55 protein-coding genes (2 of these 55 running past the window's edge) are annotated in these 56382 nt (G+C 68.1%); 29 read left to right on the forward strand and 26 right to left on the reverse strand.

The annotated features are described in order from the left end of the window. A protein-coding gene (locus ACFXIV_RS30585; RefSeq protein WP_379400731.1) for an FAD-binding and (Fe-S)-binding domain-containing protein crosses the window boundary here: on the reverse strand, positions 1 to 1209 show its start. Its footprint begins 1563 nt before the window's first position; 1209 of the gene's 2772 nt are visible here — the first part of the coding sequence; the start codon lies at positions 1207 to 1209; the stop codon falls past the left edge of the window. Positions 1210 to 1385: 176 nt separating this feature from the next. On the opposite strand from ACFXIV_RS30585, the gene ACFXIV_RS30590 reads away from it, so the two are divergent. The 5 genes from ACFXIV_RS30590 to ACFXIV_RS30610 all read left to right on the forward strand — a co-directional run bounded on the left by ACFXIV_RS30590 (position 1386) and on the right by ACFXIV_RS30610 (position 6968). Next, complete coding sequence (locus tag ACFXIV_RS30590; protein ID WP_379400732.1) at positions 1386 to 3266, forward strand: ABC transporter ATP-binding protein; 1881 nt, start codon at positions 1386 to 1388, stop codon at positions 3264 to 3266. 96 nt (positions 3267 to 3362) lie between these two features. Further along, on the forward strand, positions 3363 to 4316 hold the full coding sequence (locus tag ACFXIV_RS30595; protein WP_379400733.1) for a class I SAM-dependent methyltransferase: 954 nt from the start codon (positions 3363 to 3365) through the stop codon (positions 4314 to 4316). Between the two features lie 190 nt (positions 4317 to 4506). Further along, on the forward strand, positions 4507 to 4977 hold the full coding sequence (locus tag ACFXIV_RS30600; RefSeq protein WP_379400734.1) for a hypothetical protein: 471 nt from the start codon (positions 4507 to 4509) through the stop codon (positions 4975 to 4977). 51 nt (positions 4978 to 5028) lie between these two features. Beyond that, entirely contained in the window at positions 5029 to 6102 is a 1074-nt protein-coding gene (locus ACFXIV_RS30605; RefSeq protein ID WP_379400735.1) for a DNA polymerase IV, read from the forward strand. Positions 6103 to 6131: 29 nt separating this feature from the next. Then, positions 6132 to 6968: an enoyl-CoA hydratase/isomerase family protein gene (locus ACFXIV_RS30610; RefSeq protein ID WP_379400736.1), complete on the forward strand. Its 837-nt coding sequence runs from the start codon at positions 6132 to 6134 to the stop codon at positions 6966 to 6968. 72 nt (positions 6969 to 7040) lie between these two features. On the opposite strand, the gene ACFXIV_RS30615 is transcribed toward ACFXIV_RS30610, so the two are convergent. Next, positions 7041 to 7862 carry an alpha/beta fold hydrolase gene (locus ACFXIV_RS30615; protein WP_379400737.1) on the reverse strand — a complete coding sequence of 274 codons (822 nt, stop codon included), beginning with the start codon at positions 7860 to 7862 and terminating at the stop codon, positions 7041 to 7043. Between the two features lie 140 nt (positions 7863 to 8002). On the opposite strand from ACFXIV_RS30615, the gene ACFXIV_RS30620 reads away from it, so the two are divergent. Next, positions 8003 to 8995, forward strand: coding sequence for an oxidoreductase (locus ACFXIV_RS30620; RefSeq protein ID WP_379400817.1), 993 nt, complete (start codon positions 8003 to 8005; stop codon positions 8993 to 8995). Here ACFXIV_RS30620 and ACFXIV_RS30625 read toward each other — a convergent pair. The 4 genes from ACFXIV_RS30625 to lon form a co-directional block, all read right to left on the reverse strand. Next, positions 8992 to 9693, reverse strand: coding sequence for an endonuclease/exonuclease/phosphatase family protein (locus tag ACFXIV_RS30625; RefSeq protein ID WP_379400738.1), 702 nt, complete (start codon positions 9691 to 9693; stop codon positions 8992 to 8994). The genes ACFXIV_RS30620 and ACFXIV_RS30625 overlap by 4 nt on opposite strands. Before the next feature lie 127 nt (positions 9694 to 9820). After that, positions 9821 to 10192: a DUF5073 family protein gene (locus ACFXIV_RS30630; protein WP_379400739.1), complete on the reverse strand. Its 372-nt coding sequence runs from the start codon at positions 10190 to 10192 to the stop codon at positions 9821 to 9823. Then, entirely contained in the window at positions 10189 to 11004 is an 816-nt protein-coding gene (locus ACFXIV_RS30635; RefSeq protein WP_379384447.1) for a heavy metal-binding domain-containing protein, read from the reverse strand. Before ACFXIV_RS30635 ends, ACFXIV_RS30630 begins: the two co-directional genes overlap by 4 nt. 130 nt (positions 11005 to 11134) lie before the next feature. Continuing rightward, on the reverse strand, positions 11135 to 13528 hold the full coding sequence (lon, locus tag ACFXIV_RS30640; protein WP_379400818.1) for an endopeptidase La: 2394 nt from the start codon (positions 13526 to 13528) through the stop codon (positions 11135 to 11137). Between the two features lie 187 nt (positions 13529 to 13715). On the opposite strand from lon, the gene ACFXIV_RS30645 reads away from it, so the two are divergent. The 5 genes from ACFXIV_RS30645 to ACFXIV_RS30665 all read left to right on the forward strand — a co-directional run bounded on the left by ACFXIV_RS30645 (position 13716) and on the right by ACFXIV_RS30665 (position 17865). Beyond that, a complete protein-coding gene (locus tag ACFXIV_RS30645) occupies positions 13716 to 14291 on the forward strand; it encodes an SRPBCC family protein (protein WP_379400740.1) in 576 nt (191 codons plus the stop codon). Positions 14292 to 14438: 147 nt separating this feature from the next. Further along, the gene (locus ACFXIV_RS30650; RefSeq protein WP_379400741.1) at positions 14439 to 15290 is read left to right on the forward strand and encodes an alpha/beta fold hydrolase; all 852 of its coding nucleotides are present in this window, start codon (positions 14439 to 14441) and stop codon (positions 15288 to 15290) included. Next, positions 15283 to 15855, forward strand: coding sequence for a TetR/AcrR family transcriptional regulator (locus ACFXIV_RS30655; RefSeq protein ID WP_379400742.1), 573 nt, complete (start codon positions 15283 to 15285; stop codon positions 15853 to 15855). Before ACFXIV_RS30650 ends, ACFXIV_RS30655 begins: the two co-directional genes overlap by 8 nt. A gap of 53 nt (positions 15856 to 15908) precedes the next feature. Continuing rightward, positions 15909 to 16748, forward strand: a complete 840-nt coding sequence (locus ACFXIV_RS30660) for an alpha/beta fold hydrolase (protein WP_379400743.1) — start codon at positions 15909 to 15911, stop codon at positions 16746 to 16748. A 109-nt stretch (positions 16749 to 16857) separates the two neighbouring features. Continuing rightward, entirely contained in the window at positions 16858 to 17865 is a 1008-nt protein-coding gene (locus tag ACFXIV_RS30665) for a zinc-binding dehydrogenase (protein ID WP_379384480.1), read from the forward strand. Between the two features lie 30 nt (positions 17866 to 17895). Here the strand turns inward: ACFXIV_RS30665 and ACFXIV_RS30670 are convergent, their stop codons facing one another. Beyond that, positions 17896 to 18969, reverse strand: coding sequence for a metallophosphoesterase (locus tag ACFXIV_RS30670; RefSeq protein WP_379400744.1), 1074 nt, complete (start codon positions 18967 to 18969; stop codon positions 17896 to 17898). Positions 18970 to 19175: 206 nt separating this feature from the next. On the opposite strand from ACFXIV_RS30670, the gene ACFXIV_RS30675 reads away from it, so the two are divergent. From ACFXIV_RS30675 to ACFXIV_RS30700, 6 genes are all read left to right on the forward strand, one after another. Continuing rightward, positions 19176 to 20531, forward strand: a complete 1356-nt coding sequence (locus ACFXIV_RS30675; protein ID WP_379400745.1) for a hypothetical protein — start codon at positions 19176 to 19178, stop codon at positions 20529 to 20531. Positions 20532 to 20618: 87 nt separating this feature from the next. Beyond that, entirely contained in the window at positions 20619 to 21410 is a 792-nt protein-coding gene (locus tag ACFXIV_RS30680; RefSeq protein WP_379400746.1) for a TIGR03084 family metal-binding protein, read from the forward strand. Positions 21411 to 21839: 429 nt separating this feature from the next. After that, positions 21840 to 22592 (forward strand): hypothetical protein, encoded by a 753-nt coding sequence (locus ACFXIV_RS30685; RefSeq protein WP_379400747.1) that lies wholly within the window; start codon positions 21840 to 21842, stop codon positions 22590 to 22592. A gap of 10 nt (positions 22593 to 22602) precedes the next feature. Then, positions 22603 to 23796 carry an L-2-hydroxyglutarate oxidase gene (gene lhgO / locus ACFXIV_RS30690; RefSeq protein WP_379400748.1) on the forward strand — a complete coding sequence of 398 codons (1194 nt, stop codon included), beginning with the start codon at positions 22603 to 22605 and terminating at the stop codon, positions 23794 to 23796. Positions 23797 to 23846: 50 nt separating this feature from the next. Further along, positions 23847 to 24347, forward strand: coding sequence for an SRPBCC family protein (locus ACFXIV_RS30695; protein ID WP_364609136.1), 501 nt, complete (start codon positions 23847 to 23849; stop codon positions 24345 to 24347). A gap of 10 nt (positions 24348 to 24357) precedes the next feature. Further along, positions 24358 to 25029, forward strand: coding sequence for a ribonuclease H (locus ACFXIV_RS30700; RefSeq protein WP_379400749.1), 672 nt, complete (start codon positions 24358 to 24360; stop codon positions 25027 to 25029). Between the two features lie 99 nt (positions 25030 to 25128). Here ACFXIV_RS30700 and ACFXIV_RS30705 read toward each other — a convergent pair whose 3' ends face one another. The 9 genes from ACFXIV_RS30705 to ACFXIV_RS30745 all read right to left on the reverse strand — a co-directional run bounded on the left by ACFXIV_RS30705 (position 25129) and on the right by ACFXIV_RS30745 (position 34721). Further along, on the reverse strand, positions 25129 to 26022 hold the full coding sequence (locus ACFXIV_RS30705) for a hypothetical protein (protein WP_379400750.1): 894 nt from the start codon (positions 26020 to 26022) through the stop codon (positions 25129 to 25131). A gap of 91 nt (positions 26023 to 26113) precedes the next feature. Beyond that, the gene (locus ACFXIV_RS30710; protein WP_379400751.1) at positions 26114 to 27286 is read right to left on the reverse strand and encodes an MlaD family protein; all 1173 of its coding nucleotides are present in this window, start codon (positions 27284 to 27286) and stop codon (positions 26114 to 26116) included. Beyond that, positions 27283 to 28398 carry an MCE family protein gene (locus ACFXIV_RS30715; RefSeq protein ID WP_379400753.1) on the reverse strand — a complete coding sequence of 372 codons (1116 nt, stop codon included), beginning with the start codon at positions 28396 to 28398 and terminating at the stop codon, positions 27283 to 27285. The genes ACFXIV_RS30710 and ACFXIV_RS30715 overlap by 4 nt, the downstream gene beginning before the upstream one ends. After that, positions 28395 to 29516, reverse strand: a complete 1122-nt coding sequence (locus ACFXIV_RS30720) for an MCE family protein (RefSeq protein WP_379400754.1) — start codon at positions 29514 to 29516, stop codon at positions 28395 to 28397. The genes ACFXIV_RS30715 and ACFXIV_RS30720 overlap by 4 nt, the downstream gene beginning before the upstream one ends. Further along, positions 29513 to 30511 (reverse strand): MCE family protein, encoded by a 999-nt coding sequence (locus ACFXIV_RS30725; RefSeq protein ID WP_379400755.1) that lies wholly within the window; start codon positions 30509 to 30511, stop codon positions 29513 to 29515. The genes ACFXIV_RS30720 and ACFXIV_RS30725 overlap by 4 nt, the downstream gene beginning before the upstream one ends. Next, positions 30508 to 31551, reverse strand: a complete 1044-nt coding sequence (locus ACFXIV_RS30730) for an MCE family protein (RefSeq protein ID WP_379400757.1) — start codon at positions 31549 to 31551, stop codon at positions 30508 to 30510. The genes ACFXIV_RS30725 and ACFXIV_RS30730 overlap by 4 nt, the downstream gene beginning before the upstream one ends. Further along, entirely contained in the window at positions 31548 to 33023 is a 1476-nt protein-coding gene (locus tag ACFXIV_RS30735) for an MlaD family protein (RefSeq protein ID WP_379400758.1), read from the reverse strand. The genes ACFXIV_RS30730 and ACFXIV_RS30735 overlap by 4 nt, the downstream gene beginning before the upstream one ends. Before the next feature lie 12 nt (positions 33024 to 33035). Then, positions 33036 to 33899 (reverse strand): ABC transporter permease, encoded by an 864-nt coding sequence (locus ACFXIV_RS30740; RefSeq protein WP_379400759.1) that lies wholly within the window; start codon positions 33897 to 33899, stop codon positions 33036 to 33038. A gap of 3 nt (positions 33900 to 33902) precedes the next feature. Then, positions 33903 to 34721: an ABC transporter permease gene (locus ACFXIV_RS30745; RefSeq protein WP_364609113.1), complete on the reverse strand. Its 819-nt coding sequence runs from the start codon at positions 34719 to 34721 to the stop codon at positions 33903 to 33905. A gap of 499 nt (positions 34722 to 35220) precedes the next feature. On the opposite strand from ACFXIV_RS30745, the gene ACFXIV_RS30750 reads away from it, so the two are divergent. After that, positions 35221 to 35886, forward strand: a complete 666-nt coding sequence (locus tag ACFXIV_RS30750; RefSeq protein WP_379400760.1) for a serine protease — start codon at positions 35221 to 35223, stop codon at positions 35884 to 35886. A 52-nt stretch (positions 35887 to 35938) separates the two neighbouring features. Here the strand turns inward: ACFXIV_RS30750 and ACFXIV_RS30755 are convergent, their stop codons facing one another. Next, complete coding sequence (locus tag ACFXIV_RS30755) at positions 35939 to 36571, reverse strand: hypothetical protein (RefSeq protein ID WP_379400761.1); 633 nt, start codon at positions 36569 to 36571, stop codon at positions 35939 to 35941. A gap of 110 nt (positions 36572 to 36681) precedes the next feature. On the opposite strand from ACFXIV_RS30755, the gene ACFXIV_RS30760 reads away from it, so the two are divergent. The 6 genes from ACFXIV_RS30760 (at position 36682) to ACFXIV_RS30785 (ending at position 43871) form a co-directional block, all read left to right on the forward strand. Next, positions 36682 to 37980 carry a cytochrome P450 gene (locus tag ACFXIV_RS30760; RefSeq protein WP_379400762.1) on the forward strand — a complete coding sequence of 433 codons (1299 nt, stop codon included), beginning with the start codon at positions 36682 to 36684 and terminating at the stop codon, positions 37978 to 37980. Positions 37981 to 38273: 293 nt separating this feature from the next. Beyond that, the gene (locus ACFXIV_RS30765) at positions 38274 to 39179 is read left to right on the forward strand and encodes an Ig-like domain-containing protein (RefSeq protein ID WP_379400763.1); all 906 of its coding nucleotides are present in this window, start codon (positions 38274 to 38276) and stop codon (positions 39177 to 39179) included. Positions 39180 to 39550: 371 nt separating this feature from the next. Beyond that, positions 39551 to 40480 (forward strand): carbohydrate ABC transporter permease, encoded by a 930-nt coding sequence (locus ACFXIV_RS30770; protein WP_379400819.1) that lies wholly within the window; start codon positions 39551 to 39553, stop codon positions 40478 to 40480. A gap of 68 nt (positions 40481 to 40548) precedes the next feature. Beyond that, a complete protein-coding gene (locus ACFXIV_RS30775) occupies positions 40549 to 41340 on the forward strand; it encodes a carbohydrate ABC transporter permease (protein ID WP_379400820.1) in 792 nt (263 codons plus the stop codon). Positions 41341 to 41359: 19 nt separating this feature from the next. Beyond that, entirely contained in the window at positions 41360 to 42691 is a 1332-nt protein-coding gene (locus ACFXIV_RS30780; protein WP_379400764.1) for an ABC transporter substrate-binding protein, read from the forward strand. A gap of 100 nt (positions 42692 to 42791) precedes the next feature. After that, positions 42792 to 43871 carry an ABC transporter ATP-binding protein gene (locus ACFXIV_RS30785; RefSeq protein ID WP_379400765.1) on the forward strand — a complete coding sequence of 360 codons (1080 nt, stop codon included), beginning with the start codon at positions 42792 to 42794 and terminating at the stop codon, positions 43869 to 43871. A gap of 41 nt (positions 43872 to 43912) precedes the next feature. Here ACFXIV_RS30785 and ACFXIV_RS30790 read toward each other — a convergent pair whose 3' ends face one another. The 3 genes from ACFXIV_RS30790 to ACFXIV_RS30800 are packed head-to-tail and all read right to left on the reverse strand — an operon-like array spanning position 43913 to position 47209. After that, the gene (locus ACFXIV_RS30790; RefSeq protein WP_379400766.1) at positions 43913 to 45895 is read right to left on the reverse strand and encodes a M13 family metallopeptidase; all 1983 of its coding nucleotides are present in this window, start codon (positions 45893 to 45895) and stop codon (positions 43913 to 43915) included. 50 nt (positions 45896 to 45945) lie between these two features. Next, positions 45946 to 46350, reverse strand: a complete 405-nt coding sequence (locus ACFXIV_RS30795; RefSeq protein ID WP_379400767.1) for a DUF397 domain-containing protein — start codon at positions 46348 to 46350, stop codon at positions 45946 to 45948. A gap of 7 nt (positions 46351 to 46357) precedes the next feature. Continuing rightward, on the reverse strand, positions 46358 to 47209 hold the full coding sequence (locus ACFXIV_RS30800; RefSeq protein ID WP_354849086.1) for a Scr1 family TA system antitoxin-like transcriptional regulator: 852 nt from the start codon (positions 47207 to 47209) through the stop codon (positions 46358 to 46360). A 90-nt stretch (positions 47210 to 47299) separates the two neighbouring features. On the opposite strand from ACFXIV_RS30800, the gene ACFXIV_RS30805 reads away from it, so the two are divergent. Continuing rightward, entirely contained in the window at positions 47300 to 47773 is a 474-nt protein-coding gene (locus ACFXIV_RS30805; protein WP_379400768.1) for a hypothetical protein, read from the forward strand. Here the strand turns inward: ACFXIV_RS30805 and ACFXIV_RS30810 are convergent. Continuing rightward, positions 47763 to 48257 carry a DUF4190 domain-containing protein gene (locus ACFXIV_RS30810; protein WP_379400769.1) on the reverse strand — a complete coding sequence of 165 codons (495 nt, stop codon included), beginning with the start codon at positions 48255 to 48257 and terminating at the stop codon, positions 47763 to 47765. The two genes, ACFXIV_RS30805 and ACFXIV_RS30810, sit on opposite strands and share 11 nt — an antisense overlap. A 9-nt stretch (positions 48258 to 48266) precedes the next feature. Then, positions 48267 to 49040, reverse strand: a complete 774-nt coding sequence (locus ACFXIV_RS30815) for a pirin family protein (RefSeq protein ID WP_379400770.1) — start codon at positions 49038 to 49040, stop codon at positions 48267 to 48269. A 281-nt stretch (positions 49041 to 49321) separates the two neighbouring features. Between ACFXIV_RS30815 and ACFXIV_RS30820 the strand changes: the two genes are divergently transcribed. From ACFXIV_RS30820 to ACFXIV_RS30830, 3 genes are all read left to right on the forward strand, one after another. Next, positions 49322 to 49792, forward strand: coding sequence for an NUDIX hydrolase (locus ACFXIV_RS30820; RefSeq protein ID WP_379400771.1), 471 nt, complete (start codon positions 49322 to 49324; stop codon positions 49790 to 49792). After that, positions 49789 to 51132 carry an MFS transporter gene (locus ACFXIV_RS30825; RefSeq protein ID WP_379400773.1) on the forward strand — a complete coding sequence of 448 codons (1344 nt, stop codon included), beginning with the start codon at positions 49789 to 49791 and terminating at the stop codon, positions 51130 to 51132. Before ACFXIV_RS30820 ends, ACFXIV_RS30825 begins: the two co-directional genes overlap by 4 nt. Before the next feature lie 119 nt (positions 51133 to 51251). Continuing rightward, entirely contained in the window at positions 51252 to 52916 is a 1665-nt protein-coding gene (locus tag ACFXIV_RS30830; RefSeq protein WP_379400774.1) for a DUF4185 domain-containing protein, read from the forward strand. A gap of 39 nt (positions 52917 to 52955) precedes the next feature. Here the strand turns inward: ACFXIV_RS30830 and ACFXIV_RS30835 are convergent, their stop codons facing one another. Genes ACFXIV_RS30835 through ACFXIV_RS30845 form a run of 3 tightly spaced genes read right to left on the reverse strand, consistent with a single transcriptional unit; the run spans position 52956 to position 55316 of the window. Then, positions 52956 to 53819 carry a biotin-dependent carboxyltransferase family protein gene (locus ACFXIV_RS30835; protein ID WP_379400775.1) on the reverse strand — a complete coding sequence of 288 codons (864 nt, stop codon included), beginning with the start codon at positions 53817 to 53819 and terminating at the stop codon, positions 52956 to 52958. Next, positions 53816 to 54547 carry an allophanate hydrolase subunit 1 gene (locus ACFXIV_RS30840; protein WP_379400776.1) on the reverse strand — a complete coding sequence of 244 codons (732 nt, stop codon included), beginning with the start codon at positions 54545 to 54547 and terminating at the stop codon, positions 53816 to 53818. The genes ACFXIV_RS30835 and ACFXIV_RS30840 overlap by 4 nt, the downstream gene beginning before the upstream one ends. A gap of 16 nt (positions 54548 to 54563) precedes the next feature. Then, positions 54564 to 55316, reverse strand: coding sequence for a LamB/YcsF family protein (locus ACFXIV_RS30845; RefSeq protein ID WP_379400777.1), 753 nt, complete (start codon positions 55314 to 55316; stop codon positions 54564 to 54566). A gap of 131 nt (positions 55317 to 55447) precedes the next feature. On the opposite strand from ACFXIV_RS30845, the gene ACFXIV_RS30850 reads away from it, so the two are divergent. Beyond that, entirely contained in the window at positions 55448 to 56359 is a 912-nt protein-coding gene (locus ACFXIV_RS30850; protein WP_379400778.1) for an NAD-dependent epimerase/dehydratase family protein, read from the forward strand. Positions 56360 to 56376: 17 nt separating this feature from the next. Here the strand turns inward: ACFXIV_RS30850 and ACFXIV_RS30855 are convergent, their stop codons facing one another. Next, on the reverse strand, positions 56377 to 56382 hold the 3' portion of the coding sequence (locus ACFXIV_RS30855) for a sulfate/molybdate ABC transporter ATP-binding protein (RefSeq protein ID WP_379400779.1). Its footprint extends 1176 nt past the window's final position; 6 of the gene's 1182 nt are visible here — the last part of the coding sequence; its start codon lies off the right edge, out of view; it ends in the stop codon at positions 56377 to 56379.

Below are 56382 nucleotides of genomic sequence, written 5' to 3' on the forward strand. Positions count from 1 at the left end.
GCCGTAGAGCAGGCCGTCCAGGCCGTGGTCCCGGAGGAGCGCCTCGAACTCGCGCAGGTAGTCGCCGAGGCGGTCGGGCGGCACGGCGGCGTCCTCCCAGCCCGGCCAGGCCGGACGGCCGTCCGGCGTGCGGCCGGCCAGGCCGGCGCCGTCGGCACGGATGCCCCACAGCGCCTGCGCTTCGGCCGGCTCGGTGACCACGCGGGAATCCAGCGCGTGCGCGCTCCCGCGCAGCAGCTCCGCCTTGTCCCGCGCCTGTTCCTTCGTCTCACCGTCGATTTCGATCAACAGCCAGCCGCCGCCGCGCGGCAGATCGGGCACCCCACCGCGATGGGCACGCACCACGTCGACCAGGCGTGCGTCCATGCCCTCCACGGCAATGGGCCGCACCGCCATGATCGCGGCGATATCGTCCGCGGCCGCCGGCATGTCCGGGTAGCCGAGCGCCACCAGCACGGTCGCCGCGGGCACCGGAACCAGCCCGACGGTGGCGTCCAGCAGCAGCCCGCAGGTGCCCTCGGTGCCGACGAAGGCCCTGGCCACCGACGAACCGCGTTCGGGCAGTAGATGTTCCAGCGCGTATCCGGACGCCTGCCGCTCGAACCGGCCCAGCTCGGTGCGGATGAGCGCCAGCTGGGTGCGGGTGAATTCGGGCAGGCCCGCGAGCACCGACAGGTCCGCGCCCAGGGTGCGCTCGATGCCCATCCCGTCGAGAATCCGCAACTCGCGCACCGTATCCGAGGTGCGGCCCCAGGCCACCGCGCGCGGACCGCAGGCATTGTTGCCGATCATCCCGCCCAGCGTGCACCGGTTCTGGGTGGACGGGTCCGGGCCGAAACGCAGCCTGTGCGCGCCCGCACGCCGCTGCAGCGCGGCCAGCACCACCCCGGGCTGCACCCGTGCGGTGCGACGCTCGGGATCGAGGTCGAGGATGGCGTTCATATGGCGGCTGAAGTCCAGCACCAGACCCGGTCCGATGGCATTGCCCGCCACCGAGGTGCCCGCCCCGCGCGCGGTCACGGTCAGCCCCTCCGCGCGCGCCACATCCAGGGCCGCCCGCACATCGGCCGCATCGCGCGGGAAGACCACGCCGCGCGGGACGATCCGGTAGTTCGAGGCGTCCGAGGAGTACTCGGCCCGCCGCCGCGGGCCGGTGTCGACCTCACCGGTGATCACCGCGCGCAACGCTCGCTCCCACGCCTCGCTCACGCCCCAACCCTATGCGCGCCATCGCGAGGCTGCGCCGATCCGGCCCGGTGGCGGGCGGTGGATTTCGCTCAGCGCGAACCCCTGGGCTGGGCGGATGGACTTGATCTCAACCTTTGTTGAGGTATTAGTGTCGGTGGTGCGGGGTTCGATGAACCCCGGACCGGTGAGGAGCGGGGATGAGTATCGAATCCGTGGCGTGGAATCAGCTGTATCGGCAGATGAACGCGCCCACAGAGCAGCGACCGCTGCGGTTGGCCACTGCCCGGCGGATCCTCGCCTTCGCCCGGCCACACCATCGGCAGCTGGTGGCGTTCCTGGTATTCAGCATCGTGTCGGCGCTGCTGGCGGTGGCCACCCCGGTCCTGGCCGGGCGAGTGGTCGACGCCATCGTCGGGCACGGCGCGCCGCGCACGGTGATCACGCTGGCCGCGATCATCGCGGCGGTTGCGGTGCTGGATGCCGGCTTGGGGTTGGTGATCAGGTGGTTGTCGGCGCGCATCGGAGAGGGGCTCATCTTCGATCTGCGCACCGCGGTGTTCGATCACGTACAGAAGATGCCGATCGCGTTCTTCACGCGCACCCGGACCGGCGCACTGGTGAGCCGGCTCAACAATGACGTTATCGGGGCGCAACGCGCGTTCAGCACCACCCTGTCCGGGGTCGTCACCAACCTGGTCACCCTCGCGCTCACGCTGGCCGTGATGCTGCGGCTGTCGTGGCAGATCACCCTGCTCGCCCTGGTGCTGCTGCCGGTCTTCGTCGTCCCCGCCCGGCGCATGGGCGAGCGGCTGGCCGGCATCCAGCGCGAGGCGGCCGGGCTGAACGCCTCCATGAGCACCCAGATGACCGAGCGGTTCTCCGCGCCGGGCGCGACGCTGGTCAAACTGTTCGGCCGGCCGCGGCAGGAGTCCGCGGAGTTCGGGCTGCGGGCCGGGCGGGTGCGCGATATCGGGGTGCGCACGGCCATGCTGCAGACGGTGTTCGTCACCGCGCTCACCCTGGTCTCGGCGCTGGCGCTGGCCCTGGTCTACGGGCTGGGCGGCTATCTGGCGCTGAAGGGTGAGCTGGAACCCGGTGCGGTGGTGGCCCTTTCGCTGCTGCTGACCCGGCTGTACTCGCCGCTCACCGCGCTGGCCAGCGCCCGGGTGGATGTGATGTCGGCGCTGGTGAGCTTCGAGCGGGTCTTCGAGGTGCTGGATCTGAAACCGCTGATCGAGGATTCGCCGCTGGCGGTGCCGGTGCCCGCGGGCCCGGTGGCGGTGGAGCTGGACGGCGTCACCTTCGGCTACCCGTCGGCCGACAAGGTCTCGCTGGCCTCGCTGGAGGATGTGGCCACGCTCGACACCCGCGGCGGTGAGGAGGTGCTGCACGATGTCTCGCTGCGAGCCGAGCCCGGGAAGATGGTGGCGCTGGTCGGCTCCTCCGGGGCCGGGAAATCCACCATCGCGCAATTGGTCTCGCGGCTCTACGACGTGGACTCCGGTGCGGTGCTGCTGGGCGGCATGGATGTGCGCGAGCTGACCGGGCAGTCGATTCAGGACACCGTCGGCCTGGTCACCCAGGACGGGCACCTGTTCCACGACACCATTCGCGCCAATCTGCTGCTCGCCCGCCCCGCGGCCACCGAGGACGAGCTGTGGGATGCGCTGCAGCGCGCCCGGTTACGCGAGCTGATCGAGTCGCTGCCCGACGGCCTGGACACCGTGGTCGGTGAGCGCGGCTATCGGCTCTCCGGCGGGGAACGCCAGCGCCTGACCATTGCCCGGCTGCTGCTCAAGCAGCCCCGCGTGGTGATCCTGGACGAGGCCACCGCCTCGCTGGACTCCACCTCCGAGGCCGCGGTGCAGGAGGCGCTGGCCGAGGCCCTCGACGGCCGCACCGCCCTGGTCATCGCGCACCGGCTGTCCACCATCCGCAATGCCGACCAGATCCTCGTGCTCGAGCACGGCCGCATCGTGGAGCGCGGTACGCACACCGAACTGCTCGCCGCGGACGGCCGCTACACCGAGCTCTACCGCACCCAGTTCGCCGATTCCGGTGCCGCGGCGACAGTCTGATCGGACCCGGCGCTCGGCAGTCCGATCGGACCGGACACCTTGCCGGATCGGCAAAAGGATTCGAGCCGTCCGGGTGCGCGCCGATAGCGTCGGAGTATGAGCGCTCACTCGCACGAACAGGCAGGCACGCACGGACATCCGCATTCCCACGGTCACGGACATGGGCATGGGCACGGCCACACCCACGACGGGATCGACTGGGCGGCCATGGTCGACGATCTCCGGCGCGATGACGCCATGTCGGCCGACGCCAATGCCGAGATCGCGCGGCGGCTGGTCGCCCTGATTCCGGCCGGCGCGGAAGCGACCGTGCTGGACATCGGCGCGGGAGCGGGCGGCCAGAGTGTCGCGTTCGCGCGGGAACTGCTGGCCCGCGGCGGCGGGAGTCTGGTGATCGTGGACGCGGTGCCGGAGCTGCTCGACGCGGCCCAGCAGGCCGTGAAGGTCGCGCTGGACGGGGACGATCGGGTGCGGGTGCGGACCGTGCACGCCGACGCCGCGGCCGCGGACTTCGGCGCCGGGATCCCGGCCGCGGATCTGGTGTGGGCCTCGCGCATGGTGCACCACCTGCCCGATCAGCAGGCCGGCACCGCGCGCCTGGCCGGGCTGCTGCGGCCGGGGGGCTGGCTGGCGCTGGCCGAGGGCGGGCTGTCGATGCGCTGCCTGCCTTGGGAACTCGGCGTCGGCGCGCCCGGACTCCAGGACCGGCTGCTGGCCCTGCGCGACGCGGGCTTCGCCCAGATGCGGGCCGACATCACCGCCGCGACGCCCATGCCCTACGGCTGGAATGTGGCGCTGAGCCGGGCCGGGCTGGCGGACGCGACCTCCTTCAGCGTGCTGATCGATCACCCCGCGCCGCCCGCGCCGGCCGTGCGCGAGAGCGTCGTCGCCTGGCTGGGCGGCTTGAGCGAGCGGGTCGGCGAACGCATCGGCGATGATGATCGGGCCACCCTGGCGGCGCTGCAGGATCCGGCCGCCGACACGTTCATCGGTGCGCGCGAGGACATTTACATTCTCGGCGCCACCACGGTCTTCCTCGGCCGCCGCTAGCCGTCACCGCGCCCGCGCGCGGGGCGGGACCGCGTTCGGGCACGATCGTGATCTGGCCGTGCCCGAACCGACACCGTGTTGTGGCCGCAGCGGCCGCTCCGACCTCCCGGAATGCCCTGCTATGCGGCATAATTCGAGCTCCCATGGCATAACCCACAAGATCGTTTCACATGCCGGGGGAGGAGTTTCGGTGACCCGTACCAAGGAGCAGCGGCACACGCCCGCGACCCGTGTCGACGATATCGAGCGCAGGTTCGGCGCCCGCCGATATCAGCCCACCGCCGACACCCCTGCCATGGAACTACAGGTGACGAGCGGCACCAAACGTACCGACGACGACTGGATCGTCCCCAAACAGCTGGTGGCCGACTGTGTTTCGGGCAAGCTGGTACTGGACTTCACCCGGGCCCGGTGCTCACGGCGGGAAATCGACATCCGGGTCGAGGCCGATGCCGGGACGATCGTGCTGATCGTGCCGCGCGGCTGGCGGGTCGACACGGACGGCGTGCAGCCAGGCGCCGGCTCGGTGGCCAACCGGGTCAAGCTGCCGCGATTCCCGGGCGCGCCGCTGATCCGGGTCACGGGTGAGGTGGATACCGGTGCGGTGAGGGCGCGTTACGCCTACCGCTCGCCGCTCAGGTGGTTGCGCCGCTCCCGCTGACCGTTTCCGCAGTTCCCGGCATTTCGGGAGACCATGCGGTATGACGGAGGAGTGACGCGCTGGCTGCTGCACGTCGACCTCGACCAATTCCAGGCCGCGGTCGAGTTCCGGCGGCATCCGGAGCTGCGCGGGCAGCCGATCATCGTGGGCGGCAACGGCGATCCGGCCGAACCCCGCAAGGTGGTGTCCTGCGCGTCCTATCCCGCCCGGGCCTTCGGGGTGCGGGCGGGCATGCCGCTGCGCACGGCCGCGCGGGTCTGCCCCGACGCCGTCTTCCTGCCCCAGGACCTGGCCGGCTACGCCGAGGCGTCCGAGGAGATCATGGCGCTGCTGCGCACCTTCCCCGGCCGGGTCGAGGTGCTCGGTTTCGACGAGGCGTTCCTGGCGGTGGACACCGAGGATCCCGGGGAACTGGCGCGTGAGATCCGGTCCGCCATCGCGGAATTGGAGCTGACCTGCGCGGTCGGCATCGGGGACAACAAGACCCGGGCCAAGCTGGCCACCGGCTTCGCCAAGGCGGTCGGCAAGTCGGCGCGGTCGGCCGACGAGCCGCCGGCGGCGGACACCGGAACCGGAATCTTCCGGCTGACCGGGGACAACTGGGTCGAGCTGATGGCGCACCGGCCCACCTCCGCGCTCTGGGGCATCGGCGCGCGCATCGCGAAACGCCTGAGCGGCTTGGGGATCGAGACCGTGGCCGACCTGGCCGCCGCCGACCGGAAGGCGCTCGCGGCGGAGTTCGGTCCCAATACCGGGCCGTATCTGTGGGTGCTCGGGCACGGCGCAGGCGACACGGACATCGCCGAGCCGCGAGAACCGGTGGGCCACAGCCGATCCGAGACCTTCCCGCAGGATCTCACCGAACGCGCCGAGATCGATGCCGCGGTGGTGCGGCTGGCCACCCAGGTGGCCGAGGAGACCCTCGCGGCCGGGCGGGCCGTCGGGCGGGTCAGTGTCACGGTGCGTACCAAGACCTTCTTCACCCGGAGCAAGCAGCGGAAACTATCCACACCGACCACCGATGTCGACGAGATCGTGCAGACGGCGCTGGAAGTGCTGCACACCTTCGAGCTGGATCGGCCCATCCGGCTGCTCGGGGTCCGGGTCGAATACGCCATGCTGTGATCAGGTTCCACCCGACGGAAGGCACTCAAATGAACTCAGCATCGCGCAGCGATTCCCACAGGGGTGGCGGCGGGGCGACGGGCGGGCGCGACTACGAGAACATCCTGTTCGAGCACGACGGCCCGATCGCCCGCATCACGCTGAACCGGCCCAATGCCGCCAACGGCATCGATCAGGCGCTCGCGGACGAGCTGGAGCGCGCGGCCACCTACTGCTCGGAGGATCCCACGGTGAAGGTCGTGGTGCTGACCGCGGCCGGACGGTTCTTCTCCGCGGGCGGCGACGTGCGGGCCATGGCCGCCAGCGCGGACACCGGAGCATTCATCGAGCAGCTGGCCGGGACCCTGCACCGGGCGGTGTCGGCGCTGGCGCGGATGGACGCGCTGCTCATCGTGGGCGTGAACGGCACCGCGGCGGGCGCGGGCATGAGCCTCGCGGTGGCCGGCGATCTGGTGGTCGCCGCCGAATCCGCCGCCTTCACCATGGCGTACACCAAGGTCGGCCTGAGCCCCGACGGCGGCGCGTCCTACTACCTGCCGCGGATCATCGGCCTGCGCAAGACCCAGGAGCTGATGCTCACCAACCGCACCCTGTCCGCCGCGGAGGCGCTGGAGTGGGGTCTGCTGCACCGGGTGGTGCCCGATGCCGAGCTGACCGGCGCCGTCGAGGCTCTGGCGCAGGAATTCGCCACCGGCCCCAAGGGATCCAACGCCAATGTGAAGAAGCTGCTGCTGGTGTCCTCGCGGCACACCCTCGAGGAGCAGCTGGACACCGAGGCGGCCTTCATCACCCGCTGCGCCGATTCCGCCGACGGGCAGGAGGGCATCGCCGCGTTCACCGGCAAGCGCGCACCGAAGTTCGCATGAGGACAACGGGTTTCGCCCCCGGCCGAGGTCGGGGGCGAGTCATGCCTGGGCTCTCGGTCCTCGAGTTCGCCGTCAGCCCTTGATGAAGTCGAGGATCTCGGCATTCACCTCGGCCGCGTGGGTGATGTAGAGACCGTGCCCGGCATCCGGGTACTCCTTCAGCACCGCGTGCGGGGCCAGCTTCACGACCTGGCGGCTCGCGACATCGATCAGGATGGACTGGTCCGGAATGCCGTGCAGCAGCAGCGTCGGGACCGTCAGCGCGGCCACATCGGGGCGGTGATCGGTGGTGAACGCTTCGCGCTGCATGACCTGGATCGCGTACGGCGAGGCCGACAGGCAGCGCCTGATCTCCTCGTCGATGACCGCCTGCGTGACGCCCGGACGCAGGTGCGTGGCGAAATAGCCCTGGGACCGCTCGACGAACCACTTGGGCCGGTCGGTACGCAGCTGTTCCAGCAGGCCCTCCAGCGCCTCGATCGGAATGCCGATCGGATTGTCGTCGGTGTGCATCATGAACGGAATCGCCGGGGCCAGCAGCGCGATTCGCGCCACCCGATCGGAACCGTGCCGGCTCAGGTAGCGCACCGTCTCGCCGCCACCCGCCGAGTGCGCCACGATGGTGAGATCCCGCAGGTCGAGGTGCTCGATCAGGGCGGCGACATCGTCGGCGCGGGTATCGACGTCGTAGCCGGTGGCCGGGGTGTCCGAGCGGCCGTGGCCGCGCCGGTCCATCATGACGCAGCGGTAACCCTGCGCCAGGAAGTAGTGCATCTGGTATTCCCACTGGTCGCTGTTCAGCGTCCAGCCCGACACGAACAGGATCGGGGTGCCGGAGCCGAAGTCCTGGTAGTAGAGGGTGGTGCCGTCGGTGGTGGTCTGGAAAGTCGGCATATCTGCTGCGCTCCTTCGCAATTCGATCGCTGATTCGACAATCGCAAAGCGCGGGAACGAAAGCGATTACCTGCCGGGTAATGGGTGCGATCGGTCCGGAAGGTGACGCGTCCGCGCAGGTGGCGACCTATGCTCTGGACATGGAGTTCCAGGCGATGGTGGCACACGAAACGGACAGTGGGATCGCCCTCATCCGGGAGGAGGTCGCCGACGACTTCCTCATGCCGGGCGACGTGACGATCAAGGTGCACTTCTCGAGCGCCAACTACAAGGACGGGCTGGCCATCACCCCGCGCGGCGGCGTGGTGCGGCAGTATCCGCTCATCCCCGGCATCGACCTCAGCGGTGAGGTGGTGGCCTCCACCGATCCGGAATTCGCGCCCGGCGACCTGGTCGTCGCGCACGGCTACGACATCGGCGTGGCCCACCACGGCGGTTTCGCCGAGTACGCACGGATTCCGGCCGGGTGGGTGGTGAAGCTGGACGGACTGACCCCGCGCGAGGCGGCGGCCATCGGCACCGCGGGCTACACCGCGGCCATGAGTGTGCAGGCGCTGCTCGACCGCGGTCTCACCCCCGACTCCGGCCCGGTGCTGGTCACCGGCGCGACCGGCGGCGTCGGCAGTGTGGCGGTGGACATCCTGGCCGGGCTCGGATTCGAGGTGGTGGCCTCCACCGGCAAACTCGGTGCGGGCGAACTGCTCTCGGCGCTCGGCGCCGCCTCGGTCATCGGCCGGCAGCCCGGCGAGGGGGAGAAGCTGCGCGCGCTCGGCAAGGCGCAGTGGGCGGGCGCCGTCGACAGCGTGGGCGGTACCTCACTGGCCCACATTCTGAGCACCGTCGAATACGGTGGGGCGGTGGCGGTCTCGGGCCTGACCGGCGGCTCCGACCTGCCCACCACGGTCATGCCCTTCATCCTGCGCGGCGTGTCCCTGATCGGTATCGACTCCGCGCACTTCCCGATCGCCCAGCGCCGTGAACTGTGGGCGCGGCTGGCCAAGGACCTGAAGCCCCGGCATCTGTCGCTGCTGGAGAATTTCGCACCCATCACCGAGGCGGAGTCGGTGCTGCGCTCCATCCTGGACGGAACCCACTCCGGCCGAACGATTCTCGGGGTCGTGGGCGAGTTCTAGCCGACAATCGCGCGCACGAGGTTGTGGTCGGACGCCCCGGCCACATCCTCGACCGCGACACCGCGCACCGGCACACCGCGCGCGACCACATGATCGATGAACTGGGATTTCGAACCGGCCGTCCGGGGCCGGGTGGGAACGGAATCCGGCGGGAATCCGGGGATGGCGAAGCCGGCGCCGAGCGCGGCGGCGAGATCGTCCCGGCCGATATTGAAGTCACCGAGCAGAACTGCCGGGCCGTCGCCGGCGACGGCGGCCAGGCGGTCGAGCTGGCCGGCCCGGCGCCGGTCCCCGCTCACATGGGTGGCGATGATCAGAATGCCGTCGATCTCGGCCGCCAGCAGGCCTTTTCCCGGATCGACCGCGTGCGGCTCCGCGGTGACGAACCGGCTCGGCCCGCGCACGATCAGCACGAGATGCTCGGAGCGATCCGCCAGGGTGTTCGGCACCCGGCGCGGGCTCGGAATGCGCGGGTAGTCGAGGACGTGAAAAGTCCGGTCGGGCAGCGCCTCCCGCAGGCTCGCCAGCTGATCGCCGCTGACCTCCTGGAGCGCGATGACCGCTTCGGGCCGGTCCGCGACGGTGGCGGTCACGACCGCGATCCGCTTCGCCTCCTGCGGCCAGCGCACGGCCATCTCGCTGTCCCAGTTGTCGGCGTGAACGCGGTGCAGGACGTTCCAGGTGGCAATGGTGATCACCTACGCACCCTACGAGAAACCAACTGACCGTGCGGGTTTCGTTTCATGTGAAACAAAGGATATTCGCCGGTTGGTTGCCAACCGGCCCGCTCTCGATGGTCGGCTCGGCGCTTGTTCGACATTCGGCTCAGCCCGGACCCGCGAGAACGTCCAGCGCCGCCGAGAGGTGGGGCAGCGCGGTCGGACCGTACGAGGCGGCGATCTCGGCGAGCGCCCGGGCCAGGTGCGGGGCGATGGTGGCGGCCGGCAGCAGCTCCTCGGCCAGCACGATGCCGCCTACCACGTGGGCCGCGCGAATCCGCTCGTCCGAGGTGACCTCGTAACGCCACGAACCGATCTGGACCCGCTCCGGCTCGGAGCGGAACAGAGATTTGCGGGGCGGTGTCCGGGTCACCCCGGGGACGCCCGCGAAGACGGTGAAGACCAGTCCGAGGCCGCCCGGGCCGCCGAGCGCGGCATCGATGGCGCGGGTGGCGGCCCCGGTATCGAAATCGCTCACGAGTTCATGCCGAGGGTGAACTGCGGAATGATCGGGTCGCCGTCGCCGATGCGGCGGATGGCCGTGCCGGAGGCGTAGAACTCGACCGTGTGATATCCCCACGCGTAGTTGGAGATATCGACGCTGACGCCGGTGACGCCGTTCGCGCCGTCCCGTTCGGCCTCGGCCTGCATGCGGGACATGGCCAGCTCCCGGGCCTGATAGTTGCCCTGGGTCCACTGCGGCATCTCCATATTGCGGCCCATCTGGCTGAGCATCTGCCGGAAGCCCTGCACCGCCACGTGGAACACGCAGTTGCCCATGACGAAGGCGATCGGGGCGTAGCCGGTGCGCATCAGCGTCACCATGTCCTGCCCCGAGAGGTGACTGGTGAAGGCCTGCCCGTTCGGCCGCCGATAGCTGCCGGGCGATTTCGCGAACCGCACCGCGGTTCCCACCGCGATGAACTCCAGATGCTCCATCGACTCCCCGTGCTGCCGCCACTCCAGCCGGACCCCCACCACCCCGTCGGCCTGGAGCGAGTCCGCCTCGGCCTGCATGCGCGACATGGCATTCCACCGCGCCCGATAGGTGGCCTCGGTCAGCACCGGCAGCTCCTGCTGCTGCCGGATCCCGGTGAACTGGAACCCGACGTGATAGACGGACACGCCCATCACCAGGTCGATGGGTTCGAAGCCCGCCCCGTGCAGCAGCGCGAACTCGTTGACCGACAGATCCGAGGTGAAGATCCGGTTCGCGTGCGAAAGCCGCTCACCCGCGACCTGATCGAGCTGGTTCGGTTGATTCGGCTGACTGGGCTGGTTCGGTTGCATGTCGTTCGCCCTCCGTCGGATCCCCGGTGGATCCCTAACGAGGGTACGACCCGGTCTGGTTCGGGGACTGCCGAAATGGCCGGGAGCCGTGCGTGTTTACACAACACGCACGGCTCCCGTTCTCGCGACCTCAGGCGGTGGCGCTCAGCGCACGGCCGTCGTAGGCCGGTTCGGCGACCGGCTCGATGGCGTAGGCCAGGATCTCGGCCACGTCGGCGACGGGGCGGACATCCAGGGCGGCCAGCACCTCGGCGGGGATCTCGTCCAGATCCGGCTCGTTACGGGCCGGGATGAACACGGTCTTCAGGCCGGCGCGCTGGGCGGCGAGCAGCTTCTGCTTCACGCCGCCGATCGGCAGCACCCGTCCGTTCAGCGTGACCTCACCGGTCATGCCGACATCCGCGCGGACCTGGCGGCCCAGGGCCAGCGACACCAGGGCGGTGACCATGGTGACGCCCGCCGACGGACCGTCCTTCGGGACCGCGCCCGCCGGGAAGTGGATGTGGATATTGCGATCCAGCACCCTCGGCTCGATGCCGATCTCCTCCAGGTGGGAGCGGACGTAGGTCAGGGCGATCTGCGCGGACTCCTTCATGACGTCGCCCAGCTGACCGGTCAGGGTCAGCGAGCGGTCGCCCTCGGCGGCATTGGCCTCGATGTAGAGGACGTCGCCGCCCGCGCCGGTCACGGCCAGACCCGTCGCGACACCGGGGACCGCGGTGCGCTCGACCCCGTCGGGGGTGAAGCGCGGACGGCCCAGGTAGTCCTTCAGATCACCCAGTCCGATCACCAGCTTGCCGGAACCGACTGCGGCCGGACCGGATTCGGCGTCGTAGCCCAGCTCGCGGTCGTAGCCCAGGCCCTCCGGCACGAATTCGCCCTTGCTGACCAGGCTTTCGGTCGCGGCGATGTCCGCCGACTCCGACAGCTTGGTCGCCGCCTTGCGCAGCGCCTTGGCGATCAGCCGCTCCATCTGCCGCACCCCGGCTTCCCGGGTGTAGTTCGCGGCGACCTCACGCAGCGCCTCGTCCGTGATCGAGACCTCCTCGGCGGTCAGGGCATTGCGCTCCAGCTGCCGGGGGATCAGGAAGTCGCGGGCGATGGCCACCTTGTCGGCCTCGGTGTAGCCGTCCACGGTGATCAGTTCCATGCGGTCCAGCAGCGGGCCGGGAATCGTCTCCATGACGTTCGCGGTCGCGATGAACAGCACGTCCGACAGGTCCAGATCCAGGTCCAGGTAGTGGTCGCGGAAGGTGTGGTTCTGCGCCGGGTCCAGGACCTCCAGCAGGGCCGCCGCGGGATCGCCGCGGAAGTCCGAGCCGACCTTGTCGATCTCGTCCAGCAGGACAACGGGATTCATCGATCCCGCCTCCTTCATGGCGCGCACGATGCGGCCGGGCAGCGCGCCCACGTAGGTGCGCCGGTGACCGCGGATCTCGGCCTCGTCGCGCACGCCGCCCAGGGCGACGCGAACGAACTTGCGGCCCAGGGCCCGTGCCACCGATTCACCCAGCGAGGTCTTGCCGACGCCGGGCGGACCGACCAGCACCAGCACCGCGCCGGAACCGCGACCGCCGACGACCTCCAGGCCGCGCGCGGCCCGCCGGGAACGGACGGCCAGGTACTCGACCATGCGGTCCTTGACCTCGTCCAGGCCGTGGTGGTCGGCGTCCAGCACCGCGCGAGCGGCCGAAACATCGGTGGAGTCAGTGGTTTTCACGCTCCACGGCAGTTCCAGGACGGTGTCCAGCCAGGTGCGGATCCAGCCCGTCTCCGGGCTCTGATCGCTGGAACGCTCCAGACGCCCCACCTCGCGGAGGGCGGCTTCCTTCACGTCCGCGGGCAGGTCGGCGTTCTCGACGCGGGTGCGGTAGTCCTCCGCGCCGTCCGGCTCGTCTTCGCCCAGCTCCTTGCGAATGGCGTTGAGCTGCTGGCGCAGCAGGAATTCCCGCTGCTGCTTCTCCACGCCCTCGCGGACATCCTCGCTGATCTTCTCGGTGATCTCGGTCTCGGCGATGTGCTGAGTGGTCCACTCGATCAGCTTGCGCAGCCGCGCGGTGGTATCCGGGGTGTCCAGGATCTCGCGCTTCTGCTCATTGCTGAGGTACGACGCCCAGCCGGCCGCGTCGGCCAGGGTGGACGGATCGTTCATCTGATTGACCGCGTCGATGACCTGCCAGGCCTCACGGCGCTGCAGGACCGACACGACCAGCTTCTTGTATTCGGCCGCAAGCTCTTTGGTGCGTCCGTCGGCGGCCGGAATCTCGACCGGTTCGGCCTCGACCCAGAGCGCCGCACCCGGCCCGGTCACGCCGTGGCCGATCTTGGCCCGGCTCTCCGCCTTCAGCACCGCCGCGGGAGCGCCGCCGCGCATCCGGCCGACCTGTTCGATGGTGGCCACGACGCCGTAGGTGGCGTACCCCTCATCGAGGCGCGGCGCGACCAGCACCTGGTTGACCTTGCCCGCGCGGGCGGCATCGATGGCGGCCTGCGACGACTCGTCCAGCTCGATCGGCACGACCATGCCGGGGAGCACGATCGGATCGGTCAGGAACAGGACCGGCAGGTTCGTTGGTGTAGTCACGTCTTCGACCCCTTCCAAGGTTGAGCGTTACCTACTCAACCCGGGGGGTATACCGATTGTTCCGGACCGATGTTCGCCGGGGGCGAACATGCGTCGAGTTGCGGATCGAAATCAGGAACGGCGGCATATGAGCTGTTCAGAGCGTCATCCCCTGCTCGGGATCGCCCTCACCGCCGGAATCGGTTGCGCCATAGTGGCGCCCGCGCTCGCCGATGGACCTGCGGCGGATACCTCACCGCTGACCTGCGCGGGGCAGAGCATCGATACCGCCGCGCCGATCCACTACCGCACCGAGGCGCTGATCAAGGCACCGCTGGACACCATCTGGAATCTGCAGACCGACGTCGAGGGGTGGCCGTCCTGGCAGCAGCCCGTGACCAGCATGCGGCGCCTAAATTCGGGAGCGCTGCAGCCGGGCTCGCAATTCCGTTGGACCACACCGGCTCCCGCCACCGCCACCACCCCCGCGACCACGCTGACCATCACCTCCACGGTCCAGCAGATGCAGGCCGGCCGGTGCATCCGCTGGAGCGGGCCGGCGGTCGGCGACGGGATGAGCATCGACGGCGGCATTCACGTCTGGACCTTCACCCCGGTCGACGGCGGCGTGCTGGTGCGCACCGAGGAGAACTGGAACGGGACCCAGGTCGAGACGGATGTGCCGACCTCGACCCGATTCCTGGGCGCCGGACTGGAGGCCTGACTGGCCGACCTGAGGACCGCGGCCGAACGCTAGAACGCGGTGCGCCACGCCGGTCGGACCGATTTTCCGGAAAGGGGTTGACGGCTCCAGCTAAAGCTATTAGCTTTATGGCTATCGCAGTTAGCTACTCCCAGAGAGTGAAAGACCATGACGCAGTACGTGGACATCGACGGTGGCCGGATCGCTTACGACGAGATGGGCGAGGGTCCGCTGGTCGTGCTGTCGCACGGCATGGGGGTCGATCGCAATGCCTACCGGCACCTGATGCCGCTGCTGGCGGCGGCGGGGTACCGGGTCGTCAACACCGATATGCGCGGCCACGGCGAGTCGAGCATGGGCTGGGCGTCGGTTACCGGCAAGGAGGCCATCAGCCGCACCGATGTCGCCAATGATCTGCTGGCGGTCATCGAGAAGCTGGGCGGCGGACCGGCCATCGTGGTGGGCCACTCGCTCTCGGGCGGGTCGGCCACCATCGCGGCGGCGCAGCGGCCGGACCTGGTGCGGGCCATTGTCGAGATCAACCCGTTCACGCTGACCCAGAAGGTCGACATCGCAGCGCTTTTCACCAACTCCCGCCACCGCAGCGGCATGATCCCGCTGATGGCCACCATGATGTTCAAGAGCCTCGGCCAGTGGCTGAAGTACCTGAAGGTGGCCATCCCGACCAAGCCCGCCGACCTCGACGAGTACCTGGCCGAGGTCGCGGCCAAGCTGCGCGAGCCCGGCCGGTTCGCCGAATTCATGAAAACCGGGCAGTCGACCCCCGCGGACGCGGAAGCCCAGGTGCCCAACGTGACCCAGCCCGCGCTCATCATCATGGGCACCGCCGACCCGGACTTCCCGAGCCCCGAGGCCGAGGGCCAGCGCATCGTCGCCGCCCTGCCGGCCGGACTGGGCAGCCTGGGCCTGGTCGAGGGCACCGGCCACTACCCGCAGTTCGAGGCCGCCGACCGGGTGGCCGAGCTGATCCTGCCGTTCCTGAAGGAACATCATGCCTAGGGTGGGCTTGAGCCGGACCGACGTCGTCGCCGCGGGGGCCGCCCTCGCCGACGAGGTCGGTTTCGGCAATCTGGCGCTCGGGGCCCTCGCGCAGCGACTCGGGGTGCGAACCCCCTCGCTGTACAAGCACATCGAGAGCCTGGCCGACCTGCAGCACGGCATCGCCGCGCTCGCCATGGCCGAAGTCGACCACCGGGTCCGCGACGCCATGCACGGGCTCTCCGGCAGTGCGGCCCTGGCCGCCTTCGCGAACGCCTTCCGCGACTACGTGGTCGAGCATCCGGGCCGGTACACCGCGACCGTCGGCGCCACCTTCACCGGGCCGGATGATCCACTGCTGCAGTCGGGTGCACGGGTGCTGGAATCCATGGCGGCGGTGCTGCGCGGCTACGGGGTCGGCGAGCAGGAGATGGTGCACGCCCAGCGCACGCTGCGCTGCCTCTTCCACGGCTTCGCCACCCTGCAGGCGTCGGACGGCTTCCAATGGAGCAACGACTCCGAGGACAGTTTCGAGTGGATGATCCGCTTCCTCGACCGCGGGCTCACCGAAATCGGCTCGCACTGAACCGGTTTGCGGGACCATGAATCCAACACTGGCAACGAAGGTGTTGGAGTGTCATGGAAGACTTCACATTCGAGGGCACCCGGATGGCGTATGTGCGGCAGGGGGAATCCGGTCCGCCGGTGGTGATGCTGCACAGCGCGGGGTCCTCCCATCTAATCTGGACGCCCCAGATCGCGGCGCTGTCCCGTGCATACCGGGTCTACGCGGTCGATCTGCCCGGTTACGGCGCCTCCTCCCGGCCCGCCGACGGCTACACGCTCGAGCGCTACACCGAACTGATCCGCGCGTTCATCGAACACCACGAGCTCACCGAGGTCGGACTGGTCGGCAACTGCGTCGGTTCGGCGGTCGGCCTGACGCTGGCCCGGCGGCATCCCGAGCTGATCCGGGCGGTGGTGGCGATCAACCCGCTCACCGAATCCACTGCCATGCACGGTGATTGGCGGCAGGCGGCACGCCTGGCCCGAGCGCTGCCGGACGACCCCGCCCGGAAGCTGAGCGGCTGGCACACCCCGCGCTGGGTCGCCCGCCGCACCGCCCGATCCTGGTTCACCACCCGGCGCGCCTACCGCGAATGCCCGTACGTGGCGCCCCTGTCCTCCGGTTTCCCGGCGCGGGCACTGATCTACCTGGTCCGCGACCTGTCTTCCTTTGCGACACTGGACGATTGGCCCGATCGCGACGGCTTGCCACCGATCTGCGTCATCTGGGGCAACCAGAACCGCGTCCTCTCCGCCGCGGCCGGGCGCACCGTCAATGCGCAACTGCGCCCCGACCGCGCCGAATACCTCGACGGCTGCGGCCACGTCCCCATGCTCGAACGCGCCCCCGACGTCACCGCCATCATCACCGAATTCCTCACCGCCCACCTGCCCGCCGACAGCGTGCACTGAGCACCACACCGACTCGGCGGTTCGGGCAAACCGCCCGAGCAGGCGCGGGTGCGGCCTACCATGGCGCCGGGGAGGGGCCGCCCGAATCGGATACCGCGAGGAGTCATCGATGACCATGCTGGCCGCACGACTACACCTGGGGCCGAACCGCCGACTGGAGCTCGAGGAGGTGCCGATTCCGGAGCCGGGACCGGACCATGTGCTGGTCAAGGTGGAGGCAGCGGGAGTGTGCCTCTCCGACGTGCACCTCATCGACGGCACGCTGACGCCGCTGTTCCTGCGCGACGATGCGGTGACGCTCGGGCACGAGGTCGCCGGGACCGTGCACACGCTCGGGCCGGGAGTGACCACCGCGAAGGTGGGAGATCGCGTAGTGCTGCAGGCCGGGGAGCTTCGCAACGGGGCCACCTTCACCCGCGGCGTGGACTACGACGGCGGCTGGGCCGAATACACCCTGGCGCGGGTCGACACCCTGGTGCCGATTCCGGACGACCTGCCGTTCGAGCAGGCCTGTTTCATTCCCGACGCGGTGTCCACGCCGTGGGCGGCCATCACCGCCACCGCCGAGGTGAAACCCGGTGAGGCCGTGGGCGTCTGGGGCGTCGGCGGGCTGGGCGCGCACGGGGTGCAGCTGCTGCGCCTGGTTGGCGCCGCACCGATCATCGCGGTGGATCCGCTGCCCGCCGCCCGGGAGCGGGCGCTGTCCTTCGGCGCGGACCTGGCCTTCGATCCGGCCGATCCGGACCTGCGGCGCAAGGTGTTCGAGGCCACCGGCACCGGGCTGAACGCCGCCTTCGACTTCGCGGGCGTGGCGCCGGTGCGCGAGCAGGCGGTGGTCTGCCTGGCGCCGCAGGGCCGCCTGGTGCTGGTCGGCCTCACCGACAAGCCGATCACCATCACCGGCGGCACCGCCTTCAGCTTCTTCCAGCAGCAGTTGCGCGGGCACTACGGGTCCACGCCCGAGCACGTCACCCAGCTGGTGAAACTGCAAGGGCTGCACCGGGTCGACTTCTCCCGCTCCGTGAGTGCCGTGGTCCCGCTGGCCGATGCCGCCAAGGCCGTGCACTCCCTGGAATCCAAGGAAGGCAACCCGATTCGGATCGTCCTGAAGCCCTAGGTCGCTCACGCACCCGGCACGGTTCGCGGATTACGCGAGCCGGCGCTGGAAGACGTTGGCGGACCGGCCGTTCGAGAGATCGACCGTGTAGACCCCCAGGTCGGCGGACGTGGGGGTCAGGTCCAGGACCATGAAACCGAGGTCGGTGTAGTTCTCGTACAGCGCACCGTTGGCGGTGTGCCTGCCGCCGGTGGACGGTTCGCCGTGCACCGATTTCGCGGCCGCACCGGAGATGATCTGCCGGGTGCCCTTGGCAGCCACATTGGGTTCCAGCACCTGCAGCGAGTGGTCGTGGCCCGACAGCAGGAACTGGCACCGGCCCAGCACGTGCGCCTCGAAGAAGTCCTTCACATAGCGGCCGTCGATCGGCTCGATGCTCAATCCCTCGTATTCCCCGGCGTTTCCGTGCGGCCCGTTGTTGAGGTACGGGTGGTGGGTGCAGGCGATCTTCCACTTCGCCGGCGACTCGTCGATGGCCCGGTCCAGCCAGGCGGCCTGTTCGGTCATGAACTGGCCGTCGGCCGCCCAGTAGGGCTGGAAGAGCGGCGGCAGGTAGGCGGCGATGGGATTGAGGTCCAGCACGAAGAATTCGACGATCGGCTGCTCCTGCGGAATCCGCACCGAGTAATAGCGGGACGGCATGAACCAGCGGGCCGAGCGCGCGTGATAGGCCACCTCGTGATCGCCGCGCAGCAGCCAGCCGCCGTCGCCGGGCAGGATCGAGGAGTTGTCGTGATTGCCCTGCACCATGAGCCAGGGGAAGTCGAGGTCGTGGTTGGGGTCCTCGAACTTGGCGGCGAACTGGGCGTCGTCATCGGACCACGGGCCCTGTTCGTAGACATTGTCGCCGAGGCCGAGGGCGAAGGAGAACGGCTCGCGCGCATGCAGTTCCCGCATGGCGTCGGCGACCTGCCACTGCGGCCGCGCACCGGTGCCCGCGTCGCCGGTGACGAGAATGCGCAGGCGGTCGGCGTCGGGAAGCGGGAATTTGCCGGTGGCCGGGGCATTCTCGGCGCGGGCGGGCGCACCGGTGGCCGCGAGCGCGGCGACGCCGGCGGTAGTGGCGGCCGTGCCGGTCAGAAACCCACGACGGTCGAGCGACATGCTGATCTCCTGCCTGTATCTGCTGGTCGATTGACCAGTATTCCCACTTCCGCACCCCACCGCAGACCACGTCGGCATGACCTTGCCAACAGCCCCGCGACACGACGCGTTCTTCCAGGCCAGGACCTTTTGACAGCGCCTCGGACCGATGAGAGTGTTGGGAGTCCGTTTTCTCACCATCAGCTAGGCCACAGGGGGAAGCTGCTATGACGACACTGGCCTCGGGTCTGTTCCTCGACTGGGAACAGCTGACCGGCCAGCCCAAACTCGTCGTCGATCTGATCAGCTTCCCGATCTTCAGCGCCATCGCCGGCTGGCTCACCAACTGGACCGGCGTGCTGATGTTGTTCTGGCCGGTCTACTTCCAGGGCTTCCGGGTGCCCGGCCTGGAGATCCTCTACCCCTACCTCCCGCGCCGCGTGCAGGTGCTGCCCACCTTCTCGGGCGACGGAAAGCGGCTCGGCTTCCAGGGTTTCATCCCGGCGCGCGCCGAGAAGATGGCCAGCATCTGCGTGGACGTGGCCATCATGCGAATCGGCAGTCCCAAGGACTTCATTCGCGAACTCGACCTCGAGGGCATTGCCGACTACATCGCCGAGGTGGGCCGCAAACAGGTGCCGGACATGGTCGACGAGATCATGAGCAAGGAGAACCCGGACCTGTGGGGCGCGGTGCCCAAGTCGGTGCGCAATGTGCTCTACCAGCGCATCGAACGCGAACTGCCGACGCTGGCCCGGCGCGCCTTCGAACAGCTCGGCGACAATGTCGACCAGCTCATCGACATCAAGGACTTCGTCATCCGGTATCTGCGGGACAACCCGGAGATCCTCAAGGACCTGACCACCACCATCGCCGCGCCGGAGCTGAAGTTCATGGTGCGCGTCGGCCTGCTGGGCGCGCCCTTCGGCCTGCTGCTGGCGCTGTACATGCATGTGCACCAGAGCATTCCGGTGCTGGGCTGGATTCCGCCGTGGCTGATCATCCTGGCCGCGGCCGCGGCCATCGGTGTGACCGTCAATGTCATCGCCATCAAGATGGTGTTCGAGCCGGGCGACCCGCAGCCGCGCTACCGGTACCTGTGGAAGCAGGCGCTGCTGGCCAAGCGGCAGCCGGAGGCCGCGGCCGATCTCGCCAATATCCTGGCCTACCAGGTGCTGACGCTGCCCAACCTGGCCCGTGAACTGCTCGACGGCCCGAACGGCGACAAGACCCGGCAGCTGCTGGAACGGCTCATCTCGCAGGAGATCCACCGCCAGCTCGGGCCCACCCACTCGGTGGTGCGGACGGTCTTCGGCAAGCGGCAGTTCGACAATCTGACGGTCGGCGCGACCACCGCCGCGGTGGGCCTGGCCCCGAGCCTGGCCGACGATCCGGAATTCGCGGCCGCCCAGGCCAAGAAGATCGACGAGTTCGCGGCCCGCAAGCTGCAGCAGCTCACGCCCGGTGAGTTCATGGAGATGTTCTACGCCTCGGTCGAGCAGGACGCGTGGCTGCTGTACCTGCACGGCGCGGCGCTGGGCCTGGTGGTCGGGGCCGTGCATCTGATCCTTTTCGGCTGGTAGACGGCACTTTTTCAGGCAGGAACGAGAGCCGCCAGAAATCAAGCACGCATGCTTGCATTTTTTCGGCGGGGCTGCGATGCTGGCCCGGTGGCCGACCTCGAGGCATTGCTCGCCGACTTCACCGCCGAATGCGCCGATCTCGATCGGCTGATCGCGGACCTGGATCCGGACGGCTGGCAGCGCGACACCCCCGCCGCCGGCTGGACCATCGCCCACCAGATCGCCCACCTGAACTGGACCGATCAGGTCGCCACGGTGTCCGCGACCGACCCGGTCGAGTTCGACAAGCTGGTGCAGGCGGCGCTGCCCAAGGCCCTCACCTTCGTCGACGAGGCCGCCGAGGAGGGCGCGAAAACCCCTGCGCCGCAACTGCTCGCGACCTGGCGGCAGGATCGCGCGGCCCTGGTCGAGGCGCTGCGCACGGTTCCGGCGGGCACCAAACTGCCCTGGTTCGGGCCGCCCATGAGCCCAGCCTCCATGGTCACCGCCCGCCTGATGGAGACCTGGGCGCACGGGCACGACGTGGCCGACACGCTCGGCGTCACCCGCGAACCCACGGCACGCCTGCGGCACATCGCGCACATCGGCGTGCGGACCCGCAACTTCGCCTACCTGACGCATGGCAGGACCGTGCCCGCCGAGGAGTTCCGGATCGAACTGACCGCGCCCGACGGCAGCGCCTGGACCTGGGGCCCGGCCGAGGCCGCGCAGCGAATCAGCGGTCCCGCCCTGGACTTCTGCCAGCTGGTCACCCAGCGGCGGCATCTCGACGATCTCGGGCTGGACGTGGTGGGCGCCGATGCTCGCGAATGGCTGGGCCTGGCACAGGCTTTCGCCGGTCCCCCCGGAAGCGGCCGAACGGCGGGTCAGTTCGACTGACCCGCCGCCTATCCCGGCCTCCGACCAGAAATCCCCAATTCCCACAGGGGCTTCGTTCTCGGCGGAACGGGTTTCCGAGGGTTCGACCCTTGGGATCACCACTGCTCCCCGAGGAGGAGCGAGCGAGCGCCAGCCTGGGTGCGCCGTGCCTGGTGCCGACCGGACGCCGTTGGCCGGAGGTCTCTTCGATGGCAGTCGAGTTGGCGCTCGCCGCTACCAGGTTTTTACCCAGTCTTTCGGCGGGGAAAACCTGTTGATGCCCAACCTTTCCCCGATGTGATCCTGCTCTCACCCGGGCCGGGTGTTACCCGCCGCCACCGTAACCTGGACGCGCGTACGACTTTCAATGGTGCGGGTCGTCGCGCCGTCCATACACAAGGGACGGACGGGCGCAGGGGGCCAGGGGAGAGGGAAAGGAACGCACCAGTCATGTCGCATGAACTCGCGACACAGGCCGCCCGGTCGACCCGGCGTACGGCCCAGGTGTTCCGCTACAGCGCCATTGTCACTGCCAGCATGGCCAGCATCGGGCTGACCGTCGCCGCCGGTTCGTACATCACCAATGAAATGGCCCAGCAGCCGGGCAGACTCGCCACGGCCGCGCCGGGCAACCATCCGGCGCTCGTCGAGCTCGGCCCGCGCCGAGCCGATCAGCCGGGCGTCCAGTCCGCTGAGCCGATTGCCGAGAAGGTCGCCCTGACTTCACTTTTCACCAACCGGGGCACGGAACCCGCGTTCGTGCAGGTGATTCCGGCCCGCACCCCGGGTACCGGCGCCGCCACCGCGGCCGAGGCGCCCCGCCCGCTGGGCGGTCAGTTCCGGCTCGGCACCGCCTACGTGGGCGCGCAGGTGGCCGCGGCCCAGCACACGGCGACGCTCACCGTCGACACCAATGTCTTCGCCACGTTCGCCGATATCCTGCTGAACACGCCGCTGGGGCACCAGCTGGGCATCAACGGCGATCCGGGCGCCACCACCCGGCTGCGCACCGATGTGGACAGTCGCGGCGACGTGACGCTGACCCTGTCGGACCCCGCGATCGGCAACTACGGCCTGCAGATCGCGCGCCATCCGGTCCCGGCCGCCGCGACCGGCACTCCCGTGCACGACACCACCGACACGCACGCACACGAGAAGGACGGCCGCACGGCAGGGGAAGACTCGGCCACCGTCGCTGTGTGAGACTTCCGGTGTGTACGACTACTGCGTGATCGGCGGCGGCATCGTCGGGGTGGCCACCGCGCATCGCATGCTCGAACGCCATCCGGGGGCGAGCCTGCTGCTGCTGGAGAAGGCCGGGCAGCTGGGCCTGCACCAGACCGGGCACAACAGCGGGGTCATCCACTCGGGCATCTACTACGAACCCGGCAGCCTGAAGGCGCGGCTGTGCGTGCGCGGCGCGCAGCTCACCAAGGAATTCGCCGCGGCGCACGACATTCCGTTCCGGGTGTGCGGAAAACTGCTGGTGGCCACCGATACCGCCGAGCACGCGCGGATGCTCGCGCTCTACGAGCGGTCCGTCGCCAATGGCGTCGAGGTGGAGTTGCTCGACGCCGCCGAGCTGATGCGGCGGGAGCCGCGCATCACCGGGGTCGGGGCGCTGTTCGTGGCGAGCACCGGCATCATCGACTACGGCCGGGTGACCCGGGCGCTGGCGCAGGAGGTGCGCACGGCCGGTGGTGAGATCGTGCTCGGCGCGGAGGTCACTGCCATTACCGAAACCGACTCGGCGGTAACCGTTTCCGGTCCGGCCGGCACCTGGCAGGCCCGGCGGCTGGTGGTGTGCGCGGGCCTGCAGGCGGACCGGATGGCCCGGCTGGCGGGCCTGGACATCGATCTGCGCATCGTGCCCTTCCGCGGCGAGTACTACCAGCTGCCGCCCGAGCGCAACGATCTGGTGAACACCCTGATCTATCCGATCCCCGATCCCGAACTGCCGTTCCTGGGCGTCCATCTCAGTCCGACCATCGACGGCGCGCTGACCGTCGGGCCCAATGCCGTGCTGGGCCTGGCCCGCGAGGGCTACAGCAAGGGCAGCGTGAATATCCGCGACGCCCGGGAGATCCTGGGCTACCGCGGTTTTCACCGGGTGGCCGCCGCCAATGTCCGGACCGGGCTGCGGGAAATGCGCAACTCCCTGTTCAAGCGCGGCTACCTGGCCGAATGCCGTCGCTACTGCCCCGAGCTAACCGTCGCCGATCTGTTGCCGCGGGAGGCGGGCATTCGCGCCCAGGCGGTACTGCGCGACGGCGCGCTTGCCCACGATTTCCTGCTCGAGCACACGCCGCGCTCGGTTCACGTGCTCAATGCCCCCTCCCCGGCGGCCACCTCCGCCCTGCCCATCGCCGAGTACATCGCGGACCGATTGGACGAGTTCGCTCAATAAATAGGATTGCTGTAGTACTTTTAAGGCAGCCGTGGGACAGGGAGCAGCCTATGGGCCATTTCAAGTACGCGAGTGATGTCGGCGCACCGGTGGAAGTCGCGTTCACATACACGGACAACCATCAGTTCGTGCCGGACTGGGCATTCGGCGTGGTCGCCTTCGAACCGATCGGGGATTCCGATCACGGTGCCGGAGCCGTCTTCGCCGCGACCCTCCGGGTCGGCCTGTGGCATCCCACGATCGAGTGTGAGATCACCGACTACCGCCGCAACGCGGTCATCGAATACACACTCCGCCGACGCCGGAAGGGGAAGCCGGCGTCGGCGTGCTCCAACTTCTGTGTCATCACCCTGCGTTTCGACCCCCTCGGGTACGGCCGCGCGGTGCTGACCTCGGAAACCGAGTATTGGGCCCCGCGCGGGCTCACCGGCAAGTTGCTCTCGAAGATGCTGGCCGCGATGGTGCAGGCCACCGTCCGCCGGACCGAATCGCAATTGCGTAGGGAGATAGAGGAATTCCACGGCACCGATCTTGTCGGCCGGATCGCGTAGGGTAGGCCGCATGATCATCGTGAGCACCGACGGATCATGCCTGCGCAACCCGGGCGGCGCGATCGGCTGGGCCTGGGTCAATCATGCGGGCGGCGCGGCCAGCGGCGGTGCGCCCTCGGGCACCAATCAGATCGCGGAGCTACGCGCCCTCCTCGAGGCCGTCCGGGCCCATCCGGACGCCGAACCCCTGCTCATCGAGAGCGATTCGCTCTATGCCATCAAGTGCGCCTCCGAGTGGATCCATGGCTGGCGCACCAATGGCTGGAAGACCTCCACCGGCGGCGCGGTCAAGAATCTCGAGCTGATCCAGCAGATCGACCGCGCCATCGCCACCCGGCCCGGCCCGGTCCGGTTCCGCTGGGTGCGCGGGCACGTCGGCAACTACTTCAACGAGCAGGCGGACGCGCTGGCCGGCCAGGCCGCGCGGAAGGTGGCCGCCACCGGTGTCGCCACCGAGCCCGACGGCAACGAACCGGTGCCCTTCGATCCGCCCACCGCGCCGATCCCGATCGTGGAACCCAAGACCGAGCCGCTCCCGGTGACCGCACCCAGCGGGTTGGAACGAGCCGAGCCGGAACAGGCCGAGAAGGTCGGCGCCACCATGCATTCCGCGACCGCGACCCCGCGCCGCCGGGCGACGGCCGCCAAAGCGGCTGCCGCCGAGGCACTCACGTTGTTCTGAGCGCCCCCGCACAGGCCCTTTCACCTGCGAAGACATGAAAAAGGGCCCGCCTCCGGAAGTACCGGAGGGGGGCCCTTTTTCGTGCTCGGGATATCCCGATCAGTTACCCGGCTTGGGCGCCGCGGTGGTGGCGGGCGCGGGCTGACCGGACGGGGCGGGCTGACCCGAGGGAGCCGGCTGACCGGAGGGCTGGGCGCCCTGCTGATCGCCGCCGCCGGTTCCGCCCGGGAACAGCGGGTTCTCGTCACCGGCGTAGACCGGCTGGAACTTCGACACCAGCCACTTGCCGTCGTGCTTCTCCAGCTCGACGTACGTCGGGATGGTGAGCACGATCGGCTTGGCGTGGAAGTCGTTGGTGGAGGTCTGGGTCAGGCTCACCAGGACCGAAGCCTTGTTGGCATCGCCGGACTCCCAGCCGCAGCGCAGCACGTTCAGCGAGGACTTGGCGTGCGCGCTGGACAGGATGTCCTTCACGTCGCCGGCCATCGGGTCGAACATCTGCTTGAACTCACCGGTGATGAGCGCCTGCACGCGCGGGGCGAAATCGTTCCACGAGGACTGGTCGTAGACCGAGACCGCGCGCGCGAAATCGCAGGCGGCCTTGGCCGCGGAGTCACGGTCGGCGAGTTCGTTGCTCTTGGTGTGCGATTGCCACCAGAAGGCGCCCAGACCCGCCAGCGAGGCGACCAGCAGCACGCCGAGCGCGATGAGCGCGACCATCGGCACCGCGACCTTGGAGACCAGCGCGGACTCGGACTTCGCCAGCGGCGCAGCGGCCGCCGGTTCCGGCTTCGCGGCCGGTGCGGCCGAATCCGCTTCCGGCTCGGCAGCCTTGGCTTCCGGCTCGGCCTTCGCTTCCGGCTCGGGCTGTGCCGCCTCGGCGTCCTTCGTCAACTCCGGCTTCTCGGCGGCCTGTTCGGCGCTGCTCTGGGCATCGGCCTCGGCGATGGAATCGTCTTCGGTTTTCTTGTCCTGGGCAGCGTCGTCCGACATGTATTCGATCACTTTCCCGGTGCGCTGCGGACGCACCGTCTAGGTTTCGTCAGCGAGTATGCCCGCTGCTCCTGAGAGCGGCGGGCGGCACTCACTTGACCGGCGGCAGAGTCCGCTCGTTCGGATCCGAACCCGCGGGCGGGAGCGCGCCATTGTTGGGCACGTCCGGTCGCGGTGCGTTGCCCGAACCGCGGATCTGCTGGTCCTGGGGTGGGTTCTGGCAGTAGCTCGCCCATTTCGGGAAGGTGTTCTCGGTCGCTACGGCGGGGTTCACCTTCTTGGTGACGTAGTCGCAGAAGGACCGCGGCCAGATGTCGACGATGGTGTAGAACTCACCGTCGTGTGCCGGCACGCCCATGGCGGAGGTGCCGACCGCCAGCGACGGGAACAGTGCCCGCAGCGCCGGGGTGCGCAGCTGCGCGGCCTTGGTGATGGCCGCGAAGTTGGTGGCCAGGCTGGTCATCGGGTCGGCGGTCTTGTCCAGCACCGCGCCGAGGGCCTGCATCTGGCCGGGCGCCTGCTCCAGGATCTTCTGGAGTTCGGCATTCGCGTCGTTGAACTGATTGAACAACACACTCGAATTACGGGTCAGCGTACCCAGATCCGGCTGCGCCAGCGATGTGGTGCCGGAAAGGACCTGGAGGTTCTTGATCAGGTTGGTGGTCTGGGGGAGCAGGTTGTCCAGGCCGTTGGTGGCCAGGCTGATGCCGTCGACGAGCGAGCGCAGCTGGTCCGGGCCGCCGGACAGGGCGGTGTCCAGCTCGGTCAGGATGACGCTGAACTTGTCCGGATCCACCTGGGCGATGAGCGCGCTGGCATTGTCGAGCACCGACCACACGGGGGTCGGGGTCTTGACCTTGTTGGCGTCGAACTGGATCACCGAACCGCTGCGCAGGAACGGGCCCTGATCGGTGTTCGGGCGGAAGTCGATGTACTGCTCGCCCGCGCCCGACAGCGCGCCCACCGACACCTGGGTGTCGGCCGGGATCGAGTACTTCTTGTCGATCTCGGCGGTGGCCGCGATGGCCGCGCCGTTGTCGATGAGCTTGATGTCGAGCACCTTGCCGACGCGGTAGCCGCGCAGGGTCACGTCATTGCCGCTCTGCAGCCCGCCGGATCGGTCCAGATTGACCGTCACCGTGTAGGTTTCGCGCAGCGGATTCACCCGCATCACGCTGATCAGCAGGTAGGACGCGCCCACCAGCAGGATCAGCACCAGCGCGGAATTGGACACCAGGTTCTTGTGTCGCGATACCCAGTTCATCGGTGTCCCCCGTTGATCCGGCCGTAGATGATCTGCAGCACCTGGATCAGGCTGCCCCCGAAGTCGTTGAGGTCCTTGAGATCCGGGAACTTGCTGTTGGCCGGATCAGTGAGCAGGCCGATGTCGAGCATGGAAAGGGTCGCGGCCACGGCCAGGGTGTCGCCCTTGAACGAGGCGTCGGCCTTGGGCCGGATGTCGTGCAGGGCGTCCAGGGCGGGACCGAGGGTTTGATCGGTCCGGGACAGCGCGGTCATCAGCTGGTTCACATTGTCGAGCAGGCTGCTGAGCGAGTCCGAGGTGGTGTTGGCGTAATCGCCCAGTGCCGCACTGGTTGTCGAGATCTTGGTGAGCAGATCACCGAGGGCCTGGTTGTTCTCGGCGATGGCGCCGATCATGCCCGGCAGGCTGTCGGCCACCTGGCCCAGCTGCTGGTGGTTGGCCTCGATGGTGTTGGCCAGCGCGCTGAATCCGGCCAGCACATTGTCGATGCGCGAGCTGTTGGTGTTGAGGCTGGTCATCACGCTGGTCAGCTGGGTGATGACGTGACCCACCTGGTCGCCGCGTCCGCCGACGATGGAGTCCAGCTCCGAGGTCAGCTTGGACAGGCTGGCGATGCCACCGCCGTTGAACAGCAACGAAACCGACATCAGCAGTTCTTCGACGGTCGCGCCGGCCGAGGTGTTGGTGAGCCGGTCACCGTTCTTCAGCAGCTGCATGCCGGGCTCGGCCTTGGGGATGGACACCGCCACGAAGACGTCGCCGAGCGGAGTGGCCTGGCGCAGTTCCGCGGTGCTGCCGGCCGGCAGCTCGATGTCCTGGCGGATGGCCAGGTCCACATTGGCCTTGAAGTCCTTGGTCGTGATCTTGGTGACCACGCCGACGTCGGAGCCGCCGACCTTGACCTTGGCCTGGTCGGGCAGGTTCAGCGCATTGTCGAAGGTCGCGTGAATGGTGTAGGTGTTGGCACCCGGACCGGGTTTGGGCAGCGGCAGGCTCTCCACCGTGATGCCGCAGCCGGAGGCGACGACGGCGGTCGCGGAGACCGCGATGGCGACGACCGCCCGCCGGGCCGAGCGGCCCGCGCGCTGATCCTTCCAGAAGCGATTACTCATTTGGTCATCCCCAGCATCGCCGCCATCAGACCGAAGTCGGGTCCGAAGTCCTCCATTTTCCCGGTGCGGCAGCCATCCGATTTCATCTGGATGCGTTCGCAGAACAGGCTCACGATCTCCCCGGAGAGCGCGGTACCGATCAGGCCGTGCAGGCGAATGAAGTTGCCCTGCCGGTTGACCGAGCGGTCCAGGTTCTGCATGAGCAGCGGGGCCACGTCGACCACTTCGGTCACGCCGGCCGCGTTGGCGCGTAGCTGGTTGGTGACATTGGTGAGCCCGGTGAGGGTGCCGTTGAGCTGATCGGAGTACTGCGAGAACGCGCCACTGGTGTTGGCCAGGAACGCATTCAGCTGATCGAGTGTGCCCTGCAGACCGGGCGCCTGATCGGCCAGCAGACCGGTCATCTGGGTGATCTTGTTGCTGAATCCGCGCACCGAGTCGTCGTTGTCGGCCAGCATGGTGGTCAGCTCGTTGAGCTTGATGATGATGGTGGAGATGGCGTCCTTGTTGTCGACGCCGGTCTTCAACGCGCCCGAGAGCGCGTTGAGCACATCGCGCATCTTCTCGCCGTTGCCGTTCATCATCGGGTACAGCACGCGACCCGAGAGCGGGCCGATGCCTTCCTGTCCCGGCTCCGGCTCGAGCGCGGCCGCGAAGCTGTCGATGGTCTTGATCATGGTGTCCAGCTCGACCGGGGTCTTGGTCTGCTGGGTGGTCAGGTGCGAGCCGTCGGCCAGGGTGTCACCGCCGGTGTAGCGCGGGGTGAGCTCGATGTGCCGGTCGGTCACGATGGACGGCGAAACCAGCGCGGCCTGAACGTTCTTCGGGATCTTGACGCCCTTGTCCACGGTCATGTGGACCTCGACGTACTGACCCTTCGGAATGATCTTGTCGACCCGGCCCACCTCGAGCCCGAGCACGGTGATCGGGTTGCCCTCGAACATGCCCGCGATATTGAGGAAGTCCGCGGTGAAGTGCTGGGTCTGCCCCGCGGCGTCCTTCACCCCGAGCGGCACGATGGAGCAGGAGCCCACGGCCCACGCCGCGGCGCCGATCATGGCCGCCTTGGCGATTCGGCCGAGCAGGCGCTTCTTTTGTTCTGCAACAGTCGATGTCATTGGTGGCACCCCTCGTTCACCTGCGCGAAGCACAACCAGTTGTCCGGGAACAGCCACGGCAGCGCGACCTCACCGTAGTTACCGTTGCCGAAGGCATTGTTGAACTGCCGGATGGCCGGCGGCATGATCGACAGCAGCCGATCCAGGTTGTCCTTGTTCTTCTGCAGACCGTCGGCCATGGTGTTGAGCTGCTGCAGGGTCGGGCCGAACTTGTTGTCGTTGTCCGCGCCGATCTGCTGCAGCTGCCCGGTGAGCGTTGCGATGTTGTCCAGCAACGTCTTCAACAGGTTCTGACGCTGCATCACCCGGTCGGCGATGGCCTGGCCCTGGGTGATGACCAGCAGCACGCTGTTGCGGTTGTCGCCGAGGATCCTGGTGACCTTGTCCAGATCCTTGAGCAGCTGGTCGACCTGATCCTTGCGGTTGTTCATGGTCTTGGCCAGCGCGCCGATGGCGTCGAGCGCCTGCACCGTCATCTGCGGGGTGTCGCCCATCTGCTGGTTGATCAGATTCAGCGAATCCGCCAGCTTCTTGGTGTCGAGCTCCTCGAACTTGGGCGTGCCCTCCTGCACCACGTCGGCCAGGTTGTAGGGAACCACGGTGTTGGACTTGGGAATCCGGTTGTCCTTCAACCCGGAACCGTCGCCGGGCATCAGGTCGACGTAGCGCGCGCCCAGCAGGGTCGCCATCTTGATCGACGCCTTGGCATCGGGGCCGAGCTTCACGTCCTTGTCGACATTCAGGGTCAGCAGCACGTGGTCGCCCTCGAGCTCGGCGCCCGAGATGGTGCCGACCGGAACGCCCGAGACGTCCACCTTGTCACCGACTTTGACGCCGGCGGTCTGCACGAACTCGGCCTTGATGCTCTGTGTGCCGACACCCACCGTCTTGTAGAGAGTGGAGCCCAGCAGCAGCGCGACGATGACCGCCACGCCGAGCACGCCGAGCCAGAAATTGCGATTGGTACTGAAGCGGTTCCTGAGTTTCGAGATCATGGCCGGCACACCGCCGAGTGGGAGTTGCCGCCGACCTGCGAGAACAGACCGCGCGGGAAGAGGATGCCGTACAGCGAGACGTCCAAGCTGCACAGGTAGGCATTGGCGTAGGCGCCGTTCTGGGTGAACTTGCCGACGTCGGAGAGGATGCCGGGCAGGTCCACCGCCGCCTGGTCGAGCTTGGCGCCATTGGACAGCAGCAGCGCCAGCGCGTCGTGGGTGGCGTTCTGCGCCAGCACCAGCTTGGGCTGGATGGAACCGAACATCCCCACCAGAGCCGTTGTGGCATCGGCGATCTGGACCGTCGACGCCTGCAGCGACTGGCCCTGCGCGTACAGGCCGCCGATCAGGGCGCGGGTCTGGGTGACCAGCGTCTCCAGCTCGTCGCCCCGCTTGGCCAGCCCCGACATCACGCCGGAGAGGTTGGTGATCACGTCGGAGAGGATGCCGTCGCGGCGTTGGAAGTCCGAGGCCACCGACGCGGCCTGGGTGATGAAGGCGCTCAGCGACACATTGTCACCCTGCAGCGCCTGGATGAAGGTGTTGGACAGGTTGTTCACCTGCTCGGGCTGCAGCACCTGGAACAGCGGCTGGAAACCGTTGAGCAGCGCCGAGATATCGAACGACGGCTCGGTCCGCTCCAGTGGGATGGCGCCGTTGTTCTTCAGCACCACATGGTCACCGGTGTGCGGCTTGCCCGCGGCGGGCGGGTTCAGCGCGACATACCGCTGCCCGATCAGGTTCTGGTACCGGACCAGCGCCTTGGTGTCCCCGAACAGCGTCTGATCACGCTGCACGATGAAGGTCACCACGGCCTGGTTCTTCTTGTCCAGCTCGATCTTCTCGACCTTGCCGACCCGCACACCGGCCATCCGGACGTCATCGCCCGCACGCAGGCCCAGGACATCGCTGAAGGTCGCGGTGTAGGTGTTGGTATCGCCTTTCACGGTGCGCGCGAGCGTATTCCAGATGACCGCGGTCACCAGGATGGACACGATCGCGAAGATGCCGAAACCGATCAGCGGCTTACGAACGCTCATCGGCCGGCCTCGCTCTGGCTCAGTTGCAAGGTCGCACCCTTCAGGATCGGGCTCAACAGCAGGTACTCGGCCGCGGTCGGACGCCGGCCCAGCAGGGCGGTGATGGCGTCGTCACCGGCCAGGGCGATGTTCCCACCGGTGGGCACCGAACCCGGCTGGCTCGCCGGGGCGGCCGAAGCCGGAGCGGCCGGCGCCAGGTTCGGGAACAGCCCCTGCAGCGGTGTGCCCGCGAGCGGGTCGGTACCCGGCTTCGCAGCACCGTCGCTCGGTGTGTCGGTGGGTGTGCCGGTGGCGGTGAGACCCGGGATCAGCGGGAAGCCCGGCGGCGGCGCCGTGACCGGCAGGTCCTTGGCGGCGTCGATGGCCCTGGGCCGCATGGCTTCCGGCAGCGTGCCCGGATCCGAGGTGAGCGGCGCGGTGCCACAGCTCGGAGCGGCCAGGTCGCCGTAGCGCGGGCAGTCGTCGCGGGTGTAGGGCTTGTAGGGCGTGAAGGTGATGCCCATGTTCCAGATCATCTGGTTCTGCGGACCCCAGTGGAACGTCGAACCCAGCTTGCGCACCGAATCGTTCAGGTTCGCGATGGCCTGCGGAATGGCGTCCGGGTTGTCCGACAGCGCGCCGAACATGGCGCTGGTCCCCGTGGTCAGATCCTTACCGACATTGGGGTTGCGGGCGAAGAGCCCGTTCACCTTGTCGATGGTGTTCTCACTGCCGGAGATGAGCGCGGTGAGCTCGGCCCGGCGGTCGGAGATGGTCTGCGCGGTCTTCACCGAATCCGACAGCACGCCCATCAGTTCCGGCGCGGACTGGTTGAGCGCGTGGAAGGAGGAGGAGAAGTCGTCGAGGAAGCCGCCGACATTCGGCACCGCCCCGCGCACCCCCTCGAGCCAGCGGTCGACGCGCTCGATGGTGGAGCCGGGCATGCGGCTGCTGCCGTCCAGCGCGTAGGACAGCGTGCCCAGCACGCGGCCCAGCTGTACCGGATCGATCTTGCTCAGGATATTGCGGACCGTGGTGAGGGTGTCCTGCAGCGCGATCGTGCCCTTGGAGGTGTCCTCCGCGATCTGCGAACCCTCCTTCAGATGCGTGGAATCCGGTCCGTTGTAGACGAGTTCGACCGAGGTGACGGCGAACAGGTTGGAGGGCACCACGCGCGCGGTGACATTGGCCGGGACGCCGCCGGCGTACTCCGGCTTCATCTCGATGTGCACCTCCTGCTTCGTCCCCTTGGCCGCGACCGACACGTCCTTGACGGCGCCGACCAGCACGCCGCGGAACTTCACGTCGGCATTGGCCGGCAGGCCGTCACCGGTGGTGGTCAGATTCGCTGTGACATTGACCTTTTCGACGAAATAACCGCGGTACCGGGCGAACAGGAAGCCCAGCACGATCGCGATGACGGTGAGGCCGCAGGCACCGGCGATGAGCAACTGCCGCATCGTCGGTCCGCGCCCGCTCGGATCGATGATCATCGTGTGCGCCCCCTATCCCGAGATCCGGATGCCAGGGTTCACGCCCCAGATCGCCAACGTCATGAACAGGTCGGCGAAGACGACCGCGATGATGCACAGCTTGATCGCGCGACCGGCCGCCACACCCACGCCCTCCGGGCCGCCGGAGGCGAAATACCCGTAGTAGCACTGGATGAACGTGGTGATCGCGACGAAGAGGATCGCCTTCAGCAGTGAGTACAGCACATCGTGCGGCACCAGGAATTGATAGAAGTAGTGCTGGAAGGTGCCTGTCGCGGTGCCGCCGACCAGGGACACGGTCAGCGAGCAGGAGATGTAGGCCAGCGGCAGCGCCACGCAGTACAGCGGCACGATGGCGATCATGGCCGCGATCATGCGGGTGCTGACCAGATACGGAAGCGGCCGGATGGCAACCGATTCAAGCGCGTCGATCTCCTCGGAGATGCGCATGGCGCCCAGCTGCGCGGTGAACCGGCAGCCCGCCTGCGCCGCGAAGGCGACCGTCGCCAGCATGGGCCCGAGCTCACGCGTGGTGGCGAAGGCCGAGATGGCGCCGGTGAGCGGGCTAAGGCCGAGCAGGTTCAGCGAGGTGTAGCCCTGGATGGCGACGGTCATGCCGCCGAACGCCGACAGGATCAGCACCACGCCGATGGTGCCGCCACCGACGATGAGATTGCCGTTGCCCCAGGTGACGTCGGACAGCAGCCGCCACACCTCTTTGGGGTAGTGCTTGAATGCGAGCGGCATGGAGCCGACCGAGCGCAGGAAGAAGAACACCTGGTGGCCGATGCGCGCCAGCCAGTCACGCGGCGAGTTGGCCGCGCCCTTGATCCGTTGGAACGGCCGCAGCAGCGGCGGTACGTACGTAGCTGACACGACTCAGACCACCTGCGGGGGGAAAAGGGTGTTGTACAGCTGCGTCATCATCAGGTTGACGCCGAAGAGCATGACCGCGGACATGACCACGGCGGTGTTCACCGCGTTCGCCACGCCACCGGGACCGCCCTTGGCGTTGAGCCCCGAGTCACAGGCGATGACGGCCGCGAACAGGCCGTAGATGAGCGACTTCAGCAGGGCCACAGCCAGATCCGCCGTGATCGCGAACGACGAGAACGTACTGATGTAGGAGCCCGGCGTGCCGTTCTGGACGAAGATGTTGAACATGTAGCCGGTCAGGAAGCCGACGAAAACCACGAAACCACACAGCAATACCGAAACCAGCATGGCCGCGCCGAGACGCGGAGCGACCAGACGCCGCATGGGATCGACGCCCATGACCTTCATGGCGTCGATCTCCTCGCGGATGGTGCGGGAGCCGAGGTCGGCACAGATGGCGGAACCGACAGCGCCGGAGATCATGAGCGCGGTGACCAGCGGCGCGCCCTGCTGAATGATGCCCAGACCGTTGGCCGCGCCGATGAAGGACGTTGCGCCGACCTGCCCGGCCACCGATCCGACCTGAATCGAAACGATGACGGCGATCGGAATGGCGACCAGCAGGGTGGGCGCCGCGGCGACATTCGCCATGAACGCGCACTGCCGGATGAACTCACGGTAGGGGAAGCGCCGGCGGAAGATCGCGATGAAAAGCTCGGCGACCGCGGCGACACCCATCGACATCATCCGGCCACCGGTTTCCAGCGACCGTTTCGGATGATCCTGCCAGTACGCCTTGGCCCAATCCACGGCCACATTCATCCGTGATGGTGACGGTGGGCTTCCCTGGTCCCCCGGGCTCTTGGTCAACTGCACTGACTACCCCTCTCGACGCCGGAGTTACCCGTCTCCGGCGACTGTTGCTGGACGCACCCTACTACGGAGTTAGGAAAAACACACCACCGATTGTGGTTCCGGTCATAGAGGCGGATCACTTTCGATGTATTGCTGTGAACAGCCACATCAGGGTCGGTTTACGGGGCAAAAAACCTGGCAGAGATCTAGAACTTGTTCTAGTTTTGAACTATCCACCGGTGTATGCAGACATCGACCGGGTAACAATTTGTAGGAACAAATTTATCGGAATTCGATAGCTATTGCGTATTGTCCCGTAATCCACATCCAACTAGGTATCGGCCGCGAACCGCGGCAGGACACGGCTACGCAACATGTGGCAGTACAACGAGCAACCGGGCTCGAATACTGACAGGATGAGTAACCGCAGGTTGAGATTCGTGCGGCTTCCGACGTCTGGAGGGACATGATCAAGAAACTCGCCGGGGCGACCGGCGCATTCGCCATTGCCCTGAGCACCGCGCTCTTCGGAATCGGAGCCGCTCACGCCGATGCAGCGCCCGCCGTCATCGGTGGCGGCTCCGGGATCATCATCGATGATCAGTACGAGTGCACGGTGACCACCATCGGTCACGACGGCGCCGGACGGCTGGTCGGCCTGACCGCCGGCCACTGCGGCGACGCCGGGTCCCGGGTCTGGGCCGAAAAGGATCGCGCCGCAGGACAGATCGGTCAGTTCGTCTACTCCAACCACGATCTCGACTACGCCGTCATCCAGTTCGATCCGGACCGTGTCATCCCGGTCAACCACATCGGCAATGTCACCATCACCGGGATCGGCGGCCCGCCCGGATTCCCCATGATCGTCTGCAAGGAGGGCCGCACCACCGGCAATACCTGCGGCATCGCCTGGGGCGACGTCTTCGACACCAACGTCGAGACCTGGAGTCAGATGTGCGTGGTGGAGGGCGATTCCGGCGCGCCGGTCGTCGTCGGCACCACCCTCGTCGGCATGGTCAACGCCTACCTGGCGGTGGCCTGCTTCGGCCCCGAGGTCGGCACCAACATGAGCTCGATCATGGCCGACCTCAACGGCCGGGGCAGCATCGGCTCCGGCTACATGGTGATCTGATCCCCGAACAATGCTGACCGGGGCGGTGATTCGGGAATCACCGCCCCGGTTGCTATTTGAGGGTGTTGACGCAGACGACGAAATTGCGTTCGTCGTAGACGTAGCCCTGGTCGCCGTCGGGACAGTCGTCGACGCTGCTGCTGTTCTGCACGATCGACACCACCTTCACACCCTCGGTGGCCGTGGTGGCGGTGCAGGGGATGCGGTGGGCCGCGTCGTTGCCGACGTCCATGCAGTCGCTGACCACCCAGTCGATGGTCAGGCAGAGGGCGCCGGTCTCCATACCATTGAGGGTTTCGTAGTAGACCTGGTCGGAATCCTTGCCGCACTGGGCATTGCGCGGGGCCTTGCCGGTCACCTTGTAGTTGGAGTCCTGGCTGCCGCAGCTCGCCTTCTGGATGCTGGCATTGTCGGTGGTGCCACCGAGCTGCACGCAGTCGCCGATCGAGGCCTGGAAGTCGGTGTTGCCGCCGCGGTCCGCGCGCGGGGTGGTGGTGGGCGCACCCGAACCGGGCTTGCCGGAGGGTTTGCCTGGGGTGGCGCCGGGGGCCTTGGTGGGGAGCACGATGTCGCCGGGGGCGGCCTGGGGATGGCCGGAAACGGTGGTCCCGCAGCCGGCGAGCAGCAGGGCGGCGGCGGAGATCGCGGGCAGGGCGATCCGGGCGGAAAGCTGCTGACGCAACACGGGCGAGTCCTATATTTCGAAACAAACAGATTTGACTTCTGTGCCCATGCATACACCACGGACACCGGGAAGATCGAACCGAGGCGGTCCGGCATTTCGTATAGGAAGCCATGAGCACCGACATCCTGGAGCGCTATCTCTCCTGGCGGCGCGGGCGCTACGGTGACCCCTTCCGGGTGCGGATGCCGGCCCTGGGACCGGTGCTCTTCACCGGCACTCCCGAGGGAGCGCGCGAGTTCTTCCGGGCCCCGGTGGACCTGCTGGAACCGCCGCTGCCCAATCCCATCGAGCCCATGGTGGGCGCGGCCTCGCTCATCCTGGCCCGCGACGGCCGGCACCGGCGCGAGCGGGCGCTGCTCGCGCCGGCATTGCACCGCAATCGAATCAGCGCCTACGGCAACACCATTCGCGAGGCGGCCCGGGCCGAGCTGAGCGGGGAGCGGACCGGAACCCCGTGGCGGCCCGGCACCCGCATCGATGCCCGGGCGGCGGCGCGGGCACTGACGCTGCGGGTCATCCTGGCGGCGGTGTTCGGCATCGACGATGCGGCGCGCCGAGCCGAATACACCACCGTCACAAAGGAATTCCTGGAGTCCTTCGGCAGCACGCTGTTCATGGTTCCGGCATTGCGGCGCAAGCTGTTCGGGCTGTCCGGCTGGGAGCGGTTCAGCACGGCGCGAGATCGGCTCGACGAACTCATCGACGCCGAGGTGGCGCGGCGGCGCGCGGACGGGGGCGGCGGGGCGGATCTGCTGGCGCTCATGCTGGACACTCGCTACGAGGACGGCAGTGCCATCACCGACACCGACCTGCGCGAGCAATTGCGCACCCTGCTGGTGGCGGGGCACGAGACCACGGCGACCGCGCTGGTGTGGGCGCTGTACCGGCTGCACCGGGAACCGGAGGCGCTGGCCCGGCTGCGCACCGAATTAGCCGCCGCCGGAAGCGATCCCGGCCCGGCCGAACTGATGGCGCTGCCCTACCTGGATGCGGTATGCCAGGAGACGCTGCGGTTGCATCCGCCGGTGCCGATCGTATTGCGCAGGCTCACCGGTGATTTCACGCTGCGCGGGGTGCCGCTGTCGGCGGGGGACACCATGGGGATCTCGGTGCACCTGCTGCACACCGATCCCGCGGTGTGGCCGCAGCCGCGGCGGTTCCGGCCCGAGCGGTTTCTGGAGCGCCGCTACAGCCCGTTCGAGTACGCCCCGTTCGGCGGCGGGCACCGGCGTTGCGTCGGTGCGGCGCTGGCCGATTACGAACTTCGCATTGTGCTGGCTACTGTATTGACCGATGTGCGGCTGCGGTTGTCGCCGCGGTTCGCGCGCGGGCCCGCGCCGATGTCGGTGCCGCACACCATCACGGTCGGGCCGCGCAGCGCCATCACGTTCGAGGTCGCCGGGTCCTGAAGGGACCTCAGTGATTTCGATCACAAGCAGGTTTCGGGAAGTGAGCACTCCGAATGCGGCCGCGCCGGTGTCACTTTCGGGGAATCGCCGATGTCATCGGCGCATTCGCGCCAGTCGAGTAACCAACCCGCAGACCCGTGACGCAGTGCACACCAGTTAGCCGGTATGCATAACTGGCAGAAGCCAATTGGCTTGCCGGACGGATCGCTGTAGTAATGGACGCGGGTTGGGACCTGCGCGGGTGAAGTGTGCCCGCAATCTGCGTGTGAACGAGGATCTGAGAGGACCGAGCTGTGCGCCATACCCGGTATCGGAAAACGGGACTGATCGCCCTCGCCGCCGTCGCGGCGACCGGAGCAGTGGTGGCAGCACCCGCCTCAGCGACTCCGCTATGGCCGGGCGGACCGGACGTACCTGGCGTGCCCTCCGCGGTCATGCCGCAGCCCGAGCCGGGCTCGCTGCCCACCGACCCGAATGCCAAGGCGCCGATTCCGCCCGCCAACTTCGCGGCCCCGAACGTCAGCCCGGGTGACGGGGATGTGGTCGGCGTGGCCATGCCGATCATCATCAACTTCAAGGACCCGGTCGGCGATCACGCGGCCGCCGAGAAGTCGATTCGCATCACCTCCACCAACAAGGTGAGCGGCCACTTCTACTGGATGGGCGACAAGCAGGTGCGCTGGCGGCCCGAGGACTTCTGGCCGGCCGGCTCCAAGGTGACCGTCCAGGCGGGCGGCACCGACGTCGCCTACCAGATCGGCGACGAGTTCATCACCACTGCCGACGACACCACCCACGAGATCACCGTGACCCACAACGGCGAGGTCGTGAAGACCATGCCGACCTCCATGGGCAAGAAGGATCACGAGACCCCGAACGGCACCTACATCATCAGCGAGAAGAACCGCAAGATGATCATGGATTCCTCCACCTACGGTGTGCCGGTGACCGATCCGCAGGGCTACAAGCTCGAGGTCGAGTACGCCACCCGCATGTCCAACAGCGGCATCTTCGTGCACGCCGCCCCGTGGAGCGTTGCGCAGCAGGGCGTTTCGGACACCTCGCACGGCTGCCTGAACGTCTCCACCGAGGACGCCAAGTGGTTCCAGGAGAACGTGAAGAAGGGTGACCCGGTGATCGTCAAGAACACCAACGGCGGCACCTTCTCCACCAGCGACGGCTGGGGCGACTGGAACTGACGCCCCCGCCTCTCCGAGCCTTCAGCGCACGGCAGAGAGCCGCTAACTCTCATGCACGCGTGCCGGCGGTTGAGAAGCGAACCGATTTCGGGGGTACCCGGTGAGTTACCCGGACACTTGCGAAATCAGTTGTCACCTTCATGGCGAGCGTCCCGCCCATTTGGGCGCGACGCTCGCCCGTTCTTGCTGTTGGCCGACCGTTCACATGAATTCGGTCTCGAAACAAGTTGGGCGGTCGTACGATTCGGCGCATGTCCGCGCCGCTCGAGGGTGTGACCGGTGAACAGTCGGTGGCGCGCGCCGATCGACAGTTCAGCGATCTTCCATCCGGAATTAACCAGTCAGTAGCCCCGAACCGCAAGGCTGCGCGGGTGCGATCTTGGCCCGAACGAGTACTCCCGACGCCCCCGGGGCGCGGGTGGCGAAGCAGACCCTGGCAGGACCATGCGCTCTTCGTGGTCCTGGTCGCGCCGAACCTGATTCTGCTGGGGCTGTTCGTCTATCGGCCGCTGGTCGACAATATCCGCCTGTCGTTCACCGACTGGAACATCTCGGCGACCAGCCTGAACTGGGTCGGTTTCGACAACTACACCGAGTGGTTCGGCCGCGACGACTCCTGGCAGATCGTCGGCAATACGGTGATCTTCACCGTCGCCGCCGTACTCGGCAGCATGGTGCTGGGCCTGGCGCTGGCCCTGCTGCTGGATCGCAAACTGTTCGGGCGCAATGTGGTCCGATCCGCCATCTTCGCGCCCTACGTCATCTCCGGCGCGGCCATCGGCGTCGGCTTCCAGTTCATCTTCGACCCCGGCTTCGGCCTGGTCCCGGATCTGCTGGAGCGAATGGGGATGCACTCACCCGACTTCGCGCAGAACCCGCACTGGGCACTGTTCATGATCACGGTCACCTATATCTGGAAGAACCTGGGCTACAGCTTCGTCATCTATCTGGCAGCGCTGCAAGGGGTTCGGGCCGACCTCATGGAGGCCGCCGAGATCGACGGCGCGAGCCGCTGGACCACCTTCACCCGGGTGTTGCTGCCGCAGCTGCGACCCACCACCTACTTCCTGTCGATCACGGTGCTGCTCAACTCACTTCAGGTCTTCGACCTCATCAATGTGATGACCCGTGGCGGGCCCATCGGCACCGGCACCACCACCATGATCTATCAGGTCTATCGCGAATCCTGGGTGAACCAGCGGGCCGGATACGGGGCGGCCGTCGCCACCATCATGTTCCTGGTGCTGCTCATCGTGACGCTGGTGCAGGTGCGCATCATGGACCGAGGGGACGAGAAGTGAACCGGCTCAACGCGCTGAGCGCTTTCCGCGACCGGGAACTGTGGGCCAAGGTGTTCGGCTACGCCGCCATGGTGTGCGTGCTGATCATCGTCGGCGTCCCGCTGTACTACATCCTCACCCGCTCCTTCATGGCGCACGGGGAGGTCTACTCCCAGCCGGTCAGCTACTGGCCCGAGCGCTGGCTGGCGTCGAACTACCACGACGCCACCACCACGCTGCCGTTCTGGCAGTTCCTGCGGAACTCGATCATCGTGACCGGCATCGTCTCGGCGGTGAAGTTCGTGCTGGGCGTGCTCAGCGCCTACGGGCTGGTGTTCCTGCGCTTCCCCGGCAAGAACATCGTGTTCCTGGTGATCATCGCGGCGCTCATGGTGCCCAACCAGATCACCATCATCTCCAACTACGCGCTCATCGCCCAGCTGGGCTGGCGAAACACCTTCCAGGGCATCATCGTTCCGCTCTGCGGCGTCGCGTTCGGCACCTTCCTGATGCGCAATCACTTCCTGTCGCTGCCGAGCGAGGTCATCGAGGCCGCGCGGATGGACGGCGCGGGCTGGTGGCGGCTGCTGACCCGGGTGGTGCTGCCCATGTCCGGACCCACCATGGTGGCGTTCGCGGTGGTCACGCTGGTGAACGAGTGGAACGAATACCTGTGGCCGTTCCTGATGGCCGACGACGCGCGGGTGGCCACGCTGCCGGTCGGCCTGACCCTGCTGCAGAACACCGAGAACCCGAGCGTCACCAACTGGGGTCCGGTCATGGCCGGGGTCATCCTGACCATGCTCCCCATCCTCATCGTCTTCCTGGTGCTCCAGCGCCAGATGATCAAGGGCCTCACCTCAGGTGCGGTCAAGGGTTAAGTCCCAGAAGGAGATTCCTGTGTCGGATTCACGTTTTCCCGCTCTCTCACGACGCGGGTTTCTCGGCTTGGCGGGCGCGGCCGCGGGTGCGGCGGCGCTGACCGCGTGCGCCGGATCCGGTGGCGGCGGCACGCAGGGCGGTGACTCGAAGACCATCACCTTCTGGTCCAACCACCCCGGCACCTCCAAGGACCAGGAGACCGAGCTGATCAACCGGTTCCAGGCCAAGTACCCGGACCTGAAGGTCAATCTGGTGGACGCGGGCAAGAACTACGAGGAGGTCGCGACCAAGTTCAACGCCGCGCTCTCCGGTGGTGAACTGCCCGACGTGGTCATCCTGTCCGACGTATGGTGGTTCAACTACGCGCTCAACGGCACCATCGAGCCGCTGGACAGCCACTTCTCCGCGGCCGGGGTGAACGTGTCCGACTACGTGGACACCTTCGTCGGCGACTACAAGTTCAACGGCAAGACCTGGGCGCTGCCGTACTCGCGCTCGACGCAGATCTTCTACTACAACAAGGACGTCTGGGCCAAGGCCGGACTGCCCGACCGCACGCCGAACAGCTGGGACGAGTTCGACGAGTGGGGCCCGAAGATCCAGAGCGTGATGGGCGACGGCAAGTGGGCGCACGGCTGGGGCGACGCCAAGAACTACCTGGCCTGGACCTTCCAGGGTCCGTGCTGGACCTTCGGCGGCGCGTACTCGGACGAGTGGAAGCTGAAGTTCAACGACCCGGCCACCATCAAGGCCGGAAACTACCTGCGCGACTCCATCAATACCAAGAAGTACGCCAGCATCCGGCCCACCTACGCCGTGGACTTCGGCAACGGCATCATCGCCTCGGCCATCGGCTCCACCGGAGACCTGAAGAGCATCAACACCAATGCGGCGGGCAAGACCCAGTTCGGCACCGGCTTCCTGCCGCACCCGAACGGGCTGGCGGGCTGCACCACCGGCGGCGCCGGCCTGGCGATCCCGTCGCGGATCAGTGACGCCCGCAAGGAGAATGCGCTGAAGTTCATCGAGTTCATCACCAATGCGGCCAACACCTCGTACTTCTCGCAGGCCACCGGCTATGTGCCGGTGCGCAAGTCGGCGCAGCAGGATCCGGGCATGCAGGACTTCCTGGCCAAGAACCCGAACTTCAAGACCGCGATCGACCAGCTGCCGCTGACCAAGCCGCAGAACTACGCGCGCGTGTTCGTGCCCGGCGGCGACCAGATCATCGGCACCGGGCTCGAGCAGATCGGCCTGCAGAACCGGGACACCGCAGCGGCTTTCGGCGACATCGCCAACCAGCTACAGACGATCATCGACCGGCAGATCACGCCCAAGCTGCCCAAGTAGAGACGCACCCGCACGCTGACGTCGGGGGCCGGAGGCCGCAGCGCCTGCGTAACCACGGCGGCCCCGGCAGCGTGAGCATTGGACAAGGAGAGACGCCGGCATGGCGACTGTGCAGTTCGAGGGAGTTTCCCTCACCTATCCGGGTGCGCCCGGCCCCGCGGTCGACGACCTGAATCTGGACATCGCCGACGGCGAATTCCTGGCGCTGGTCGGGCCTTCGGGCTGCGGCAAGTCCACCAGTCTGCGCATGCTGGCGGGTCTCGAAGCGGTGACCGCCGGGCGCATTCGGATCGGCGGACTCGACGTGACCGCCCTGCCGCCGCGTTCGCGCGACGTGGCCATGGTGTTCCAGAGCTACGCGCTCTATCCGAATATGACCGTGGCCGAGAACATGGGATTCGCACTGCGCAATGCGGGTATGAGCAAGGCCGACACCAGGGTTCGCGTCACCGAGGCGGCGGACATGCTGGAGCTGGAGGATCTGCTCGACCGCAAGCCCGCACGGCTGTCGGGCGGCCAGCGCCAGCGCGTCGCCATGGGCCGGGCCATCGTGCGGCGGCCGCAGGTGTTCTGCATGGACGAGCCGCTGTCGAATCTCGATGCCAAGCTGCGGGTTTCGACCCGCTCGCAGATCGCGGCCCTGCAGAAGCGGCTGGGCACCACCACCGTGTACGTGACCCATGATCAGGTCGAGGCCATGACCATGGGGCACCGGGTCGCGGTGATGAAGGACGGGAAGCTGCAGCAGATCGCCGCTCCCCGTGAGCTTTACGACGATCCGGTCAATACCTTCGTCGCCGGATTCATCGGCTCGCCCGGCATGAACCTGCTGACCGCGCCGGTCCGCGACGGTGCGGCTGTATTGAACGACCTGCGAATTCCCCTGCCGCACAATATCGACGGCAAGAACGTGATCGTCGGCATCCGGCCCGAATCCTGGGAGGTAACCACCGATGCGGGCAATACGCTCGCAGTCGAGGTGGAACTGCTCGAGGAGCTCGGCTCGGAGTCGTTCGTCTACTCGCACGGCGTGGCCGACGAATGGTCCAGCCGCTCCGGCCGGGTGGTCGCGCGGGTGGATCGGCGCTTCCAGGTCGCGCTGGGCGACCGTCTGCTCCTGACGCCCAAGCAGGACGAACTCTTCTTCTTCGACGCGGAAACCGAAGAGCGCCTGCGCTAGCCGGCCGGGCCCCCGCCGCCTCGGCGAGGGCCCGGTCCGGGCTACCAGATCTTCACGCGCTCAGCGGGATCCAGATAGAGCTCGTCACCCGGCCGCACACCGAAGGCCTGGTGGAAGCTGTCGAGGTTGCGGACCACGCCATTGCAACGGAACTCCGGCGGCGAGTGCGGGTCCACGGCGAGGCGGCGGATGGCCTCCTCGGTGCGCGCCTTGGTGCGCCACACCTGCGCCCAGCCGAAGAACACCCGCTGCAGGCCGGTGAGTTCGTCGAGGACGGGGGAGTCCTGGCCCTCGATGGCGATCCGGTACGCCTCCAGGGCGATCGAGAGACCGCCCAGGTCGCCGATGTTCTCACCGATGGTGAACTCGCCATTGACCTTGTGGTCCGCCGACAGGTCCTTGGGGGAGAACTGGTTGTACTGGTCGATCAAAGCCTTGGTGCGCTTGCCGAATTCGGTGCGGTCCGACTCGGTCCACCAGTCGACCATATTGCCGTCGCCGTCGTACTTGGAGCCCTGATCGTCGAAGCCGTGGCCGATCTCGTGCCCGATGACCGCGCCGATACCGCCGTAGTTGGCGGCGTCGTCGGCATTCATGTCGAAGAACGGGGGCTGCAGAATGGCCGCCGGGAAGACGATCTCGTTCATGCCCGGGTTGTAGTAGGCGTTCACCGTCTGCGGGGTCATGAACCATTCGCCGCGGTCCACCGGGCCACCCAGCTTGTTCAGGTCGCGGTCGTGCTCAGCGGCGTAGCCGCTGCGGTAGTTGCCCACCACGTCGGCCGGATCCACGGTGACCGCGGCGTAGTCACGCCACTCCTCCGGGTAGCCGATCTTGGGGGTGAACTTCTCCAGCTTGGCCAGTGCGGCCTGCCGGGTGTCCGGGCCCATCCACTCCAGCTCGGAGATATTGCGGCGGTAGGCCTCCTGCAGGTTCGCCACCAGCTCGACCATGCGGGCCTTGGCCTCCGGCGGGAAGTGCCGGGCCACATAGAGCTTGCCCACGGCCTCGCCCAGCAGGTCCTGCACCAGGGAGACGCCGCGCTTCCAGCGCTCCCGATTCTCCTGCGCGCCGGTCAGGGTGCGGCCGTAGAAGTCGAAGTTGGCCTCCACCAGATCCGCGGTCAGGTACGGCGCGCGGGCTTTCACCACCCGCCAGGCCGCCCAGGCCTTCCAGTCCGCCAGCGATTCCGAGGCCCACAGCTGGGCGAAGGTGCGCACGTAATCGGGCTGGCGCACGACGAGTTCCGCGAAAAGCTCCGCACCGGAGCGATCCAGTCCCGCGGCCAGCGCGGAAGTCCAGGCGGTCCAGTCGAATTCCGGGTTCTCGGCGGCCAGCGCGTCGAAAGTGGTGAGGTTGTAGCTCAATTCGGCATCGCGGCGGCGCACCACGTCCCAGTGACCCGCGGCCAGCTTGGTCTCCAACTCGAAAACCCGCTGGGCGTCATGGTCCAACCCGGCCAGCTCGAACATGCGGCGGATGTGGGCGACGTACTTCTCGCGGATCTCCGCGTATTCGTCCTTGTGGTAGTACGACTCGTCGGGCAGGCCGATGCCCGACTGGGTGGCGTGCACCAGATACCGGGCGGAGTTCTTGTCATCGGTGTCGACGTAGAAGGCCAGCGCGCCGCCCACGCCGGTGCGCTGCAGGCGGCCGATGAGCGCGGCGAAGTCCGAACGGTCGGCGACGCCGGCCACGGCGGCCAGCTCCTCGGCGATCGGGGTCAGGCCCGCCGCCTCGATGGCCTCGTCGGCCATGAAGCTGTTGTAGAGATCGCCGATCTTGCGCTCTTCGGTGCCGGGCGCGGCGTCGGCCGCCGAGGCGTCCTGGATGATCTTCTGCACATCCAGTTCCGCCTGGTCGTAGAGCGTGCGGAAGGCACCGTCCACCGCCCGGTCGGCCGGTATCTCGTAGTTCTCCAGCCATTTGCCGTTGACGTGCGCGAACAGGTCGTCCTGCACCCGTACGTCCGCGTCACGGAAGGACAGGTCGATACCGGAGGGAGGCGTCAGCTGCGAAGTCACGCAAACCAGTATGCACAGATCCGCCTCCCCGCGACTTGGGCGCAGGCAGCTCAAGCGGGCACTGGTATCCGGTCGAACTCCCCGTCGCGGGCCCCGGCGACGAAGGCGCGCCATTCGCCGGGGGTGTAGACCAGGGTGGTGTCGCGGTGCCGGAGGGTGGTGTGGCCGTCCGCACCGGTCTCCGCGCTGAGCGCGGTGCGGAGGGAGTGGCGGCCCAGCACAGCGGCCAGGAATGTCATCCATTCGGTCGCGGCGACGGTGATGATGGGCTCGTCTTCAAGGCGATGTTCCGGATTGCGCCGGTACTTGCTGTCGCGGATGAGCACCGCATCACCGTCGAATCGAACCTCCACGCACTGATTTCCGTTATTGGTACGGGACGACGTGAACCAGCCGCAGGTTACCGGCTGATAGTTCGCGGTGTTTAGCATGGGCAGCATTTTACCGTTACGCATGCGTATCCTACCCTTGCGAATAGCGTTTGATGAGCTCCAAAGATTCTGCGCGACCGAGAGATTGGTCGAGCGCACGCACAAATGCGAACCGCAGATCGCGAATCTGCGACGAATCCTCCACCGCCCCACCGAAAACCGCGCTCTCCACCCAGGTGAACGTCGGAAGATTCTCGGAAGCGAAATCCAGCAGATGGAAACTCGACCCGCCCAGCAGTGCGCCGCGGGTCGCGGTGAACGGAATCACCCGCACCGAAATGGAATCCAGCTCGTCCAGCAGTGTTGCCAGATGTTCCAGTTGCCCGCGCAATACTTTCGGGCCGCCGATCTGCTGTAGCAGCGTGGCCTCGCCGATCACCGCGGTGAGTTCCACCCGGTCGTCGCCGCGTAACCGTTCCTGCCGCTTCAGCCGCACCGCCACCAGCTGTTCCACCTGGACGGGACGGATCATGACGTCGGCGCTGATGAGCGCCCGCGCGTATTCCTCGGTCTGCAACAACCCGGGCACCACTAGGCTGTCGTAGCTGCGGATGCTCTCCGCGCCCAGCTCCATGCCGTAATACCGTTGCAGCTCCGGCCCGATCAGCGCCGAGGACCTGGCCCACCAGCCGCGCTCCTTGCTCAGCGCCAGCAGTTCCAGCAGTTCCGCGCGCTCCTCGCCCTCCACCTCGAGCAGCTCCAGCACCGGGCCGATGGTGGTCGCCGTGAGAACGCGCCGGCCCTTCTCCACGTGCGACCAGTTGGCGGGGGTGAAGCCGACACGCTTGGCGAAGGTCGCCGAATCGAAGCCGCACTGCTCACGCAGTTCGCGCAATCGCAGGACCAGCTCCCACCGGGCGACGGTGGGCGAGACGGGAGCCATGAGCAGTGATGCTACGCTGGGGAACTCGCTGGCGTGTGACTATTGTCATACCGATAGCCCGGACCTAAGGTCGGTAGCAGGAGGTTCGCCATGAGCGCGCTGGACCCGTCCTCGTATACCGCCACCCAGGAAGCGCTGGCCCGGTGCCGGCACTATCGCAAGGAGCACGGCCTCTACGGCGTGGTGGACTCGACACTGAGCCGAATCATGTTGGAGGTCGGGGCCGTCGGGGCCGTGACCATGCCCGCCGACCTGGGCCACCGGGTCCGCGACCACCTGGTCGCCCGCCGCCGCTGCGGGCCCGTCATCGCCCACCCGCGCTCGGGCCGCTGGACCTTCCTGACGGGCCCCACGGACGACTCGTATCACGACACCGCTTTGTTCTCAGACCTATTCCGCGATTGCGCGTCCGTAGCGCAGCCGGGCAGCACCATCGTGCTGCCGTCTCCCGCGGACGAGCACAGCGCCTACCGGACGTGGATTCACCCACCGGAAGGGGACTTTCGCCCCGAACTGGCCGAGGTGCTGGCCGCCACCCGCGAGTGCCATCCGGTCAGCGGGTAGGCGCGGGCGTCAGCGTGACGCTGAACTTGTCCTCGACCCGCTTGTTGAATTCCTCCTGGCACTGCTGAACCTTGGAGCTGTCGCCGCCGGCCTTGTTCAGGCAGTCGATCAGGTCGGTGCCGCCGGTGTCCTTGAAGACGACCCACACCAGCACGCCGACCAGAATGCCGCCGATCAGGCTGATGGCTCCCATGATCGCGCCCGCCAGCGCCATTCCGAAGCCGCCGGACGTACCGCGGCGCGCCTTCGTCGCGGCGATCACGCCGAGAATGATCGCGAGCACGCCGCACAGGACGCCGACGATGGTGAGCAGCACCGTCCAGAAGGTGAGCAGGCCCAGGATGCCGAAGACCATCGCGGTGATCGCCATGCCCTTGCGCTGCGGCGATTCCTGCCAGTACTGCGGTCCGCCGGGCGGCGGATAGTTTCCGGGCGGAGGCGGCGGGTACTGGCCGTACTGCCCCGGTGGCGGGTACTGGTTCATGCGTCGATGCTATTGCCCGCCGAGTCGGGCATGCATTTCCCACACCAGAATCTCCGACGGCATGTTCGCGGTGACCCGCTGGCCTCCGCTGCGCGTCAACCGCACCGCGTCGCCCTCGTACAGGGTGCCCGCCCCCTCCATCTCGACCTCGCCGCGCGCGATGAAGACATGCAGGTAGGGGGCTTCCGGCAGGCGGATCTCTGCGGCGTCGCCGGACATCCGGGCCACGTGCAGGGCGGAGTGGCTGCTGGCGATGGCGATGGCGGTGCGGTCGCGGTAGCGGGGCAGGCCCGAGGCCACCGTGATCAGGCCGCCGCCGGCCAGCTCGTCGTCGATCTCCAGCTGCTGATAGCCGGGGGTCAGCCCGGAATCGTCGGGCACCACCCACATCTGGACGAAATGCACCGGCTCCTGGTGTTCGGGCGCATTGCTGAACCGCCAGGAATCGTTCTTCTCCGAATGCAGGATGCCGGTACCGGCGCTCATGCGCTGGGCCAGGCCGGGATAGATGACCCCGCTGTGTCCCAGCGAATCCTGATGGACCAGGCTGCCGCTCAGCACCCAGGTGACGATTTCCATGTCCCGGTGCGGATGGGTCTCGAAGCCCTCGCCGGGCAGGACGATGTCCTCATTGTTGACCAGCAGCAGGCCATGGTGGGTGTTGTCGGGATCGTAGTGTTCCCCGAACGAGAACGAATGCTTCGAATCCAGCCACGACACACGGGTTTTCATGCGGTCGCCGCCACGATGGATATCGATGTGTGGTGTCGTGAGGGTGGACACCGCCGTACTCCTCTCACCGGCGAGCACCGATCGGATTCCAGGGTAGGGGCCGATACGGCGGCCCAACCTGAATTCCGGGTTAAATTCTAGCGTGAGAGCAGCGCTGCTCCGCACGCCGCCGACCAGGTACTACGCTCTCGGCAACCGGTCCGGGCAAATGCCCGGCGATTGTGAGTGCGCGGCGGTGACGCCCGCCCGCACGCCGTCGTACCCGCCAGCGGGTTTCGGTCGGCGACCGTATCATGATGTGCCGCAAGCGAAACGGGAGGGAGAGCAGGGGGATGCGACCCGAGGCACTCGCGGGCATCGAACGCGAGCTCCGACAACAGGCCGAGAGCGAGGGGATCGCTCATTTCGTGGTGGGCGTGGCCGTATTCCGGGACGGCAAACTGCTGGTCGTGCGGCGTGTCGCCGAAGGTTCGCACGGGGGGATGTGGGAACTGCCCGGCGGCGGCGTGGAATCCGGCGAGTCCTTCGCCGACTGCGTGGCCCGCGAACTGTTCGAGGAGACCGGGCTGAGCGTCGTGCGGATCACCGACGTGCTGGGCGGATTCGACTACGCCACCCGCACCAAGTCCCGGGTACGCAAATACAGCTTCGTGGTCGAGACCGAGGCCGCCGAGATCCGGCTCGACCCCCTCGAGCACGACCGCTTCCAGTGGATCGACGCCGACACCGTCGACAACCTGCCCATGGCCGACGATATGCGCGCTGCCGTCTTCGCGCTGGTGACCACGCACCCGTCCCGGTGACCGCGCCGCCGCCGGCCACCCTGCGCGCCCGGCTGGCCGCGGTCGCGACCGGGCTCCGCGAGAATCCCGGCACCCTGCGGCTGACGCTGGTCCGGCTGTCCGGACAGTTCGGCGACGGCATGTTCCAGGCCGCGCTCTCGGGCGCGATTCTGTTCAACCCCGAACGGCAAACCGATCCGCTGGCCATCGCCGGCGGCTTCGCGGCCCTGCTGCTGCCGTACTCGATCATCGGCCCGTACGCGGGCGCGCTGCTCGACCGATGGGATCGCCGCCGGGTGCTGCTCTACGCGAACGTGCTGCGCGGGCTGCTCATCGTGGCGACCGCGGCGGGCCTGCTGGCCGGGGTGCACGCCACCCCGCTGCTGCTGGGCGCGCTGTCCGTGGTCGGGGTGAGCCGGTTCGTGGGCGCCGGTGTGTCCGCGTCGCTGCCCAAGGTGCTGGCCCAGCGCTGGCTGGTCCCGATGAATTCGGTGCTGGCGACGGTGGCCTCGGGGTGCGCGATCCTGGGCGCGGGCCTGGCCTTCTCGATCATCGGGCTGATCGGGGCGGGCGACTTCGCCTCGGCGGTGGCGGCGGCCGGCAGCGCCTCCGGTTCGATCGCCGGCGGGCTGGTGGTGGCCGGATTCCAGCCCCGCGCACTGGGACCCGACCGTGGCGAGCAGGGCGCGGCGCGGGGCGGGTGGAGCACGGTGCGGGCCATCGCCGCCGGACTGCGCGAGGGCGCCACCGCGGCCTGGCGGTCCCGGGAGGTGACCACGACCTTCCTGGGGATCGGCGCGCACCGCATCGTCTTCGGCGCGGACACCCTGCTGATGGTGCTGGTGCTGCGCCGCGGCGACGAGGCCGCGGTGGGGACCCACCTCGCGAAATTCAGTGCGGCCATCACCGCGACCGGGGCGGGCATGCTCACGGCGGCCGTGGTCGCGCCGGTGCTGATTCCACGGCTCGGCCGGCCGCGGACGGTGGTGACCGGCCTGGTGACGGCGATCGCGGTACAGCTGGGCCTGGTCACGCCGATCACCGTCGCCACCGGGGACGCCGAGCGGCGGGCGGAGCTGCTGTTGCTGGCGGCGGCCTACCTGCTCGGGCTGGTGGGCCAGGTCATCAAGCTGACCGGCGACGCGGCCATGCAGATCGATATCGACGACGCGCACCGCGGGCAGGTCTTCGCCCTGCAGGACACGGTCTTCAACATCACCTTCGTGCTGGCGCTGGCGGGTACTGCGGTGCTGATTCCGGCGGACGGCCGCTCACCGGCGGTGGTGGTGGCCGCGGCGGCGGTCTACGCGGGCGGCGTCCTGGCCATTGCGGCCAATTCACGCCGACGGGTCGGTGCGTAGCCGAAGTAGGTATCGGCTCGGTCACACCCCTCCGGCGACACGGCGAGACGGCTCCGCGGATGCGGCCCGGACGACTACGGTGAGGTGGATCCGATCACGGACGAGGAGACGCACCACGGATGACTGCGCGGCGCTCCGAAGCACCTGCGGCCCTGGCGCTCTCGAGCCTGGCGATGGCCGCGGTCATGCTGCTGCCCGCCACACCCGCCACCGCCGGCCCCTCGGCCCCGTGGGCCCCGCCGCCGTTGAACGCCTGCGGCGAAACGGGATTCGATCCGCTGGCCCGCGAACCCGACCCGGATGTGCCACTGCCGCAACCGCAGCCGCCCGACAACACCATCCACATTCAGGTTCCGGTCCCGCAGTTCACGCCGGTCCCCATTCCGGGTCCGCGGCAGGACAACACCCGCATCGATCCCGCGCCATTGCCCGCGGACCCGTGCGTCAATCCGTGCCCGGACCTGCGCAACGACCAGAGTCCCAAGCCGGAAAACCTTGCGCCCGAAAGTGATCCGGCCGACCCGCCGGGCGACCCGGCCGACACCTCCGGAGATCCCGGCACCGGCGATGACCAGCCTGCCCCGGAAGCGGCGCCCGAGCCCACCCCCGCACCGCAGGCCGGCAGCGGCTCCGGCGGGATTCAGCTGCCGCACATCCAGATAGACCAGATTCCGGAGACCGTCCCGATCCCGGTGCCCGGCGGCGATCCCGAGCCACCGCAGCCCCGGCCCGCGCCGGCCGTGCCGCCCCTGGTTCCCGCGCCGGTCGCCGCACCCGTGACCCCGGCCGAACTCGGCTCGCTGGCGCTGGTGAACCAGGTGACCGGGCACGGCTCCACCAATCGCACCGATATGCGCTGGTCGGTGGACGGCACCGACCTCGGCATCATGTGGGAGTCCGAACCCGGGCAGATCGCCGTCGCCTTCGGCGACACCTTCGGCAAGGGCTGGGGACCGATCGGCGCGGGCACCGGGGACCAGGACTGGCGCAGCAACTCCATCGCGTTCAGCAGCAACCACGATCTTTCCCAGGGCCTGCGGCTGGACACCTTCGCCCAGGACAGCCGCTGTCACGCCGCCGAGATCCTGAGCAGCCGCAAGGTCGACAACTTCGAGATCACCACCATCCCGACCTCCGGCTTCGCGCTGAACGGGCGGCAGTACCTGACGTACATGTCGGTGGCCCGGTGGAGTCGCCACAAGCCGGGCATGTGGTGGACCAATCTGGGCGGGCTGGCCTGGTCCGACGACAACGGCGCGACCTGGACCAAGTCCGATTGGGCGCGCTGGGACAACTTCTTCGGGCTGGGACGGTTCCAGGTCATGGGCATGGCGCCGCACGACGGGTACGTGTACATGTTCGGCACGCCCAATGGGCGGTTCGGCACCATCGGGCTGGCCCGGGTGCCCACCGACCAGGTGCTCAACAAGTCGGCCTACCAGTACTGGATCGCCGATACCTGGGTGCCCGCCCTGGGGCCCGACGAACAGCTGGCCACGCCGATCCTGTCCGGGACCGCCGGTGAGCTGTCGGTGCGCTACGACGAGTCGACCGGGCAGTGGCAGATGGTCTACCTGGATCTGGACCGCCACGCCATTGTGCTGCGCACCGCCGCCGAACCGCAGGGCACCTGGACCGATCCGGTGACCCTGGTCGACACCGACGACTATCCGACGACCTACGGCGGGTACATCCATCCGTGGTCGAGCGGGAAGGACCTGTACTTCACCATGTCGGCGTGGAACAGCTACAACGTGTACCTCATGCACGCGACGCTGAAGTAGCGACTCCGGCTATCCTCCGGCAGCGCAACGGAATCCGCGTCAGTCGATCTTCCGGAAGCGCAGGGCCTGACCCGGGCGGGCCTGCGCCACGCAGTCCACATCGGCGTCCACCACCACCGCGATCACCGGATAACCACCGGTGATCGGATGATCCGCCAGGAAGACGACGGGCTGACCACTGGGCGGCACCTGCACGGAGCCCAAAGCCATGCCCTCCGTGGGTAATTCGCTCGGTACGCTACGCCGCAGGGCGGGACCGCTGCGCCGGTCCAGCCGCGCGCCGATCCGGTCGGTGTCCGGGGAGACCGTCCACTCGCCCGCGAAGAGAGCGGTGGCGTCGGTGAACCAGTCGGCCCGCGGACCGGGCACGGCCCGCACCGTGAGCAGGTCGTTGCCCAGCGCCGGCACCGGCGCGACATCAACGATGGGCAGCGCCCGCGGCGGCTTTCCCACCGGGAGCAGATCGCCCGGATGCAGCGGGTCGGGGCCGATGCCGGAGAGGGTGTCGCGGCTGCGGGAGCCCAGCACCGGCGCAACCTCGATGCCGCCGCGCACCGCCACATAGGTGCGCAGACCCGTGTCGGCGATACCGAGCCGCAGCCGTTGCCCCTCCTCGATCTCCAGCACGCTGGCCGCGCCCATGCGGCGATCGTCGACGGTGACCGGGGCCGGGGCGCCGGTCACCGCCACCGTGACGTGCTGATCGGCGAGCAGTTCCAGACCGCCCAGCAGCACCTCGATGCCCGCCGCGCCCTCCGGATTCCCGACCAGGCGATTGGCCAGCCGCAGCGAAGCGCGGTCCGCCGCGCCCGCGGTGCCCACCCCGGAGTCGAACCAGCCCGGGCGGCCCAGGTCCTGAATGGTGGCCAGGGGGCCGACCCGGACGACACGTAATCCGCTCATGAGCCTGTCCCCACATCCACGAATCGGACCCGGGCACCGGCGCGCACCAGGGCGGGCGGTTCCCGATCCACATCCCACATCGAGAGGTCGGTGGTCCCGATCAGCTGCCAGCCGCCCGGACTGCGGCGGGGGTAGACGGCCGAATAGCCGCCCGCCAGCGCCACCGCGCCCGCGGGGATGGCGGTGCGGGCTCGCGCGCGCCGCGGCACGGTCATACGGCCGTCCGGCGATTCGAGATAGCCGAAGCCGGGCGCGAAACCCACGAAGGCACAACGCCATACGGTGCCGGTGTGCTGGGCGACGACCTCGGCCGCGGTCAGGCCGAGCAGGCGCGCGACCTCGGGCAGGTCCTCGCCGTCGTAGCGGACCGGAATCACGAGGGGTTCGACGGGGGCGCCGTTGCCGGCCACCTCATCGAACGGATGGCCGGTCCGGCCCGGCCACCCACCGGGCCGGCCGCGGTCACCGGCGGTGACCCGGGCGGCCGCGTCGAGCCGGACCAGCAAGACCCGCAGTTGCTTTCGCACCGAGATCGCCGACCGCGGCGAATCCAGCGTCACCAGTACGGTTTCCGCGGCGGGCAGGACATCGACCACCCCCGTCGGACGCGGCTGCAGGGCGGACACCAGATCGGCCACCATGGCGCGCAGCGGTGGAATCACCAGCAGCGCACGGTCACCCGCCGCCCGCACCTCGCCGACGTCGTCGAATTCCCCGGGACCGGTCATGGTCATCCACCCCGGATCACGCGAAAGCCCGGACAGGCATACCGGATTCGTCGAGCGCGGCGCGAATCCGGCGCGCCATCTCGACCGCCGCCGGCGTATCGCCGTGCACGCAGATGCTGGCCGCCCTCACCGCCACCGTGCCGCCATCCACGCTGGTCGCCTTGCCGTCCCGCGCGATCGACAGCGCCTGCGTCACCGCCGCATCCGCACCGAGCACCGCACCCGGCAGTCCGCGCGGCGCGAGCAGACCCTCCGGGGTATAGGCGCGATCGGCGAAACCCTCACCGACGAACGGGGTTCCGGCGGCCAGCGCCGCTCGCTCGAGCTCGGTGCCGGCCGGGCCCAGCAGGGCCAGCCGCGCATCGAACTCCCGCAGGGCCAGGACGATGGCGTCGGCGAGCGCACGGTCGGCGGCGGCCTGGTGATACAGCGCGCCATGGGGTTTCACGTAGCGCACCCGGTCTCCGGCAGCGCGGGCGAAGGCGTCGAGGCTGCCGATCTGATACAGCGTCTCGTCGCGCAGCGCGGCCGGGGCGATCGCGATGGCGCGGCGACCGAACCCGGGCAGATCACGATGGCCGACGTGCGCGCCGATGCGGACGTCCTTCTCGACGGCCAGCGCGCAGGTGCGGCGCATGATGGCCGGATCCCCGGCGTGGAATCCGCACGCGATATTGGCGCTGGTGACCACGTCCAGCATGGCGGCGTCGTCACCCATGGTGTAGTCGCCGAAACCCTCGCCGAGGTCGCTGTTCAGATCCAGCGTCATATGCGTCCTCCAGCTGTTCGTCGTGATCCGATTGTGGGCGCGCCCGCATCCGGCGACAAGGATGTCACGCCAGAAACTGTGTCATGGATCACAGATGTGTGCTGTCACTTCCGGCGGGCATTCCTTGTCCCATGGACATGAACGACACCAAGACCATCCTCCTGGCCGGTGCGAGCGGCGTCCTCGGCGGGCACATCACCCGCGCCCTGCACGAGCACGGCTACACGGTCCTGTCCCTCGGACGGGGCGCCGGCAACGACGTGGTCGCCGACCTGATGAACCGCGACCAGCTGCTGCGCGCGGTCGAGGGGTTGACCGTCGACACGGTCGTGCACGCGGCCACCGCGCTGCGCAAGGCGCCCATGCGGCACCGGGACATGTACGCCACCGACGACCTGCGCGTCGCCGGCACCGCCAACCTGGTGGCGGCCGCACAGCTGGTCGGGGCCCGGCGCATGATCGCCGAATCGATGGTCTTCGGCTACGGCTACCGCGACTTCGGCGACCATGTCCGCACCGAGACCGACGAATTCGGCCGGGGCGGAAAGGGATCGGACGTCCGGCATCTGGAGGGCATGCGCGTGAAGGAGGAGCTCATGCTGAACACCCCTGGCATCGAGGGGATTTCACTGCGCTACGGCTTGTTCTACGGGCAGGGCGGCACCGAATCGATCGTGGAGATGCTGCGCAAGCGGCAGCTACCCGCGGTGAACGACCACGGGCGCGTGCTGCCCTGGATCAACCTCGCCGACGCGGGCGCGGCCATGGCGTACGCCGTCGAGGGCGGGACCCCCGGCTCGGCCTACAACATCGTCGACGACGGCCCGCTCGGCTTCGGGGCGCACGTGCGGCTGGTGGCCGAAACCTTCGGCACGCCCAGGCCGTTCACCGTGCCCGGCGCGCTGCTGCGGCCCATGGCCTACCTGTACGAGATGACACGGGCGAGCATGCGGGTCTCGAATGCCAAGGCCGAGGCCGAACTCGGCTGGAAGCCGCGGTATTCGAACTGCGCCGAGGGCCTGCTCGCCCTGGCTGCCGCCTGAATGCCCGCGGCGACAGGTCAATA

The sequence above is a fragment of the Nocardia sp. NPDC059236 genome (genome assembly GCF_042754085.1).
Taxonomy (GTDB): domain Bacteria; phylum Actinomycetota; class Actinomycetes; order Mycobacteriales; family Mycobacteriaceae; genus Nocardia.

What these genes read in the sequence shown, in the direction of transcription:
- ACFXIV_RS30745 (WP_364609113.1), bottom strand. Translation starts at nt 34,721, where the DNA reads ATGAATGTGGCCGTGGATTGGGCCAAGGCGTACTGGCAGGATCATCCG.
- ACFXIV_RS30835 (WP_379400775.1), bottom strand. Translation starts at nt 53,819, where the DNA reads ATGAGCGGATTACGTGTCGTCCGGGTCGGCCCCCTGGCCACCATTCAG.
- ACFXIV_RS30595 (WP_379400733.1), top strand. Translation starts at nt 3,363, where the DNA reads ATGAGCGCTCACTCGCACGAACAGGCAGGCACGCACGGACATCCGCAT.
- ACFXIV_RS30785 (WP_379400765.1), top strand. Translation starts at nt 42,792, where the DNA reads ATGGCGACTGTGCAGTTCGAGGGAGTTTCCCTCACCTATCCGGGTGCG.
- ACFXIV_RS30750 (WP_379400760.1), top strand. Translation starts at nt 35,221, where the DNA reads ATGATCAAGAAACTCGCCGGGGCGACCGGCGCATTCGCCATTGCCCTG.
- ACFXIV_RS30725 (WP_379400755.1), bottom strand. Translation starts at nt 30,511, where the DNA reads ATGATCTCGAAACTCAGGAACCGCTTCAGTACCAATCGCAATTTCTGG.
- ACFXIV_RS30590 (WP_379400732.1), top strand. Translation starts at nt 1,386, where the DNA reads ATGAGTATCGAATCCGTGGCGTGGAATCAGCTGTATCGGCAGATGAAC.
- ACFXIV_RS30735 (WP_379400758.1), bottom strand. Translation starts at nt 33,023, where the DNA reads ATGATCATCGATCCGAGCGGGCGCGGACCGACGATGCGGCAGTTGCTC.
- ACFXIV_RS30615 (WP_379400737.1), bottom strand. Translation starts at nt 7,862, where the DNA reads ATGCCGACTTTCCAGACCACCACCGACGGCACCACCCTCTACTACCAG.
- ACFXIV_RS30840 (WP_379400776.1), bottom strand. Translation starts at nt 54,547, where the DNA reads ATGACCGGTCCCGGGGAATTCGACGACGTCGGCGAGGTGCGGGCGGCG.
- ACFXIV_RS30655 (WP_379400742.1), top strand. Translation starts at nt 15,283, where the DNA reads ATGCCTAGGGTGGGCTTGAGCCGGACCGACGTCGTCGCCGCGGGGGCC.
- ACFXIV_RS30660 (WP_379400743.1), top strand. Translation starts at nt 15,909, where the DNA reads ATGGAAGACTTCACATTCGAGGGCACCCGGATGGCGTATGTGCGGCAG.
- lon (WP_379400818.1), bottom strand. Translation starts at nt 13,528, where the DNA reads ATGGTCGTGCCGATCGAGCTGGACGAGTCGTCGCAGGCCGCCATCGAT.
- ACFXIV_RS30810 (WP_379400769.1), bottom strand. Translation starts at nt 48,257, where the DNA reads ATGAACCAGTACCCGCCACCGGGGCAGTACGGCCAGTACCCGCCGCCT.
- ACFXIV_RS30775 (WP_379400820.1), top strand. Translation starts at nt 40,549, where the DNA reads ATGGTGTGCGTGCTGATCATCGTCGGCGTCCCGCTGTACTACATCCTC.
- ACFXIV_RS30685 (WP_379400747.1), top strand. Translation starts at nt 21,840, where the DNA reads ATGTCGCATGAACTCGCGACACAGGCCGCCCGGTCGACCCGGCGTACG.
- ACFXIV_RS30800 (WP_354849086.1), bottom strand. Translation starts at nt 47,209, where the DNA reads ATGGCTCCCGTCTCGCCCACCGTCGCCCGGTGGGAGCTGGTCCTGCGA.
- ACFXIV_RS30805 (WP_379400768.1), top strand. Translation starts at nt 47,300, where the DNA reads ATGAGCGCGCTGGACCCGTCCTCGTATACCGCCACCCAGGAAGCGCTG.
- ACFXIV_RS30850 (WP_379400778.1), top strand. Translation starts at nt 55,448, where the DNA reads ATGGACATGAACGACACCAAGACCATCCTCCTGGCCGGTGCGAGCGGC.
- ACFXIV_RS30760 (WP_379400762.1), top strand. Translation starts at nt 36,682, where the DNA reads ATGAGCACCGACATCCTGGAGCGCTATCTCTCCTGGCGGCGCGGGCGC.
- ACFXIV_RS30710 (WP_379400751.1), bottom strand. Translation starts at nt 27,286, where the DNA reads ATGAACTGGGTATCGCGACACAAGAACCTGGTGTCCAATTCCGCGCTG.
- ACFXIV_RS30700 (WP_379400749.1), top strand. Translation starts at nt 24,358, where the DNA reads ATGATCATCGTGAGCACCGACGGATCATGCCTGCGCAACCCGGGCGGC.
- ACFXIV_RS30730 (WP_379400757.1), bottom strand. Translation starts at nt 31,551, where the DNA reads ATGAGCGTTCGTAAGCCGCTGATCGGTTTCGGCATCTTCGCGATCGTG.
- ACFXIV_RS30650 (WP_379400741.1), top strand. Translation starts at nt 14,439, where the DNA reads ATGACGCAGTACGTGGACATCGACGGTGGCCGGATCGCTTACGACGAG.
- ACFXIV_RS30635 (WP_379384447.1), bottom strand. Translation starts at nt 11,004, where the DNA reads ATGCAACCGAACCAGCCCAGTCAGCCGAATCAACCGAACCAGCTCGAT.
- ACFXIV_RS30795 (WP_379400767.1), bottom strand. Translation starts at nt 46,350, where the DNA reads ATGCGTAACGGTAAAATGCTGCCCATGCTAAACACCGCGAACTATCAG.
- ACFXIV_RS30665 (WP_379384480.1), top strand. Translation starts at nt 16,858, where the DNA reads ATGACCATGCTGGCCGCACGACTACACCTGGGGCCGAACCGCCGACTG.
- ACFXIV_RS30830 (WP_379400774.1), top strand. Translation starts at nt 51,252, where the DNA reads ATGACTGCGCGGCGCTCCGAAGCACCTGCGGCCCTGGCGCTCTCGAGC.
- ACFXIV_RS30645 (WP_379400740.1), top strand. Translation starts at nt 13,716, where the DNA reads ATGAGCTGTTCAGAGCGTCATCCCCTGCTCGGGATCGCCCTCACCGCC.
- ACFXIV_RS30610 (WP_379400736.1), top strand. Translation starts at nt 6,132, where the DNA reads ATGAACTCAGCATCGCGCAGCGATTCCCACAGGGGTGGCGGCGGGGCG.
- ACFXIV_RS30820 (WP_379400771.1), top strand. Translation starts at nt 49,322, where the DNA reads ATGCGACCCGAGGCACTCGCGGGCATCGAACGCGAGCTCCGACAACAG.
- ACFXIV_RS30845 (WP_379400777.1), bottom strand. Translation starts at nt 55,316, where the DNA reads ATGACGCTGGATCTGAACAGCGACCTCGGCGAGGGTTTCGGCGACTAC.
- ACFXIV_RS30620 (WP_379400817.1), top strand. Translation starts at nt 8,003, where the DNA reads ATGGAGTTCCAGGCGATGGTGGCACACGAAACGGACAGTGGGATCGCC.
- ACFXIV_RS30670 (WP_379400744.1), bottom strand. Translation starts at nt 18,969, where the DNA reads ATGTCGCTCGACCGTCGTGGGTTTCTGACCGGCACGGCCGCCACTACC.
- ACFXIV_RS30705 (WP_379400750.1), bottom strand. Translation starts at nt 26,022, where the DNA reads ATGTCGGACGACGCTGCCCAGGACAAGAAAACCGAAGACGATTCCATC.
- ACFXIV_RS30715 (WP_379400753.1), bottom strand. Translation starts at nt 28,398, where the DNA reads ATGAGTAATCGCTTCTGGAAGGATCAGCGCGCGGGCCGCTCGGCCCGG.
- ACFXIV_RS30720 (WP_379400754.1), bottom strand. Translation starts at nt 29,516, where the DNA reads ATGACATCGACTGTTGCAGAACAAAAGAAGCGCCTGCTCGGCCGAATC.
- ACFXIV_RS30675 (WP_379400745.1), top strand. Translation starts at nt 19,176, where the DNA reads ATGACGACACTGGCCTCGGGTCTGTTCCTCGACTGGGAACAGCTGACC.
- ACFXIV_RS30695 (WP_364609136.1), top strand. Translation starts at nt 23,847, where the DNA reads ATGGGCCATTTCAAGTACGCGAGTGATGTCGGCGCACCGGTGGAAGTC.